Raw genomic sequence first — 55,357 nt, 5'->3', positions numbered from 1 at the left:
GCGCTGTAGAGTTCGCGGTGGCGGTTGGTCGGTTCGCCGACAACGACGGTGCGCATCATCGCCGCATGATAGTGGGCGCTGACACCGGCCCATTCCAAGGTGAGCTGGTCCTGAGCGTCGAGCGTCCGGCGGCCGGCCTTGTAGCGGCAAAGCAGCGCATCGGCACCGGAGCCGATGATGAACTCGTTGGCCGGATAGTCGCCACCGCCGGCAAACACGGCGCCCTGCATGGCGGCCAGAATGGCGGCTTCGCTGCCACCGGCATGGATCAGCGGAATTGCGGCGTCCAGCGCGTCGTCGGCAAGGCTGGCTGCCTTTTCGACGTAGACGATTTCCGCAGCGCTCTTGACCAGGCGCAGGCGGCTGACCAGCAGCGACGCATCGATGAGTTCGCCGAAACTGGTCAATTGCTGGTCAAGCAGCCGGGCAGTGCGGCCGGTCATGCCATGGGTGTCATATTCGATGCCGATGCGGGTGCCGAGCAGGTCGAGATCACTGAGCAGGTTCTTCAGGTCCATCGTCGGATCGGCGTTGACGCGGTCGACCCAGACTTCGACGCGCTCGATATTAGAGGTATGCTTGGCCTGACGCAGATCGGCCGAGCGGGTGAGAAGCACCATCGAGCCGTCGGCCTTGACCACCAGCGTCTGAAAGAAACAGTAGCCGAACGTATCGTAGCCGGTCAGCCAGTACATGCTCTCCTGCGCAAACAGCAGCATGGCGGCCAGCTTTTCTTCTTTCATCTTGGCCGTCAGCCGTTCCAGCCGCGCCGAAAATTCGTCCTGCGTAAAATGCAGTGCCATGTTATGCCTCCCGTATGGATATTGCAGAAATTTGCCGGCCATAATCCGGCTCGCTGCGATGGGTCGTCCGGCGGTAGGAGAAAAAACGCTCCTCGTCCGCATAGGTGCAAAGATCGAGATTTTCCGCCATGACGCCTGCATCGGTCAAGCGCTTGGTGGTCAGTCCGGGCAGGTCGAACATGGCGTGGCCCTCGCGCGCCGATGGGGTGAAGAAGACCGCGTAGGCGGGATCCTTCTCCAGAAACCGCTCGACGAATTCGTTGCCGACTTCGTAATTCCGGCGGCTGATCGAAGGGCCAAGACTGGCGGCTATATGCGCGCGGCGGGCGCCGAGCGAGATCATCGCCTCGATCGTGCTTTCCAGCACGCCGGTCAGCGCGCCTTTCCAGCCGGCATGGGCCGCACCGATCACGCCGGCTTCCGTGTCGGCAAACAGGACGGGGCCGCAATCGGCCGACAGGACACCGATGACGAGGCCGGGCGTTGCCGTCACCAGCGCATCGGCTGGCGGCCGTGCGCCGTCATAGTTCCCGTCGACAATCAGGGCGTCGGGTGAATGGACCTGATTGACCGTTGCCAGTTTTTGCGGCCCGGTGCCGAACCACCCGCTGACACGGGCGCGGTTTTCTTCGACAGAGGCGCGTTCGTCCTTCGATCCAAGTCCGACATTGAGGCCGCGGTAGATGCCATCGGAGACACCGCCTTCACGGGTAAAATAGCCATGCCTGATGGTATTGCCTGCTCTTGAAGAGAGAAGCGGGCTTTGCACAGGCGAGAGCAAGGCATCATCCTTCATCGGTTGTTTTGCCTTTTCCATATGCTGCAATGCGGTGGGTTTTCCGGGCGGGGCGGCTGCGTCAGCCCCAAGTGATTTGGCCGGATGTTGGCCTTAAGGGGCGGTCTCTGTCAATCCATCGAAACGACAGTGGACGTCGCCGGCGCGTCCTGGCCGCCGCTATTTCTGGAAAGGAACGAGCGCGACATTCGGGTTGCTGACGACCAGAACCTTGAACAATTCACCCATTTTTCCTTCACCGGCTCCAGCCAGCCGTTCGGCGTCGGAACGGATGTTTTCCTGGGTCTCTGTGCTCTTGTCGCGGCCAAGCGCTGCGGCGCGTTCGGCAAGGCCAAGTGCGATCAGAAAGTCGCCCTGATAGGTCAGGCCGTTGATCTGCAGGCTTTCCGCCACGGCGCGCCGGGCCAGCTGCTCGAAATCGACATGGCTGGTGATGTCGGCCAGACCGGGATGGGCAAGCGGCGGATCAAACTGATGGTCGCGCACCGCCTGCAGTGTGTCGCCAAGGCCCGTTGCCATATGGCCGTAGTCGATGATCACAGCCGTTCCGCCGTGGGTGCGGATACGCTCGCTGAGCGCTGCCATCACTGCATCGCGGGCAGGGGCGATTTCGAACATTGCTCCGAGCGGTGCTGCCGGGGCGGATGCTGGAAGCAGGTCCGGATCGATGCCGGCCACGCCGGCCGCAAACGCCAGTTCTCCGGCCGCATCAAGGCCGACAAGCCGCTCCTTGAACCCTTGTGCCGTCTTGACGAACTGGCGGATGGGGATGGCGTCGAACAGTTCGTTGGCCGCCAGAAGCAGAAAGCCATCCGGCAGAGTGTCGAAGCTGTCATGCCACGAAATTTTGAACTTGTGGGCAACCAGCGTCTGCTGCTGCACTTTCTGCAGCCGCTCGCTGGTCTCGACCAGATGGACGCTGGCTGCCTGATAGAGGGCAGGCGACAGCTTGGCGACGACGCGCAGGATATCGGCCATCATCGTACCACGGCCGGGCCCGATCTCGGCGATGTTGACTCGAACCGGCTCGCCATGCCGCTGCCAGGCCTGAACCAGGAAAATACCGAGCATCTCGCCGAACAGCTGGCTGATCTCCGGCGCCGTTATGAAGTCGCCGGATTGGCCGAAAGGTTCGCGGGTCCTGTAGTAGCCGTGTTCCGGGTCGGCTAGGCAAAGCGAAAAATAGTCGGTCACGCTGATCGGGCCATTGGCCAGAATGATGGCCTTGATCTTGTCCGCGAGCGGCGTGGTCATGTCGGCCCCTTCACGCGGTCACGGCCGTGGCGCGCCGGGCCCGCAGGATAGCCCAGAGGCCAATCAGTACCATCGGCACCGACAACAGCATTCCCATGGTCAACCAGCCACCGAAGAGATAACCGAGCTGCGCGTCCGGCTCGCGGAAGAACTCCACGAAGATGCGCGCCAGACCGTAACCCGTCACGAAGGTGCCGCAGACGAGGCCAGGCGTTTTCAGCGCTTGGCGATAATAGATCATAACGGCAAGAACCGTCAGCAGCACGAGACCTTCGAGCGCTGCTTCGTAAAGCTGGCTCGGGTGGCGGGCGAAAGGTCCGCCTGTTGGAAAGACGACGGCCCAAGGAGCGGAGGACAACCGGCCCCACAGTTCGGCATTGATGAAATTTGCGATCCGGCCGAAGAAAAGACCGATCGGTACGACGGCGGCGACGATGTCGAACAGGCTCCAGACGGCAATCTTGTTGCGCTTGGCAAAGAGGATCATGGCAATCATCGTGCCGATCAGGCCGCCGTGGAAGGACATTCCGCCATTCCAGATTTCCAGGGCACGGATCGGGTTGGCGATCACGCTTTGCAGATCGTAGAACAGGATATAGCCAATACGCCCGCCGCCGACGATGCCGGCCGCGACCCAGAGCAGGAAGTCATCGAGCTGCGTTTCGGTGATGGCAGGGGAGCCGTCACGCCAAAGTGCCGTGTTGCGCGCCAGCCTGCGGGCATATTGCCAGCCGATCAGGATGCCCGCCACGTAAGCCAGGCCGTACCAATGGATCTGCAAGGGACCAAGAGAAATCAGCACCGGATCGATTTCCGGAAAAGGCATGATCGAGAAGAGTGTTGTTATTGTTTCCAAGGTCTTGCTTCGTTTCCATCGGTTGTTTGGCGGAACATGGCCCTGCGGCAAGGCAGGGTCAAGGCAAGCCGCGTTCACGAAAGGCTCACATCCCCGGTATTTTTCCTTGCATCAGCCCGCATGTGCTCCTACCTCCTCTTCAAGCCCGCAGAGTGGGCAATGGACGTTCAAGACCGGAGACCGAGACGATGAGCACAGGCGCAAACCGCATTCTGGATGATTTTGCCAAGTTGATGACGGACGCGGCGGGTGCTGCCCAGGGCGTGCGCAAAGAAATGGAAACGGTTTTTCGCGCCCAGGGCGAACGGCTGTTGAATTCCATGGATATCGTCAAGCGTGAGGAATTCGAGGCTGTCCGCGAAATGGCGCTGAAAGCGCGTGAGGAAAACGACGTGCTTCTCGCCCGGATCGCAGCGCTGGAAGCGCGCCTTTCAGACGCCGGCAAGTCATAAGAATCAACGCGGTGGCGCTCGCTGTGCCGCCGCGTTTGACCGGGTTGCGGGGCAGGTGTCCCGGGACGGTACAAGAAGGCTCTTTTCAGGGCTGCCTGCACGGCGTTTTTCATAAATCTTTCACCCTGTGGACACTGCCGAAAAACGCTTATGGCAGAGTCGTTTAAGAACGGGTGCTGAATCAATTTAAGAGAGCCTATCCACAACCACCGGCGCTATTTTTCACCCGGGGGGCTTTCATGCGGACTCCGGCATTATACACTGATTTTAAATGATGATTCGAAACGGATCACGCAAGCTCCAGGCAGGGTATGTCAGCCAGGATGGCCGTGTTTCCGGTATTCATAAGTGTTTGTTTCTGGTGTTTGAGTTTGCAGCCTTGTGTGTGAGCACGATGTTGCATGTCTGCGCCAGGACTTTTGGGGTGATGCATGAGCCTGATGGAACTGGAACTTGAGCGCCAATCGAACCCGGTCGATATGATCGAGTTCGTCGCGGCCAATAATGATTGGTCCTTCGAGCGCTCTGGCGAGGACGAAATCGCCATGACTGTGGAAGGGAAGTGGACCGATTACCACGTCTCCTTCTCCTGGATGGAAGAATTCGAGGCGCTGCATCTTGCTTGCGCCTTCGACATCAAGGTTCCCGAAAGCCGCGTCAACGAAGTGATCCGGCTGCTCTCCCATATCAATGGCCAGGTGCTGATGGGGCATTTCGACCTCTGGCGTCAGGAAGACGTTGTGATCTTCCGGCAGTCGCTGCTGCTTGCCGGCGGTGCCGAGCCGACCAACCAGCAGGTCGAAGTTCTGCTGTCCAGCGCGCTTGAAGCGTGCGAATCCTATTTTCAGGCCTTCCAGTTTGTCGTCTGGTCAGGTGTCGATGCGCAGAGTGCCGTCGAAGCCGTGATGTTCGAAACCGTCGGAGAGGCGTGACAATGGCTGTGCATGTGTCGGGTCCGATCGTTCTCATCGGTGCAGGCAATATGGGCGGCGCAATGCTCGCCGGCTGGCTGAAAAGCGGCATCTCCGGTGCCGATCTGCTGGTTATCGATCCCGGTCCGCCGCCTGCCATGGCCAAGCTGATTGCCGACAATGGTGCGCGCCACGTGACTTCCGCACCTTCGGATCTCAAGGCTGGCGTTCTCTTTCTTGCGGTCAAGCCGCAGATGATGGCAGCCGTGCTGCCGCCACTCAAGGGGCTTGTCGGTCCTGAAACGGTGGTGGTCTCCGTTGCCGCCGGTACGACGTTGTCGTTCATGCAATCGCATCTCGGTGATGCTGCCATGGTGCGAGCCATGCCGAATACGCCGGCAATGATCGGCAGGGGCGTCACCGGCGCCTTTGCCAATGGCGCAGTATCAGCTGCCCAGCGCGAGCTCGTTCACAATCTGTTGAAAGTGTCCGGCCCGGTCGAATGGGTCGAAACCGAAGCCGATATCGATGCGGTCACCGCCGTCTCGGGCAGCGGCCCGGCCTATGTCTTCTATCTCGTCGAGTGCATGGCGGAGGCTGGCCGCAAGGCTGGTCTTCAGGCGGACCTTGCCATGCGGCTTGCACGGGAAACCGTCGCGGGGGCTGGTGAGCTTTTGCATCAGTCCCCCGACGACGCCTCAAAGCTTCGCCAGAACGTGACGTCTCCCGGCGGCACCACGGCGGCAGCGCTCAACATCCTTATGGCCGATGACGGCATGCAGCCCTTGTTTGACAAGGCGATTGCCGCAGCCCGCAAGCGGGCGGAAGAGCTGGCCGGTTAATTCAGGACTTTTTTCCATGACCGAGACCATCACCTACGCCGATTTCGAGCGCGTCGATATTCGCACCGGCACGATCGTCGAGGCATCGCCATTTCCGGAAGCCCGCAAGCCGGCAATCAAGATCATCATCGATTTCGGCCCGGAGATCGGCCTCAAGAAATCATCGGCCCAGATCACCACCCATTATACGCCGGAAAGCCTGATTGGCCGCCAGGTGCTCGGCGTCGTCAATTTTCCGCCGCGCCAGATCGGCCCGTTCCGATCGGAAGTCCTGACGTTGGGCTTTGAGGACGAGGCCGGAGCGATCGTGCTTGCCGCCACCGACAAGCCGGTGCCGAACGGCAAGCGGCTTCTCTAGGGAATTTCTGAGTAAGGATTTGCTGATGGACCTCAGTTCCGTTCATGACTTCGTCCGTGTCACCTGCCTGCGCGATGCGGCCATGGTCGCTGGCGATTGGTCGGCCTCGCATGTCGTTTCGCTGCTCGATCCCGAACTTGCTGAAGAGCATGTTCCGCGCATTACCAGTGCAAAGCACCACGTCGTTCGGCTGCGCGATCAGGAAAATGCGCTGGCAACCGGCCATTTCCCGGATGCTGTCACGACGTTCTTCGATGCCGTGCTTCCAGCGATCGAACGGGAGGATAGCCGTATCCTGGTGCATTGCCACGCGGGCGTCAGCCGCTCGACGGCGTTTGCCTATGGCATTATAGCTCACCGTTTTGGCGCTGGCCGCGAGGACGAGGCTTTTGCGGCGCTGCTATCGATCGTCAACAAGCCCTGGCCGAACCGCCGCATCATCGAAATCTTCGATGCGCACTGGCAAAGGCAAGGGCGGCTTCTGGCCCCGCTCGACGTCATGCGGTCAAAGCACCCGAAACGCATCGATGCCTGGCACCGGTTCAACGAACGGCGCGGGATGACCGGAACCTATTCGCGCTGATCAGGCGGGCACTCGAACCATCGCCCGCAATCCACCCATTGGACTATCTGCCAACGTGACATTGCCGCCATGGCTTCTGGCGATGTCCAGCGCGATGGCGAGGCCAAGGCCCGTTCCTGAACTGTCGAGATTACGGGCTTCGTCGAGCCGGAAGAACGGCTTGAAGACGTCTTCGCGCGAGCGTTCGGGGATGCCGGGGCCGTCGTCATCGATGGTGATCGTCAGCCATTTGTTGCTGTGCTTGGCATCGATATGCACGGTGTTGGCGTAGCGGTACGCATTCGATGCCAGATTGGCAACCAGCCGGGTGAAGGCGTTCGGGCGCACACGGATATTATCGTCGCCCTCGACCGAGGTCGTGACCGTCTTTTCATGCAGTTCACCCTCAAGCGTCAGCCGGTTCATCAGATCGCTGAGCTTCAGTTCGCCCACGTCTTCCTCCGCTTCGCCGCGTGCGAAGGCGAGGTAACCTTCCAGCATGCTCTGCATGTCCTCAACGTCCTGGTTGAGGTTGTCGAGATCGGCGCTGTCGCCGGCAAGGGCCAGCTGCAGCTTGAAGCGGGTAAGGATGGTTCTCAAATCATGGCTGACGCCGGTCAGCATTGCCGTGCGTTGTTCGATCTGGCGCTCGATGCGCTCGCGCATCTGGATGAAGGCAAGGCCGGCGCGGCGTATTTCCTCGGCCCCGCGTGGGGAAAAATCGTCGATCTTCTGGCCCTTGCCGAAACTCTCGGCGGCCTTGGCGAGCGCCAGGATCGGCCGGATCTGGCCGCGCAGGAACAGGATGGCGATGGTCAGGAGGACCAGCGAGGCACCGACCATCCAGACGATGAAGATATGGGTGTTGGAAGCATAAGCCTGGCTGCGGCGCGCATAGACCCTGAGGATGCGCTGATCATCAAGCTTGATACGGACTTCGACGAGATCGGAATTGCCGACCGTATCGATCCAGAACGGCTTGCGGATCTGCTCGGAAATCTCTTCGCTGAGAATCTGGTCGAGAATTTCGAAAAAGGGTTTTGGACGCGGCGCCGGCAGTTCGCCGTCCGGCTCGATGGAAATGCGCAGGTTGAGCCGGTCACGGGCGATCTCGACAACGTCTGGATAATCGCTGGCTGGCATTTTATCGATCAGGTCGATAACGGCGGCGATATCGCCGGTAACGGCCGCCGAGAGCCTTTGGGTCACCAGCTGCCAATGCCGCTCCATGAAGACAAAGGCGACGACTGACTGCAAGAGCACCATGGGGATAATGACGATCAGCAGCGAGCGGGCATAGAGCCCCATCGGCAAGCGCCGCCGCAGCCAGCGGGTGGTGCGCTTCCAGGTCGTATCGCTGGTTGGGGCGCGGGTGCGCCGCAGGATGTCAAAGCTTGCCATGGATACCCAGCCGCGTGATCATCGGTTAGTCCACGCTCAGCCGGTAGCCGATGCCACGGACTGTCTGCAGCCAGACGGGATTGGACGGGTCATCCTCGATCTTGCGGCGCAGGCGGTTAATCTGCACGTCGATGGTGCGCTCGCCGACTTCCGCCTCGTCGCTGACCAGTTCGTGGCGCGGAATGGTTTCGCCGGCGCGCTGGGAAAACAGCATCATGATCTCCTGCTCGCGGTCCGTCAGCCGGATATGGTCGGCGCCCCGCCGCAGTTCCTTGCGCACCACCGAGAAGGTGAAGGGACCAAAGATGACCTGTTCGACCTTGGGGGCCTTGGCCGGCGCGTTGCGTCGCAGGATATTGTTGATGCGCAGCACCAGTTCGCGCGGATCGAACGGTTTCGGCAGGTAATCGTCGGCGCCTGCCTCCAGGCCTTCGATGCGGGCATTGGATTCGGCAAGCGCCGTCAGCATGATCACCGGCACGGTCTTGATCTTGCGCAGGCTCTGGGTCAGCGAAATTCCGGTCTCGCCGGGCATCATCACATCGACGATCAGAAGGTCGTAGTCGATGCCTTCGAGCTTGCGGCGCGCCTGGTCCGCATCGGCAGCCGTGGTGACGCGAAATCCCTTTTCCATCAGATACCGGTTGAGAAGATCACGGATCCGACGGTCGTCATCCACGACCAGCAGATGGGCGGCATCGTCGTCGATCCTGATCGTCTTTGTCATCTATCGTTGGCCCCGTCATCTCGCATAGGCCGGCTGTGTTTGCCGGGTGTCAATTATCACCGGCATTTTTCATGCCGGCCAGGAAGCGTTTGACCAGTTCACGTGCGCCGGGACCGGTTTTTTCCATCGCCTCGGCGATGCGCCGTGATTGTGGCTCGGCCAAGGCTCTTGCGAGCGTCTTGCCTTCCTTCGTTGTATAGAGCTTGCGCTGCCTGCGATCTTCCGGCCCTGCAATTTGATGAATATACCCTGAATCGATGAGCTGTTTCAAAACACGCGCCAGGCTCTGCTTGGTGATCCGCAGCGTCTCGAGTAGATCGGCGACCGTCATGCCCGGTTCGCGATCGACAAAGTGCAGGACCCGGTGATGCGCACGCCCGAAACCGCGCTTTTCCAGAATCACATCGGGGTCTGAGGTGAAGTCCCGATAGGCAAAGAAGAGCAGCTCGATAATTTCGAAATCGACCGCTTCCGCAGCGTCTGACCCGGTCAGGGAGGTTTCCCCGTCGGTTTTCTGGTTCGGCTGTCCTGCCACGCAGTCGTTTCCTTTCAATTCCAGTGCATTTCACGAAACATTCGAAAAAATATGTCAGCTATATTGACATATTTTTTCGTCATCGGTAAGCCTTTGATCGCAGAAGGGCGAACTTCCGGCGCTTGCTCTATCCCTGAAGATAGGCCGCGCCGCGCCGATCGCCAATCCAAATTCATCATAGCGGATTTCCCTGGCGCGCGTTTGCCGATAAATTGAATCAGGGAAGACAATCAACACAAAGAATGGCGCGTGGACGCCGAGGGATGAGACGATGGCAACAGTTCCTTTTGATCAGTTGGACGGGCAGATCTGGTTCAATGGCGAATTCGTCGATTGGAAGGACGCCAAGATCCATGTGCTGACCCATGGGCTCCACTATGCCAGCGCCGTCTTTGAAGGCGAGCGCGCCTATGGTGGCCGTATCTTCAAGCTCACCGAACACAACAAGCGCCTGCACAAGTCGGCCGAAATTCTCGGCTTCACGATCCCTTATTCGGTTGAAGAGCTGGATGCGGCAACGGTCGAACTTTTGAAGCGCCAGGGTTTTTCCGAAGCCTATGCCCGCCCGATCGCCTGGCGCGGATCGGAAATGATGGGCGTTTCGGCCCAGAGCAACCGCATCAATGTCGCCATCGCCATCTGGCAGTGGGGGAGCTATTTCAATCCGGCCGAAAAGCTGAAGGGTATCCGTCTCGACATCGCCGAGTACCGCCGCCCGGATCCGAAGACCGCGCCTTGCGCCTCCAAGGCCGCCGGCCTCTACATGATCTGCACGATTTCCAAGCATGCGGCAGAAGCCAAGGGCTACGCCGATGCAATGATGCTGGATTATCGCGGCCAGGTGGCTGAAGCGACCGGCGCCAACATCTTCTTCGTCAAGGATGGTGTCATCCATACGCCCGTGCCGGATTGTTTCCTCAACGGCATCACCCGTCAGACAGTCATCGAGCTTGCCAAGCGCCGGGGCTACCAGGTGGTTGAACGCGTGATCATGCCGGAAGAGCTGGCCGATTTCTCGGAATGCTTCCTCACCGGATCGGCTGCCGAAGTCACGCCGGTCTCCGAAATCGGCCCCTACATGTTCAAGCCGGCAACGATTTCCGAGACGCTGATGAACGACTACGTCAAGGAAGTCTATCCGGTCGCAGCCGCCGCAGAATAATCGGCGTCTTCGATGCCGATAAAGAAAAGGCGGCCGACGAGCCGCCTTTTTTGTCAAGATTTGATGCGTTGAGGCGACCGGGTCCGGGCCGCGACCCGCGTTTCAGGCTTGGGTTTTACCCATGACCAGGCCAGCAAGCCCGGTCAGGACACCACCGCCGACAAGCCCGCCGATGGCTTGGGTTATCAGTCCGGCGGCTGCGGCTTCGCCACCCAACATCTGAACGAGATACCCGCCGCCGAGGCCGCCGATCGCACCGACGATCGTCCGTACAACGACGCTGAGTGCCTGTTGCTTGAGAACCGCGCCCGCCGCGTTTCCACCCGCTGCGCCGGCAATCAATTGCGTAATGATAGGCAGTAATGCTTCCATTGCTCGCTGCTCCCGTGTCCGCCATCGGCGTCCGGCCCCCGGACTCACCTGGCACGCCGTCGATCCGGCACGTGCAGGTTGGGGCGAAAATCCGCACGAGTCAATTTCGCAACTGCGAAAAGAGACTTTTGTTGAAAGTCGCCTTCAGGTGGAGAGAAAAACCAGCATGTTCATGCCGTTGTCATGGGAGTGCAATAGCGAAAGGTGACGCATGTTTCGCCCTGCCATTGACGACAGAATTTCCCTTAACCGACCTCCTGCACAATCAGTTCTCAATGAAGTGCAGATGGCTCTGGTTGCTTGCGTCCTTATCCATTCGGATGTTCCCATTGGAACTGCGCCTATCTTCAAATTGCAAAATACTGAAATGGCTCCGCTTTACCGGAACTTTTGAACAATCCGGGTGTTTAGACGCCAACAAGAGAGGGTATGAACATGCAACCGACCATTTCCGAACAACCGTATTCCGCCGCACACCAGTTGCGTCCGGTCGTCATCACTGTAATTGCCGCCAAGCTTGCGGTTTTTGCTCTCCTGATGACCACGATCAATTTCCAGGCGCCTTTGCCGGCAGCCGTCGAACTTGCGGACATGCGTTAAGACCTTGCCTCCAGTCTTCGGTGATCCGGGCATTTCGCAGTTGCTCTGTGTTTCAACAGCTGTCTTTGCCGTTTTCATTGCAGCGCGTCCGCCCTATATGCTGTTCAGCGATACAGACAGCGAGGCATAGCGGCATGTTACAGGCAGGCATTATCCCGGTTACCCATTTCCAGCAGAATTGCACGGTTTTGTTCGATACCGAAACCAAGGAAGGCGTGGTCGTCGATCCGGGCGGCGATGTCGATCTCATCCTTAAGACCATCAAGGAAAATGGCATCACCGTGAAGGCGATCTGGCTGACCCATGGTCATATCGACCATGCCGGCGGCGCCAAGGAACTGAAAGAAGCCCTGAACATCGATATTATCGGCCCGCACAAGGACGATCTGCCGCTGCTCGAAAAGCTTGAGACCCAGGCTGAAAAATTCGGGCTGGCGATGAAGGTCGAAAACGTGCTGCCCGACCGGTGGCTGGAGGATGGCGATACCGTCTCCTTCGGCGAGCATGTGTTCGAGGTGCTGCATTGCCCCGGCCATGCGCCGGGTCACGTGGTCTATTACAACCGCGAGCAGGGTTTTGCCCATGTCGGCGACGTGCTGTTTCGCGGCTCCGTCGGTCGTACCGATCTGCCGGGCGGCAACCACCAGCAGCTGCTCGATTCGATCCGTGACAAGATCCTGCCGCTTGGCGACACTGTTGGCTTCATCTGCGGTCACGGCCCGGGCGGCCAGATCGGCGAGGAGCGCCGCACCAACCCTTATCTGCGCGGTCTTTAACGGCCAACGCCGATCCTGTGCCATGGGCCGGGACAATAAAAAAGGCACGTGCCGATCAGCACGTGCCTTTTTCAGTGAGGTATGAGTGTCGGCTTAGCCGGCCTGGCAGAAATAGTCGCGGCCATCATAGCCGCGGAACGTGCCGGACTGGGAATCGAACGAGCGGTAGCGCTGCGAGCAATACCGGTACCAGCCGGGCGTCCAAGGCTCCAGTCCACCGTAATTCTGAACAACGACGGGGCGAGGGCGGCGATAGACCGGGCGCGGCTCGTAATATTCGGGTTCCGGATCGATGTAGACCCGCTCCTGGTATCGCGGCTGGCTGGCAATCGCGCCGCCGATGATGACGCCGGTGGCAAGGCCAAGCGCGCCGAGTGCGACAGCGTCGCCATTGTTGTGGCGGCGATAGTCTCTGTCGTAGCCACCATGACGATAGCCACGGCGGCCCCAGTCTTCAGCCTGCGCGGACGATACTGTCGGGATGACCGTCGCTGCGGTGGCGAGGGCAAGAACGGCAGCTTTGATAACCTTGTTCATTGATTCGATCCTGTTTTCGGCCGGACAATTCAGTCCTTGATGATGAAGCCAGATTAATATGGCGAAACTGAACGCAGGCTGAATAAAAAAACCCGGCAACGAGGCCGGGCTTCATCGTGAATGGACTGCAGAAAAACGCGGTTGTTAGCTCGAAACCTGCAGGTTGACTGCCTTTGGGCCTTTGCCACGGCGGTCTGGTTCAGTGTCGAAGCTGACCTTCTGGTTTTCCGATAGCCCGTTCAGGCCCGAAGCCTGGACTGCTGAGATATGGACAAAGATGTCAGCGCCACCATTGTCCGGCTTGATGAAACCAAAGCCCTTGTCGGTGTTGAAGAATTTAACAATGCCAGTCTCGGCCATGCGTCAGGTCCTTTTTCCTCTGCCCGGATGCGGCGGGCAGCATTACAATGTTTTGCCCAAAGGGCGTGCGGCAGGCAGTTCTCGACTATGAGGAAAGGGTCCTGTAATTGCAGCCAGCCATCGACGAACTCCCGTCTTTGTCTTGCCACCCGGAACATTGTGCGTGTCCGGCGCGCGTGAATATAAAGGTCTTCCCGTGTTCGCAAATTGCCCGAACACAGTAAGCTTGCTGTGTTTATTTTAAATTGGCAAGCAAAAGTTTTTTGAAACAAGTGTGCCGTTTTGGTTTGTTTAAAAAGCCATCAACTGCCAAAAAATGCGGTCCTCCGGCTGATATACTGCAAGTAATTGAAAATATTGCCATTTGGCTGTGGATGCGCATTTTCTGAGCCGTTTGCGACGCAGAGTGTCGCAGAGGGCTAATGTAACGCAGGCCACTCCGATCGCGGATTTCAAATATTAACCGTTTGATAAAACTTGGTACGTGTCTGCATCCTAATGCAATACGGCCCGTGTTGATAAACCTCTAGCCCTACTACTCGCGAGGTATCAGGCGCCCGCGGCGATGCGCTTGGGTTTTGTCAATTCCGGCACGATTTCGGCAATCAGCATGGCAGCAAAGATCGTCGCGCAGCCGATATAGCCGATGATGGTGATGGTTTCTCCGAGCAGCAGAACGCCAAGCAGGGCTGCAAACAATGCTTCGCTCGACAGGAAGATTGCTGCCTGTGGCGCTGTCGTGTAGCGCTGGCCGACCACCTGGCAGATGAAGCCGATACCGCTGGAAAAGAAACCGGCATAGAGGATTTCGGGCAGGGCGTTGGTGATGGCGGTCATGTCGAGCGGTTCGAACATCGCCCCGGCCAGGCAGCCAAAAACGGCACAGACGGCAAACTGTACCACGCAAAGCAGCATCGGCCGGCCGGTACTGCCGACGAAAATGCCGACCAGCATGACCTGAAGCGCCCAGAAGACGGCGCAGATAATTGTCAGGGCATCGCCGTTGTTGAGGCCGGCCAGCGTGCCGCCGCTGAGAAGGAAGATGCCCAATAGGGCCAAACTGGCGGCTGGCCAGATGACCCAGTGCGGCTTGCGGCGCAGGAAGACCACGGTCAGGATCGGCACGAACACGACGTAGAGCCCGGTCAGGAAACCGGAATTAGTGACGCTGGTGGTCAGGAGACCAAGCTGCTGGGTCATCGCACCGGCAAACAGCGCCAGCCCGATCCAGAGGAAATTGCGGATGCTGGATTTCGGCATCGGCGCTGTTGCCTTGCGATGCTCCCACAAAGCCAGCGGTGCCGCGACCGCAGTTGCAATGGCAAAGCGAAGGCCGATGAACCACATCGGACCGATCGAATCCATCGCCGTCGATTGCGCGACAAAACCGGCGCCCCAGATGGCGCCGGATAAAAGCAGGAAGAGATTGGCCTGGATGCGGGTCACGATGCTGCTCCTGATGTTTTTGGCACGAGGGCCACGCATCGGAACGATTTCAGGGCAGCAGTGCGATGGATCCTATGAGCACTTGAGCTAACATCTGCATCAATTTTCGGCAAGCACCAGCTCGCCGCGAAAAGGGTAGTCTATCAGGACCGATTGCCGGGCGCGGAAACCCGCAGCAGCGCACCGTCGTCTCCATCGGTCAGCATCAGGATCGATCCGTCTGGTGCAACCTTGACGTCACGGATGCGTCCGAACTCACCCTCGAACAACCGCTCTTCGGCAACGACCGCGCCGCTGTCATCGCGCTCCAGTCGCGCCAGCAGCTCGGATTTCAGTGCTGTCACCAACAGGTTTCCGTTCCATTGTGGAAACATCGCGCCGCGATAGACGTCGATGGCACCGGGTGCGATGGATGGATCCCAGTAGTGCAGAGGCTGCTCGTAGCCGTCGGCCGCCTGTCCGACGCCGATTTTGACGCCGGAGTAATCCTTGCCGAAGGTGATGAGGGGCCAGCCATAGTTCTTGCCCGGCTCCGGCGTGTTGATCTCGTCGCCGCCGCGTGCACCATGTTCAACGGTCAAGAGCTGGCCATTGTCCGGGTCGATGGTGATGCCCTGCGGATTGCGGTGGCCTTTCGACCAGAGTTCTGCAAGTCCGGCTTTGCCATCCTTGTAGGGGTTATCGGCCGGGATGCTGCCATCCGGCTTGATATGCAAAATGGCGCCCGCGTGGTCGCGCATGTCCTGCGCCCGGTCCCGTTCGCCCCGATCGCCGATGCCGAAGAACAGGCTGCCATCGGCGGCAACCACGATCCGCGATCCGAAATGCTGGCCCTTGCTGGTGAACTTGTTCATCCGGAACAGTTCCTGCACCTGCGTCAGGCTTTTCCCGTCCTTGGACAGGACCGCGCGGACGATGGCTGTTCCGTAGCCATTGTCATTTTCAGCGGCCATGGAAAGGAACAGCGTGCGGTTATCAGCAAATCCGGGATCAAGCGCGACATCGAGAAGCCCACCCTGTCCCTGCCGCGCCACCTCCGGCACACCGCTGATTGGCTGGGATGCCTTGCCGCCGCGGATGATGCGAAGCGTGCCGCCAAGCTCGGTGACGATATAAGCGCCATCCGGTAGAACTTCGACGGACCAAGGGTTGTCGAGACCGGATGTGATCGTATCGACCTGCACTGCGATCTTTTCGGTCGTAAACTGCTTCGGATCATCGGCCAGGACAGGGGCGGCAACCAGAGCAGATGCCAATCCGGCGGATTTCAACAGGCTTGCGAACGTCATCGTCATCTCATCTCCCAAGGGTACCCGTTGAAGCTGGGTCCTGGGAGGAAGCGATCAAGGCCGGGAGAGCGGTTTCGCGATCAAAAGGATTTGACCGGAAGTTTACCCGGTCCACCTTGCGCGGCGAGCGTAGATGGGCCTGCGTCCTCAACAAGTTCGGCATTGACGATATAGCGCAGGGGGCCTTGCTCGATCGCATCGAACGGCCAGCAGGTGGCAAGCACCAGATTGCGGCCCGGCGCACTGGCATTGATGCCGCTCTCGTCCCAACGGGCGATGCGGCTGGTGCCGGCGCGGAAGGTGAGGTTGGTTCCGTCCTTGCGGGTGATGACCAGAAGATCGCCCTGCTTGACGTCCTTCAGCCAGCGAAAATGGGTGTCGCGATGGGCGGCGATCACCGATGTGCCAAGTTCCCCCGGTGCCGGCGTATTGGCCAGGCGTGCCGGACCGAAGGCCAGAGCCTCGCCGCTGGCGCCCGAAAGCACGACTGCCGTTTTGCCGATCCGCAGTGCGGTGATTTCCGCCTCGGTGGAGAAATCGGCCCAGGGCCAGGGCTTGGCATTGGTTTCACCCTGGAGCTGGGCTTGGAAGCTGCGCTTCAGCAGCACCTGGGAAAACTCCGCCTTGGCCTTCATATAAACGCCCTTGCCGACCAGCATCACGCCTGCCAGTGCGATCAGAAGGATACCGGCCAGGACGACCGTCTCCAGTGCGTTGAGGCGCGCTAGAAAGCCGGCGCGCCCTTCCTTGATTGGCTCCTGTTTGTCCGATCCGGGCTTGTCCTGCTGCAGGATCGCATCGTTGCCAGGCTTATCGGACACGGCCACGCGCCTCCAGAACCAGGCCGCGCAGCTGCCAGCGCCACAGGCTGAAGGTCGTTGCTGCCATCAGGGCGAAAGCAAGCAACAGGAGGCCGATCAGGATATTGCGGTCGGCAAGCGTTGCGGTCTGCGGCAGGTCCACCTGTTTGCCGGCGTCGGCGATCACGCTGGCGGCGCGCGCCGTCGGGGCGGCAGCCATCCGGTCGGCAATCAGTGTTGCCTGCTGCTCGCTCTGTTCCAGCGATGCCTTGCGCTGGCCTTCCGGGATAACCTGCTGCGGTTTTTCGCCAAACACTTTTTTGAAATCCCAGCCCTTAGGCAGATTGAGCGGCATGTCGGTACTGACGACAGGCTCACCGGCCGGCCGGGACGGCGTCACATCGACGGCGACCAAGCTGGTGACGCGGGAGACGAGGTGGTTGGCCAGCGCCACCGTTTCGATCTGCTTGTCGAGGGCGGCGGCATCGTTCACCGCATAGGCATTGGCTTCCAGATCGTCGATCTTGCGGCGCGCCCAGAGTTTGGCAATGCCCGTGCCTTCAGACGCCTTGGCCACATCCATTTCGATGCGCCAGGGCTGGTTTCCGGTTTTGCCGATGATCTGCAGCTTGCCTGCTGCCGAGGTGCCATCAAGCGCTGCGGTCAGCACCACCGGCTCGCCGCTATAGAGGTCGGGCATCGGGTTCGGGGTGATATCCTGCGCATTGGCACCATCGAAGCTGACGGCGATGTCGGTCATGACAGGATTTTCGAGCTTGGTGAACAGCTCACCCATGCGCGCTGCAACCTGATCTTCCGAGCCGATCAGCGTGAACGTGCCACGGCCGATTTCGGCGGCCTTGGTCATGAAGTGCGTGTTCGGCGCCGAGCCGATACCGACGGTGAAGACACGGGCGTCGCCACGGTTCTTCGAAATCTCCTCAAACAGTTGCGCTTCGTTGCCGATTGCACCATCGGTGAGGAACACCACCTGCCGCAGGGCGCCGGGCGCGACGGGCCCTTGGGTGCGCAGAGCGGCTTCCAGCGCCGGCAGCATTTCGGTGCCGCCATCGGCAGTCAGACCGCGAACGAAGGCGATGGCGTTTTCACGGTTGTCCGGCGTTGCCGGGACGAGCGCGGGGAAATGCACGTCCATCGTGTCGTCAAAGCGGACGACGTTGAACTTGTCTTCGGCCTTGAGCTTCGAGATCGCCAGCGCCAGGCTATCGCGTGCCTGCTCGATCGATGGTCCAGCCATCGAGCCCGAATTGTCAATGACGAAGACGACTTCACGTTTTGCTGGTGTTTCCGTGGCAGCGGATGCGGCGGGAGGCGTGACGAAACCGAGCAGATAGGTCTTGCCGTTCAGCGTTTCGCGGAACAGGCCGGCATTCGGCTTCTTGCCGGCAATGGCATTCCAGCTCAGTTCAAAATCCTTGTCGGCCGGCACGCTGCCGCCCTTCAGCGAAATCTTGCGGGCCATGTCGTCGACGGTCTGCATGTCGGTCTGATGGAAAGGCGAGGTGACAGTGCCGAGCGGGAAGCCGGCATTGAGATTGACGGTCAGCGTTACCGGATTGATCTTCGCATTTTCAGTGGGATCAAGCACAGGGGCTGCGATCTTGTCGCGATCCGGAACGGGGTCATTGACGGCATAGCCGGTTTTGACATCGAGATCGACCGTCTGGACGATCGGATCGGGATTGTAGCGCGGGGCCACCACCATCGGGAACCGCAGCGAGAATTCGCCACCCGACTGGTGGACACTGCTCTGGTACTCGATCTGCACGACGATGGTTTCGCCGGGGCCGATATTCGCCACCTGATTGGTGAAGATGTTGGGGCGCTGCTGTTCGAGAAGCGCCGTCTTCTTGCCTCCGGCCTTTGCTTCCTCATAGACCCTGCGGGCTTCTTCCCGGGCCTTGATTTCCCCCTCGATGAAGCGGTCGCCGATCTGCATTTTCAGCGTATCGACAGCAGAGTTTTCCGGCAGCGGAAAGACATAGGTGCCTTCGACCCAGCCCTTGCTCGGGTTTTGGAAACGCTGTGTGACGCGGGTGCGGATGATCGGGCCGTTGACGTCGATCACAACATCCGTCGCCAGCTTCGGCGCCTCGACAAACGAGCCGGGCTCCTTGGACGGGAAGAGCAGGGCACCCGTGCCCATGTCGTTGGGGCGCACATAGCCGGAAAACCGCTGCGACTTGCTGTCATTCGTCTCAGCCATCGCATGCGAGAAAAAGCCCATGACGAACAGCAGAGAGAGTGTCACGGCGACCAGCGCCGTCAGGATCAGATACTCGATTTGCCGGCCGGTGATGCGGCGCGGCGGCTTGGCCGTATTCTCGGTGTTCAGAAGCATTGCAGGCCCCCTCGGCGCACATGGATTCGTATGCCTCCAGAAAAGGCTTCGAAATCGGCTGTTCAAGGACGGAATTGCGGCAGGCCAAGGCATTTGTTGTGACCAAATCAAGGCGTTGCGGAAATCGGTCAAAGCGTTTGTTTTTGATGAATAAATCTCAGTGGAGAAACGTTCTTGTTTCTCATGCTCGCGCTGCTGGCGAGATCAGCCGGATTCTTTAGCAGGGTTCAAAAAGCGGAGTCGTTTCAGTCGTCTGCGCGGCCAGGCCGACAAACTGATTCATCCAAACCTGTGATGTCACTGATGAAACATTGTCATGGTTACGCATTTTGCGGGTTTTCTGGGTTCTTTGCGCTTGAAACCGGGGCGGTCTTTCGACATACACCTAACCGCTATGGAGCCTGGCAGAGCCGCTCCATTGGCCGCATGCTGTTTCAACCTGATCAGGACAAACATATCATGGCCTTTCTTGCCGACGCCCTTTCCCGTGTAAAGCCATCCGCCACCATCGCCGTTTCCCAGAAAGCCCGGGAACTGAAAGCCAAGGGCCGCGATGTGATCGGGCTCGGCGCCGGAGAGCCGGATTTCGATACGCCTGATAATATCAAGAAGGCCGCCATCGACGCCATCAACCGCGGCGAGACGAAGTACACGCCGGTTTCGGGTATCCCGGAACTGCGCGAGGCAATTTCGAAGAAGTTCAAGCGCGAGAACAACCTCGACTACACCGCTGCCCAGACGATCGTCGGCACCGGTGGAAAACAGATTCTTTTCAACGCCTTCATGGCGACGATGAATCCGGGCGATGAAGTCGTTATCCCGGCCCCTTACTGGGTGTCCTACCCGGAGATGGTGGCGATTTGCGGCGGCACACCGGTGTTCGTCGAAGCGACACAGGCCAACAATTTCAAGCTGACCGCCGAAGACCTCGACAAGGCGATCACGGACAAGACCAAGTGGTTCATCTTCAACTCGCCGTCCAACCCGTCGGGCGCCGCCTATAGCCATGCCGAACTCAAGGCCCTGACCGACGTGCTCCTCAAGCACCCGCATGTCTGGGTCCTGACCGACGACATGTATGAGCACCTGACCTATGGCGACTTCAAGTTCGCCACGCCGGTGGAAGTCGAGCCGAAACTCTATGATCGCACGCTGACCATGAACGGCGTCTCCAAGGCCTATGCCATGACCGGCTGGCGTATCGGCTATGCGGCCGGGCCGCTGTCGCTGATCAAGGCGATGGACATGATCCAGGGCCAGCAGACCTCGGGCGCCTGCTCGATCGCCCAGTGGGCGGCCGTCGAGGCACTGAACGGCACTCAGGATTTCATTCCTGAGAACAAGAAGATCTTCGAAGGCCGCCGTGATCTGGTGGTGTCGATGCTCAACCAGGCCAAGGGTATTGAGTGCCCGTCGCCGGAAGGTGCGTTCTACGTCTATCCGTCCTGCAAGGGCCTGATCGGCAAGACATCGCCGAACGGCAAGCTGATCGAGACCGACGAGGACTTCGTCTCCGAACTGCTCGAATCCGAAGGCGTCGCCGTCGTCCACGGTTCGGCCTTCGGCCTCGGCCCGAATTTCCGTATCTCCTATGCGACCTCGGAAGAACTGCTCGAAGAAGCCTGCAAGCGCATCCAGCGCTTCTGCGGTGCCTGCAAGTAAGCAGCTCCACTGAGCGATAACGAACCCGCCGGAAACGGCGGGTTTTTTCGTTGGTGTTATGGGCGTTGTCGCGATCTCTTCCTGTCGCAAAATCTGGCCCTGATGCGGTAAATCTTCGTACCCCGACATGTCGCGCGGCTTCCGCTCCCGCCCAAATCCCGGTACACAGCGGCCTATCGAGGAGCCCAGTCATGACCATTGCGCCGCATCACAGGATCTATACCTGTTTCTTCCTGTTCGCCGTGTCGCTCGGCGCGTTGCTGGCCCGCATGCCGGATCTGCAGGTGGCGCTTGGAGTCAACAAATCCGAACTCGGACTGACCCTCATTGGCATGGCGGTCGGAGCGTTGATCTCGCTGACATTCTCCTCGCCGCTGATCGCCCATCTTGGCGCACGTACCACGGCCTTCATCACCATTCTCGGCACGGCCGCCTCGTTTGCGATCGTTCCGTGGGTCGGTGCCGCGCCACTGGTGTTCTGCGTGCTGTTCGTCGCCGGCCTGCTTGCCGGCGCGCTCGAAATCAATCTCAATGTCGAGATCGACCGGCTGGAAGCGCGGCTCGGGCGTGGCATCATGAACCGCGCCCATGGTTTCTGGAGCCTCGGTTTCTTCGTCACGGCACTGATTGCGTCTGGCGTTCGTCAGGGCGAAATCTCCATGCAGCTTCACCTGGCGGTGACGTTCGCCTTCGTGCTAGTCGTCGGTCTATTGGCTATCTCGGGTATCCGCAACGCCCCGGCCCGCGCCGTTTCGCATGAGGCCAAGGCGCCGCTGTTTGCCGTACCGACGGTTGGCCTCTTGCCGCTTTGCATTATCGGCATTGCCGCCTTCCTCGTCGAAGGTGCAGGGATCGACTGGTCGGCGATCTATATGCGCGACGTCTTTGCCGTCGAGCCGTTTATCGGCGGTCTCGGTTTGACGCTGTTCACCTTCTTCATGGCCATGGCCCGGCTGTTCATCGACCCGGTCGTCGACCGGTTCGGTGCCCGCAACGTCGCCTCGGTCCTGCTTGTCCTGTCGGCCATCGGTCTCACCGCCGTCTGGCTGGCACCACATGCCTATATCGCGCTGTTCGGCTTCGCGCTTATGGGCGGCGGATGCAGCGCGGTCTATCCGCTGGCGGTCTCGGCGGCCGCCCAGCGCACCGACAGGGCGGCACAGGTGAATGTGGCAGCCCTCGGCCAGGTAACGTTCATCGTCTTCTTTCTGGCACCGCCGTTGCTCGGCTTCATTGCCGAACATGCCGGCATCCGCACATCCTATCTCGTCTGCCTGCCGCTGATCATCTATGCGTTGTTTTCGGTCAAGGCTCTGGCACCACGGCGGGGATCGCACGGGCTGACGCAGGCTCCAGCCGGCGGCGTGCCGTCGGATCACCTGCCGATGTAGGCCAGCAAGCCGTCCACCAGCGCATCGAAGGTGGCGCGGCAACGCGGCGTGGTTTTGAGGTTTTCGTGCATGACGACGAAGGTCTCGAGCGGCAGCGCGAACTCCTTTTCGAACAGCCTGACGATCTCCGGATCGCGTCTGGCGAGCTCCACCTGACAGACGCCAATGCCGAAGCCGGCGCGGATGGCGGCCAGCTGCGCCAGATTGCTGTCGGCGCGGAAGGACGGACGCATCAGTTCGATCAGCGGTACGCGCTTGCGGATGGCCCGAACAAACGCGCTTTCGCGGTCAAAGCCGATGGTCCTGTGATCAAGCAGGTCTTCCAGCTTGCCCGGCATACCGTGTTTGTCGAGATAGCGACGGTGGGCGTGCAGTCCGAGCGGAATGCCGCCGATGCGCCGTGTGATCAAGGCATCCTGTTGCGGCTCGACCATGCGCACGGCGATATCGGCCTCCTGGCGCAGCAGGTCTTCGACGGCATCCGACAGCGACAGCTCGATGACGAGGTCCGGATACCGCTCACTGAGCGCTGTCAGTATCGGTGGCAGCACCTCGATGCCGATCACTTCACTGGCGCTGATCCGCACCGTGCCGCGCACCCCGCCGCCCTGTCCGGTGGCGGCCCGGAGGAGGGCAGCGGCATTCGCGGCCAACTGTTCCGCATGCGGTCTAAGGTCGATCGCTGCCTCCGTCGGGATCAGCCCCTGCGGCGAGCGGATGAACAGCTGGAAACCGATACCGGTTTCCAGCGCATCGATATGCCGGCCAATGGTCGGCTGCGTCAGCCCGAGCTCGCGGGCGGCGGCCGACAGTGATCCCTCCTGCAGCACGGTCAGGAAGGTGCGGTAGAAATCCCAGCTGGGTTCGATCTTGTTCATCTATTTTTGTATATCAGCTAAATTATTTTCGGCAATTCCGTTTAGTTGGAAAGAGTTCAGGATGGTCTCCATCGAACAAGGAGATCAGACATGACTGACCGCACAAAACAGATCGCTCTTATCCTCGGCGCGACCGGCGGTATCGGCGGCGCGGTGGCACGCAACTTGAAGGCCCGTGGCTGGACGATCCGCGCGCTCCATCGCGATGCAGCCGAAGCGGCCGCGAAAAATACGGATTTCGAATGGGTGCAGGGCGACGCGATGCGGGCAGATGATGTGCTTGCCGCAGCGCGTGGGGCAAGTCTGATCGTCCATGCCGTCAACCCGCCGGGATATCGCAACTGGGGAACGCTGGTCCTGCCGATGATCGACAATACCATCGCGGCGGCCAAGATAACTGGCGCCACGGTGCTGCTGCCCGGCACGATCTATAATTTCGGTCCCGATGCCTTTCCGCTGCTGCATGAAAAATCGCCGCAGAATCCGGTCACTGCCAAGGGAAAGATCCGCGCCGAAATGGAACGTCGCCTTGAAACCGCGTCACGGGAAGGCGTTCGCGTCATCATCGTCAGGGCAGGGGATTTCTTTGGCCCGGGCGCTGCCAATAGCTGGTTTTCGCAAGGTATCGTCACTCCCGGAAAGCCGGTAACCTCCGTCACCTATCCAGGCCGCAAGGGTATCGGCCATCAATGGGCCTATCTGCCGGATGTGGCCGAGACGATGGCGCGCCTCGTCGAGCGCCGCGAAACGTTGGCACCCTTCGCCGTCTATCATATGCAGGGCTTCTGGGATGATGATGGTACTCGTCTGGCCGCCGCGATCCGCCGTGCCAGCGGCAACCCGAACATGAAGGTCAAAGCCTTCCCCTGGTGGATGATGCCGTTTGCAGCACCGTTCGTGCCTTTGTTGAAAGAGCTGCGGGAGATGCGCTACATCTGGCAGGAGCCGCTGCGCATGCCCAATGACCGGCTGGTTGCCGCCATCGGTGCCGAACCCTGGACCCCGATCGACGAGGCCGTGCGCGCATCGCTTGCCGCCCTTGGCTGCCTGCCGCCGGAATTGGAGATGCCGCAGCGGGCTCTGGCAGCGCCGCACACGTCCGGCCCAGTTGCGGTGACACCAATCAGTTCTTGAAGACGATGCAGGCGTCGCCGGTCTTGCGGATTTGCGTACAGACCGCGTCGGCTTCCGCCCGTGTCTCACGGCCAATGCGGGCAGTGTAGCGTAGCCGGTTGCCAAAAGCCCGGTTGCGCTCGCGCTGGATCAGCGGTTTCTCGGCATTGAGCGGTGAGGGCATCCGGCTGACTGTGGCCAGAAACAGCCGCTCTGCCACGCTCTTTTGGAAATGCGCTGACAGCTGCGCTCCCCAGGGCGCCCAGGCGCCTTCCTCGGCAAACTCCACCTCTTTCAGCCGCCGCTTGTCGGCAAGCGCGGTGCAGGCATCGTAGAAGGATTTGTCCTTGTCGAGCCGCAGGTCGAGCGCTGCCGGTGGATTGTCCTTCCATTCCTCGATCGGATGGGCGGTGATGGCAAGCACATAGGCGCGGGTTTCGGACGGCAAATTGCCGGTCGCGAGAAATGCACTCAGCCCGCCTTCGCCAGCATTATAGGCGGCAGCTGCAAATCCGAGATTGCCGAAGCGGTCGCGCAGGACGTCGAGATATTCGGCCGATTTCCCCAAGGCTTCCAGTGCGTCGAAGCTGTTGTTGAGGCCGCGCAGTTTTGCGGTCGAAGGGATGAATTGCGCAATACCCTCGGCACCCTTGGGGCTGACGGCATCCGGCCGGAACAGGCTTTCCTTCCAGATCAGCCGCGCAAAGAAATCGGGTGGCAGCGCATTGGTTTCGGCGAAATGGCCAAGCGCCGTGCAGATGTCGCGGCTGTAGCTGCGGGCGCGGACGCAAAGCGTCGTATCTGCCGTGGTCGTGGAATAGACGCAGGGTGGCGCACGCCACTCCGGTTGCGCAACGGCTGTCCGGCTGTTTGAGAACGTCCCGGCGAGTAAGGCAAGGGCAATCAGCGTTGCCAGCCATGCCCATTCATACCGCCATCTTATGTGTTTCATCTGCGCAGGGGCCATCTGTCTCGACAGTCCGTGATAGCACCGATCGGATGAAATCCGGAGCCGTTTATGATTTCTCGGGCAACGTCAACTGCATGAAGGTCAGGTCCAGCCAGCGGCCGAACTTGGTACCGACTTCCTTCATCTGGCCGGTGATCTCGAAGCCGAGTTTTTCGTGCAGCCGGATCGACCCTATATTGTTGGCCTCGATGCCGGCAACCATCACATGTTTGCCGCAGGCGGCTGCCCGCTCGATCAGGGCAAGCATCAGGAGCTTGCCGATGCCGCCGCCGCGCTGGTTCTTCTCGACATAGACGGAGTGCTCGACGGTGTGGCGATAACCATCGAAGGCGCGCCAGTCGCCAAAGGAGGCATAACCGGCAATCGTGCCGTCATCGGTGACCGCCACCAGCACCGGATAGCCGAGACGCTTGCGCTCGGTGAACCATGCGGCGCGATTTTCGAGGTCGACCTGCGTATCGTTCCAGATCGCCGTCGTGTTGAGCACGGCATCGTTGTAGATGTCGCGGATGGCGGGCAGGTCGGTCTCTTCGGCGTCGCGCAGGTGCATCAGGGGTCTCCAGAATTTGCCGAAGCTCTAAGCCGCGACAACGGCGTTGTACAGCCGGTAAATCAGGCCCCGTTGTTCAATTCCGCAGCGGCCATTTCAGCGACATGAAGAGCCGGTGCCGGATCGCCGCCATCCTCAAGGAACCACGCGGCGGAAAGTCCCGCATAGGCGATGATCCAGCGCAGCAGCCGTTCCGGCTCATGGCCTGATTCCAGCGCTACGATGGGGAGTTGACGGCGCAGTCTTGCGGGGTCCTTCGTCGTCGGCAGGTCTGGATTGCAGAACAGGTTGGCATAGTCGTAGCCGCGTTCGCCAAGCAAGCCCTTCGGGTCGATGGCCAACCAGCCCCGGTCTTCGAAATCGAGAATATTGCTGTGATGGATATCGCCGTGCAGCACGCCGGTTTGGAGCGGATTGGCAAGCAGTGCTTTGGCAACTGTATGCGAGGTCCTGAAGAGACCGCCATGGGCCAAGGATGCGGCTTCCAGTGCACGGAACCAGATATCGAGGGGGACAAGCTCGGGATCGGGTTTTTCGGACGGCTTATGCAGGGTCCGGACGGTGCCGCAGATGATCCGGCTTGCCGCATCGTCTTCATCGGTCATCGCCATGGACAGCAGCGAGCGCTGGCCTTCTGCCCGCTCAAGCAGGATCGCCTCATCCTCATGGGCATAGACCTTGGCGGCACCTTCGCCATCCCACCATTGCATCAGTAAACCGCCGCGTTTTTCCCCGTCTATGGTCGCAACCTTCAGCATCGCGGGAAGGCCCTGCCAGCGGACAGCAAGGAGGCGGCTGGAGTGGGTGACGATTGGCGTGCCGTCGGGCACGAGGGCCCAGGCCTGGATGAAATGGTCGAACATTATGCGTCTTTCGCTTACCTCCCCCTTGAGGGGGGAGGTCGCAGCGTCGCTGCGGGGGGGCGCCGCGAGCATTATAGCGGATTGCGGCCTGCTGAATATCACCCCACCCCGGCACTCACGTGCCGACCCTCCCCCTCAAGGGGAGGGTGGATGTTTAGGCGACCTGCTGCTCGAGCGCCGGATAGTCCGTATAACCCTTGGCACCACCACCGTAGAAGGTGGCCTGATCCGGCGTGTTGAGGGGGGCGTTGTTCTTCAGGCGCTCGACCAGATCCGGGTTGGAAATGAACGGCTTGCCGAAGGCGACGAGGTCGGTCTTGCCGTCCTTGACGGACTGGATGGCGAGGTCGCGGTCGTAACCATTGTTGGTCATCCATGCGGCCTTGCCACCGGCCTTTTCATAGGCGTCGCGGAGCGCCGCATAGTCGAACGGCTTGTCGCCCTGCTGGAAGTCGCGTGGGCCACCGGTCGCGCCCTCGATGATGTGGATATAGGACAACTTGTACTTGGCCAGTCCCTCGACGACGTAGGTGAACAGTGTCTGCGCATCGGGATCGGACGAGTCGTTGGCAGGCGTCACAGGTGAAATGCGGATGCCGGTCCGACCTTCGCCGATTTCCTTGGTGATGGCATCGACGACCTCAAACAGGAAGCGTGCACGATTTTCGATCGGACCACCATACTCGTCGGTGCGGACATTGGAGCCCGAGCGCAGGAACTGGTCGATCAGATAACCGTTGGCCGCATGGATCTCGACGCCGTCAAAACCGGCATCGACCGCCGCGCGGGCGGCCTTGCGGTAGTCTTCGATAATGCCCGGGATTTCGGAGAGTGCGAGCGCACGCGGCTCCGAGGTTTCGGCAAACGTTCCGGTGCCGTCCTCATTGATCAGATAGGTCTTCGACTTCGCCTGGATGGCCGAGGCCGATACCGGCTTGCCGCCGTCCGGCTGCAGTGTGGTGTGGGAGATACGACCGACATGCCACATCTGCACGACGATCTTGCCGCCCGCCTTGTGCACGGCATTGGTCACCTGTCTCCAGCCGTCCAGCGCTTCCTTGGTGTAGAGGCCGGGAACGTCGGCATAACCTTGACCCTGCTGGGTGATCGCAGTCGCTTCGGTGATCAGAAGGCCGGCGGAGGCGCGCTGTTCGTAATAGGTGACGTTGAGCGTGTTCGGCACAGCGCCCGGCGAACGGTTGCGGGTCAGGGGCGCCATCACGATGCGGTTGGCAAGCTCGATGTCGCCGATCTTGATCGGGTCGAAGAGGGAAGTCATGGGAAGTCCTTTTCGTTCGTTGCGGGGGTATTTGTCTTGGGAGGATAAATCGCTGGGCAAGGCTGCCGGTCAGAGCGTGTTGCTGATCTCTTTCAGGAACGCCTCGATCGTGTCTTCGTTCCGCTTGTAGAAAATCCACTGGCCGACGCGCTTGGTGGTGACCAGATCGGCACGCTGCAGGATCGACAGATGGCCAGACACGGTCGATTGCGACAGGCCGCAGCGTTCGAACTGGCTGGCGCAGATACCCATGTCCAGCGGATGATGCTGGCTGGAGAAGTGCACGTCCGGTTCCTTCATCCAGCCGAGCATCTCGATGCGCTTGGGATGGGCCAGGGCTTTGAGGATTTCGTCTTTGTCCATCAGTCGATTCTTTATCGCTAAATTACGATATGCCGATGGGTAGATCGGAAATTTCCGATATTCAAATCACGCTTTCGTGAAATACAGGGGCGTGCAAATTGTGGGGAGGGGAAAATCTGGGCAAAAAAAGAGGGCCACTGGAGGACAGGGCCCTTTTAGATGTGAAGGTTATAGAAACCTCCAGAGGGGAACAGCTGCTGCGGTGGTACTGGGAGGAAAAGACCACCAAAATGCATCAGCTGAACTGTATGTGGGAAAGCCCTGATGGCATTTCAATGCCGCGCCGCAAAAAATATTGCAACCATAGGGATGTTCTTGAAATCTGGGCAAAAAAAGAGGGCCACAAGAAAAACTTGGGCCCTTTATAGTTATGAAGGTAATTAAACCTCCAGAGGGGAACAGCTGCTGCGGTGGCACTGGGAGGAAAAAGCCACCAAGATGCATCAGCTGCAGTCGGTATGATGGTTTTTTGGGCTATTCGCAATGATTTAATATGCATGACAGCCATGTGCCGGATGCAGCCCTGCGTAATTTTCAGGCGATTTCAATTCCTTACACCCCTTGTAATCTCGTGGGTATGGGGAAAAATCAGTTAAAACAACAGTTTGTCTAGAAGGAATATAGAGAGCGTTTTTTGTGCAGGCGCGAAGGGCGCATCAGAAGGCCCAGTTGCGGGCCTTCGCGACGATGAAATCACGGAAGACTTTCAGCTTGGCAGCGTTCTTCATCTCGTCCGGATAGCAGAAATAGGTATCGAAAGACGGAATCTCGGCACCGATCGGAAGTTGAATCAGTCCGGGATCGCGGCCAACGATATAGTCGGGCATCATGGCGATGCCGATGCCGAGCAGGCAGGCGCGTTTGATCGAGGTCTGGCTGTTGATCTGCAGGTGCGAGGGGCGGGGATTGTCCGAATCCCGGCCGGCGATCTCCAGCCAGTTGACGTCGAGCAGATAGTTCGGTGCCGGCTCGCCAAAGGTGATGATCCGGTGGTTATCCAGATCCTCGACCGACTGCGGTTCGCCAAACTTGTTGATGTAGGAGGGCGCCGCATAGACATGCATGTGGACGGTGAACAGCTTGCGCTGGATAAGGTCGGACTGCTGCGGCTGGCGCAGGCGGATGGCGCAATCGGCATGGCGCATGTTCACATCCAGTTCCTCATTGTCGAGGATCAGCTGCACCTGCATGTCGGGATAAAGCGACAGGAATTCCTGCACCTTGTCGGTCAGCCAGCCTTGGCCGAGGCCAACGGTGGTGGTGATGCGCAGCTTGCCGGATGGCTTGTCGGTGTTTTCGGTCAGCTGGACTTTGACGCTTTCCAGCTTCATCAGCACTTCATGGGCGGTGCGATAGAGGATTTCGCCCTGTTCGGTGAGGATCAGGCCGCGGGCATGGCGATGGAAAAGCTTGATACCGACATCCTGCTCCAGCGAGGAGACCTGGCGGCTGATGGCCGATTGGGACAGGTGCAGCTTGTCGGCCGCATGGGTGAACGATCCCGCTTCCGCCGCCGCATGGAAAATACGCAGTTTGTCCCAGTCTAGCGGCATGATGTCCCCCAATAAATGCTCGTGGCGGAAAACGGCTCGGTGTTTCCCGCCATAAGGCTGATTGTCTGTTCCCACTCGGGAGCGGCCTGTGACCGCTCCTATTCTTCGCGGCTTCTATTCGGCCGCAATTGCGACAGGCATATGGCCCGCCAGATATTTTTCCGCTTCGAGCGCCGCCATACAGCCCATTCCGGCGGCCGTGATCGCCTGACGGTATATATCGTCGGTGACGTCGCCTGCGGCATAAACGCCTGCCACATCGGTGGCCGTCGAATCCGGGGCTGTCCAGAGATAGCCGTTCGGCTTCAAGCGCAGCTTGTCCTTGAACAGTTCGACCGCCGGGGCATGGCCGATGGCCACGAACACGCCGTCGATCGGCATGTCGCTGAGCGCACCCGTCTTGGTGTTGCGCAGCTTGACGCCGCTGACCGAGGCCGGCATCGGCGGCTTGGCCGCTGCACCGGTATATTCGGTCACTTCATGATCCCAGATGATCTTGACGTTCGCCTTGGCAAACAGCCGCTCCTGCAGGATCTTTTCGGCACGGAAATGATCGCGGCGATGCACCACCGTAACGGTCTTGGCGAGGTTCGACAGGTACAGAGCTTCCTCGACGGCAGAGTTGCCGCCGCCGACGACGATCACGTCCTTGTTGCGATAGAAGAAGCCGTCGCAGGTGGCGCAGGCCGAAACCCCGAAACCCTGGAAGACCGGTTCGCTCTCGATGCCCAGCCACTTTGCCTTGGCGCCGGTAGCGATGATCAAAACGTCGGCGGTCCAGTCTGTGCCGCTGTCGGTCTTCAGCCGGAACGGGCGCACCGACATATCGACATCGGTGACCAGGTCGTTGACGATCTCGGCGCCGACATGCTGTGCCTGCTTGAGCATCTGCTCCATCATCCACGGACCCTGAACCGGATCGGCATAGCCCGGATAATTCTCGACATCGGTGGTGATCATCAACTGGCCGCCCTGTTCCATACCGGCAATCAAAACCGGATTGAGCAGCGCACGCGCCGAATAGATCGCAGCGGTATAGCCAGCCGGGCCTGAGCCGATGATGAGAACTTTGGTGTGTCGGGCAGTCATGGTCTGCGTCCTTCGATCGCCGCGACGGTATAACGCCGTCCAGCTTCATCCTAGGTTGAGAAAATCCTCTCTAGTCTAGGGATTCCAGCAGCCCTGTTTCAAGGGCAACGCTGCCGATACACACAGATGTGTTGCTCCATTGCCCCGGTTTTGCGAGGTTTTTGTGCATGACACGCAAACTCGCTCTCGTTTTTCCATCTCAATACGTGTTACCGACGAGCCTTTCATCCAGCCTGCTCGGCAGTCTGGATTTTGGCGTATCGTGCGTATTAGCAATAATGGCTCTGATCAAATAGACCGAAAAGAACAACGGGAAGCTCTACCATGGTGATACGCGTCGAACTTGATGCTATCGATATGAAAATTCTGCGCGAACTCCAGAATGACGGACGCATGACGAATGTCGAACTTGCCGAACGCGTCGGCATCTCGGCGCCACCCTGCCTGCGGCGTGTGCGCAAGCTGGAAGAAGCCGGCATCATCCGCGGTTATCGTGCCCTTTTGAATGCGCCGGCGCTCGGTTATGATCTGGTCGCTTTTTGCATGGTCGGGCTGAAGCATCAGTCCGATGCCAACCTGAAAGCCTTCGCCAAGCAAACGGCCAAGTGGCCGCTGGTGCGCGAGGCGTGGATGGTGTCGGGCGAATCCGATTTTCTGTTGCAATGCGTCGCCGAAAACCTGGCAGGCTTTCAGGATTTCGTCATCGAGGAGCTGACGGCCACGGAAAATGTGGACACGGTACGCACCATGCTGACCATCCGCCAGGTCAAGGATGTCAGCCTTATCGAGATCTAAATCTCGTCGAGGGCGGGAGAGGGAGTTTCCCTGTGTACCGGGAGAATGTGCCCGTGAAGCCGGGCTTAAGAGGGGCCGGTGGCCCCGCGCTTTTGCAGCGATCAGACGGAAGCGCCGCCGGACAAAAGTGTCTCATAGACCGCACCAATACGCGACGCTTCGCCCTCGATGCTGAAGCTGTCGATGGCGCGGGAGAGGCCGAGCTCGGCTGCGCGCGCTGACCTGTCCGGATCGTCCATCAGCAATGCCGCAGCGCCGGCCATTGCGGTTAGGTCACCAGCCGCGATCAGGATACCGGTTTCGTCCTCACCCGTGACGAGCAGTTCGGAAAACGCACCGACATCGGTCGCCACCACCGGCACCTGCGTTGCCATCGCCTCCAGCGGCGTCAGGCCGAAACCTTCCCAGCGCTGCGGCGCGATGAACAGGTCGAGCGCCCGGTACCAGTCGGGAATATTGGTGTGTTCGCCGACGAACAGGATGCGCTCGCCAAGACCTGCAGCTTTGACCTTTTCCTTCAGTTCCGTCTCGAACGCCTGATGCGATGGCGTGGCGCGGCCGGCGATGATGGCAATCCAGTCCGGCCGTTGCGGCAAAAGGCTGATCATGCTGGCGACGAAAAGATCGGTGCCCTTCTGATGGCGCACGCGGCCGAAACAGCCGGCAATTTTCTTGCCGGCGGGAAGGCCGAGTGCTGACTTCGCCGCAGGCTTGTCTGCCGCTGGAAAGAAGCGCTGCGTGTCGATGCCGTGCATGATCGTCGTGCTCGGCACCTCCAGATAAGCGGCGGTGCGATTGCTGGTGGCGATCACCGCATCCATGCGGCTGACGAGGAATTTGGTCCAACCGGAATGCTTGCGCTGCGAGGCGGAGGTGAAGACGATCTTCAGCTTCATCCTCAAGATATCGCGCATGAAAATCGCCGGCAGCATCTCGATGTTGCGGCGGGCGTGCCAGACGCGCAGCGCCCGGTTTTTTGGGCGGCACCAGAGGCTCAGAAGCGATCGATAACCGATATGCGGCAGGTTTTGCGGCAGGCCGGGACCAAGTGCTGCGACCTTCTGGCCGAGCGCCCGCTGCACCGGGATCAGCTGAATGATGGTCGAGGTGACGCCGGAAAGGCGTTGCTTGAAGTTCGGCGCAATGATCTCGACGTCGTTGATATCTTCCACTTGCCGGCCCTTGTCCTTCATCTAACGAAAAAAGCCCGGAGGCAGCTTTGCGCGCCGTCCGGGCTTTTCAATGGAGTTACCGGAGATCAGCCCCAGTTGATCGCGAGGACCTCGTAGGCCTTCGAGCCACCGGGTGCAACAACCTCGATCGAATCGCCGACTTCCTTGCCGATCAGCGCACGGGCGATCGGCGAGGAGATAGAGATACGGCCCTGCTTCACGTCGGCTTCCTGGTCGCCGACGATCTGGTAGGTCTTGTTCTCTTCGGTATCCTCGTCGATCAGCTTGACGGTGGCGCCAAATTTGATCTTGGAGCCGGACATCTTCGACAGGTCGATGACTTCGGCGCGTGCGACGTAATCCTCGACTTCGCCGATGCGGCCTTCATTGTGGCTCTGGGCTTCCTTGGCCGCATGATATTCGGCGTTTTCCGAAAGGTCGCCATGGGCGCGCGCTTCGGAAATCGCTTCGATGATCCGCGGGCGCTCTTCCTGCTGACGCCAACGCAGCTCTTCCTGCAACTTGGCGAATCCGCTTTGAGTCATCGGTACTTTTTCGACCATTTCACTGTCCTTCATAGTCCATGCAGCGCCCGCTCAGGCAGGCGTCAGCACAAAAGAAAACGGTCACCGGAGCGTTAACCCCGGAACCGTCGGAAACATTTGAACATCGCTTATAGCAGAAAGCGGAGTGCAAAAGCCAGATTAATCGGAAGCGGCCACACGGCATCGGCCTCCATCCTGCTCCGGAAACGGATTGAACGGAACAATTCATGGCAGCGCCCGTTGGTTCCCCGAGACGAGGACAAAACGATGCAGAACCTGTCACCCGAACAGCTTGAAGGGCGGCTCAATGCCCATCGGAAGCTTTTGCTCGCACTGACTGCGTTTCTGGCAGGTGGCGTCGAGGGCAGGGCGTTTTTGGAGCGTTTGCGGCGCGATGCCGAAACAGTTTCCGACCATGAGGAAGACCCCGGAGTGGAGCCCAATGGCAGTTTTGCAACGCAGCAGATCGCTGACGATGAGGTCGAATCGATTGTCACTGCGGCGCTTTTGCGGGCGAAGGCCATTGAACATCAGGAACAGGCGCGCACCGTTGCCGCGCCGGAAAGCGAGACTTGATCATGCAGGAAAACCGTCGCCCACAGGATAAACTAAAGCTCTACCGGCTTGTTCCCGTTGCCAGAGCGGGTGACCCCAATTGGGACAGCGCCGAAAATCAGGGCGAGATCATCGTCCGGGCTTTTTCGGCGGCCGATGCCCGTATTACAGCCGCAGAGGCTGAATTGGATTTCACAGAAATCGATGCAGCGCCTGCGGAAGGCAATTCTACCCGCGACGCCAGTGCCTTCCGCAACGAGCGGCTCTATGCCGTTGTCGAAATGCTGGACCAGATGGGCGTTGCGGCAACCGGCCCGCGCGGTGTCGTCGATGGCATCGTTTCGGTCGGCACGATCAAGCCAACGCAGATTTCATAGAATAACCGACCAGAGTAACCGAGGAGATAGGCCATGGCCGAACGGCTCAACGCAGCCGCCCGCACGGCGGAAAAGCAGCGCGGATATCCAGGCTGAGGTCGCCGAGGCGGATGCCAAGGACAAGACGGAAAAGTCTTCCCAACCAAAAGCCATGCAGGCTGGTGCGCGGATTTATCCGGTGCCGCCATTTCCCAAACAGCATCAGCCCAAGCCCGGTGCCGAACACAAGCTCGACCCCGCACCGCTTTATGAAGCGCCCTATTACAAGGGCTCTGGCAAACTCGACGGCAAGGTGGCGTTGATTACCGGTGGCGACAGCGGCATTGGCCGCGCGGTGGCGGTGCTGTTTGCCCGTGAGGGTGCGGATGTCGCGATCCTGCACCTGGCCGAAGGCAAGGATGCCGACGATACGGTCAAGGCGATCGAGGCGGAAGGGCGCAAGGCCATGACCTTTCCCGGGGACCTGAAAGACAAGGCATTTTGTCAGAAGGCTGTGGCTGCCGTCGTCGAAGTTTTCGGAAAGCTCGATATTCTCGTCAACAACGCGGCTTTCCAGGTTCACACCGCCGATCTGCTTGACCTGACGGAAGAGCATTTCGACGAGACGCTGAAGACGAATCTCTATGGCTACTTCTTCATGGCCCAGGCCGCCGTGCCGCACATGAAAGAGGGCAGCGCGATCGTCAATACCGGATCGGTCACCGGCATTCAGGGCAGCAAGCAGCTGATCGACTACTCGATGACCAAGGGCGGAATCCATGCCTTTACCAAGGCACTGTCCGGCCAGCTCATCGAAAAAGGCATCCGGGTCAACGCGGTGGCTCCGGGGCCAGTCTGGACGCCGCTCAATCCCTCCGACAAGGCGGCCCATGACGTTGCCACCTTCGGTGCCGATACGCCGATGAAACGCCCGGCGCAGCCGGAAGAAATCGCCCCGGCCTACGTCTTCCTGGCGTCACCGCAATGCTCCAGCTACATCACCGGCGAAGTGCTGCCGATCATCGATGGATATTGATCATCGTTATGAACTGCCGCTGCGGCCAACCATCGACAGGATGGTTTGGTAAAGCTCTTCCTCGGCCTGGCCGGCGGTGATGTCGCCGGTCACAGCGGCATAGGAGAGGGCTTCGGCGGCCCCGAGCATCGCCCAGAGACCGGCCGGCGCGATCGTGCCGCTGCCGGCGAAGGGGGAAAGCGCCAATCGGCATTTTTGCGTGAAGGCCGTCTCGTAGTCGCGCTTGATCTTTTCCAGTTCCGGTGAGCCGGCCAAGGCTGCGCTGACGCCCGGGATTTCGCGGCCCTGCAGAAATACGCATTCGATATAGGAGGACGCAATGACCTTTGCCCGGCCGGCAAGGGTCGGTGCGCTGTCTTCGAGCGCCTTGTCCATCAGTGCCGTCTGGCGTGTATCGTATTCGCGGTAAAGCACAGCCAGCAGTCCCGGCCGCGTAATGAAATGATCGTAAACGACTGGTTTCGTCACGCCTGCCTGTTCGGCAAGATAACCCAGCGTCAGCGCTTCAGTGCCCTCCGTGCGAACCACCCGCCAGGCGACATCCAGCAGCTGGCGAAGCCGTTCCTCGCGCGACAGGCGTCGACGGGTGGGCGAGATCTGATCGGCGTTTTCCATGCTTGACATCGCTATATACCAAAGGTAACTTACTAAAAGTATATAAGATGCGACTTCCGTCCGCAACAGCAAAGCAGGAGCTTTTGACATGCACGCACTCATCGTTGTCGCCCATCCCGATCAGGGTTCGCTCACCCACAGCGTCGCCCGGCATCTGGCCGAGGGGATAGCCCAGCCGGGTGAGGGGCATTCCTTCGAAATTGCCGATCTTTCGGCCGAAGGTTTTGATCCTGGTTTCAAGCTGGCCGATATTGCTGCGCACCGCCGGGAGACGCCCATTCCGTCGGATGTTGCCGCCGAACAGGCGCGGATCGATCGCGCCGATGCCCTTGTGCTGGTTTATCCCGTCTACTGGTGGTTGATGCCGGGGCTTCTCAAGGGATGGATCGATCGGGTCTTTTCCAATGGCTGGGCCTATGACGACAGCCAGGGTGGCAAAATCATCAAGAATCTGGGTCACCTGAATATCCATCTTGTGGGTATCGGTGGTGCCGATGCCGGAACCTATACGCGGCGGGGTTACGACGTCGCCATGAAGACCCAGATCGATCACGGCATTTTTGACTATTGTGGTGCACCCGTAGCCACATCCAAACTTCTTCTCGGATTGGAGACTGCGGAGGTTGCCGCGCATCTGGAGGCAGCACGCCGGATCGGGCGCGACCTTTTCAACACATCGTCAAGCCAGGTGACCCAAGCCGCCTGACGGCGAAAAAAATGATCGTGAAGCAAAAATAGGGCTTTACCTCAATAGTGCTTGAGGTTGTAACAGTCACGCTTTCTGACTGGAGACGGAAGCATGACGACTGACAATATCCCCTACACCGAAGAGCCGGCGAGCGGCATGCCTGCGGAACTTGCCGGCGGATGGGGCGAACTGATGCGGCCGCGTTATCTCGTGTCGACGATAACGCTCTGCCTCGGGGTCGCCCTGTTCGCCTTCAACGAGTTCTTCATCTCGACAGCCTTGCCGACGGCAGTCGAGGAACTCGGCGGTGCGTCCCTTTTGTCCTGGGCCTTCACCCTCTATCTGGTCTTCGCAATCATCGGCGGCCTTGTCTCTGCCAATCTCAAGCAGCGGTTCGGTGCCAGAAACACGCTGCTTGCCGCCGCCGTCGTCTTCATCGCCGGCACAATCCTTGCGACCACCGCCACCGATATGTCCGAGGTTCTGGCCGGGCGGCTGTTGCAGGGAGCGGGCGAGGGCATCGTTGCAGCCCTTTGCTATGCGCTGATCCCCGAGCTTTTCCCCTCACGCCTCGTTCCCAAAGTCTTCGGCGCCGAGGCGATCGTTTGGGCGATGGCGGCGTTTTCCGGACCGCTGGTTGCGGGCGGATTGACCGAGCATTTCTCCTGGCGCGCCGCCTTCTTCGTCAGCATTCCGGCCGCCGCAATCTTCATCATTCTCGTTCTCGCCATCGTTCCGCGCGGCGTGTCCGGCTCGGGGCAGGCCTCAAGCATTCCTTTCGCGCGCCTGTTTGCTGCGGGCGCCGGCATCCTGATGATTTCGCTGTCCGGTATTGCCGGTGGCACCCTGCCGATGGCCGCTCTGCTGATCGGCGCGGGTGTAGTTCTGGTCACCGTCGTTCACCTCGACCGGCGCTCGGTCAATCCGGTCCTGCCAAGGGCGGCCTTTACCGTGCGCAAGGCGCTCGGCACCGGATTATGGGTGATCCTTTTGATGCCGCTGGCGCAGGCGGCAGGCTCTGTCTTCCTCGTCTACAGCCTGCAACACCTCTGGCATCTCGGGCCGACTGCAGCCGGCGCGCTCAGCGCCGTCATGGCGATTTCCTGGAGCCTGTCGGCCATCGGTGTTGCCAGCCTCCGGTCACTGGCATTTCGCAACCGGGTCATGCTGCTTGGCCCGGTGCTGCTGCTGATCGGGCTTGGCGCCGTGGTGATCGCCATCGGCACGGACACGCTCTGGCTCGTCCTGCCGGGACAGGCAATGATCGGCGCCGGGTTCGGTATATCATGGGGCACGCTCAGCCAGATGATGATGGACGTCTCCACCGACGCCGAGCGCGACCGGACCTCTGCCATGCTGCCGACCCTGCAATCGGCCGGCTACGCGATCGGCGCTGCAGTCTTCGGCCTTGTGGCCAATGTCATGGGGTTTGGCGCGACTGCGTCCGCCGAAACCATACGCCACGCCATGCTGCTGGTCTTCGGCAGCGGCTGCGTCATCGCCGCCGTGTCCGTTTTCTTCGCGATACGGACGGCCGGGCTGGCGCGCTCCGAGGTTACACTCTGAGACTAACCTTTAGGAGCGGCGGCCAGCAATCGCCGCTCCAAACTATCAATCATGGAACAGCTTTGAAGGGGCGGTACTTAGGCCATCTTGGTCCCAGCAGTTTTCTGCGTGCGTGGTCCCCAAATTTACGTATCTATCGGTTATTCACGGCAGGAGCGCTTTTTTCAAAAGAGGGGCTATCAGTGCAGCGCCAGCGGGATTGAGATGATCGTCGTCGATATAAAGCGCATTTCCGGCCGCACTCGTCCTGCACCGCTTTTCATCGCACAGAACCGTATGCGGATATAAAATCTCCACCCCATCGATAGCATCGAGGCTTTCGAAAAAAGGCATAACGTCCTTTTGACGCGCGTCGAACGCTGCCCGGGCGATCGGAAAATCCTTGTATCCGCCACGCATCAGCGCCTTGGTCATCTCAAGAGGCACGTTTAAGCCGGCTTCCGGCACGGAGGCGATAATGACCACACGGCGTCCGGTTGCTTTGATTTCATCGACTGTCTGTCGCAGCATGGTCTGGAAAACCTCGCGGTGCTTCTGTGCAATACCATTGCTGAAGGGATAGAGGTCCCTTTGCGGTTCGTTCTCCGTAGGAAGCCCCGTATCGTAGACCGCCCAGCGCCCATGCAGGACAACGGTGCGGATTCCTGTTGTTTTCAATATTTCCGGGATCCGCGCGAAGCGCTTGATGCAGGTGTCGGAGAACAAACCCGAAAGGCGTTCCAGGTTGAGAAGAGGCGGGCAGCCACCGTTCCACAGCAGGTGTCCGGCGATACCGTTGGCTGATGCGATAGCCGCTAATTCACCGGCGATAGCCTCCATGTGGGAGTCACCCACCACCAAGAATGTTTCCGGCGTATTTGGCTTGCCGATCGTGCAATCCATTCTTTCGGTGTTCTCAGACACCGGTTGCACTGTATCGACGCAGATATTGCCCAGATCGAGGCGCACTGGATTGGCGGCAACGAAATCTGCGGCTGCTGGCGGCAGACGGCCCGGCAGTCCGTCGTTTCGTCTTATGGTTTTGGTCACGAAGAAGCAGACAAGAATGGCGCCAAGTGCAAGTACGATCACCTGTTTTGGAGGCACGCGCGAACCAATTTTGCGTGCCGGTTGCTCAAGCCATGCGTAGGACAACACCGAGATTCCCGTTGCCACGGCAAGGAGGCCGATCCTTTCGGCGGGGCCGATAGCGCTGCCAAACTGATAAATCGCGAAAGCGAGGATTGGCCAGTGCCACAAGTAAAGAGAATAGGATATTTTTCCTACAAAAACGAAGGGAGCTGTCGATAGAAGCCTGCCGGTTGCCGTGCGCTGTGAGGTGTTTGCATGGATCAACAGTGCTGTGCCAAGACATGGGACGAGAGCCGCAAGGCCGGGAAAAGCAGTGCCATCGGAGTAGGCAAAAGCGGCCATAAGGATAAGCGCAAGGCCTGTCAGACTTGCAGCTTCTGCATAGCGTAAATTTTTCAGAGGGGGCACAATCCCCAAAGCCAATGCCACCCCCGTCATCAATTCGAACGCCCGTGAAGGCAACATGTAGAATGACAAGGGGCGGTCATAGAAAAGTGAAATCGATGAATAGGCCAGCGACATAACGAAGAACAGCAGGAAACCGGCCAGACGCGCGCGCGGGAAGCGCAGAGCCGCAAGCAGGAAAAAAGGTGCGACGATATAAAACTGTTCCTCGACACCGAGTGACCAGGTGTGCAGCAAAGGCTGGGTTATCGCATCAGGTGCGAAATAGTCAGCTTCCTTGTAAAAATGGAAGTTCGAATAGGAGCCTATCGACCCCATGACAGCGGCGGCCAGGCGCCGGTATTCTACCGGCGGGAACCAGAACCATCCGGCGACAAGGCAAACCGCCAGTACCGCCAGCAGTGCCGGAAAAATTCGCAATACCCGGCGCTTGTAAAAGGACAGAAGGGAAAATCCTCCGCGCGCGCCTTCTTCCAGAATGATGGATGAAATAAGGAACCCCGAAAGCACGAAGAAGACATCGACACCGATGAATCCGCCGCTGAGGAAGCCGAGGTTGGCGTGGTAGATCATGACGGACAAGACGGCGATTGCACGCAGTCCGTCTATCTCGGGTCTGTATGTCAGTTTGCCAAACGCCATGCTTCCCCAGCCGCGAATTCCTGAACGTCCGTCAGCGCAGACCGGGATGGTCTGCGCTCAGATATACCGATGTCCTGATTGATGCGCTCAGAAATAGCTCTGCAGCGTGCGCACTTCCAAGCTGCCGGCCTTGAGTGCCTTGATCGCCCGGGCAGCTGCTTCGGCACCGGCCATCGTCGTGTAGTACGGCACCTTCTGCATCAGCGTCGCGCGGCGCAGCGACTTTGAGTCCGAGATCGCCTTGTTTGAATCCGTCGTGTTGATGACGAGGTGAACCTGGCGGTTGCGGATGGCGTCTTCGATATGCGGACGGCCTTCCTGGACCTTGTTGATCTTGGTGGCGGTGATGCCGTTTTCGCCGAGGAAGCGGGCAGTGCCACCGGTTGCCAGAACCTTGAAACCGATCTCGGTCAGGTGACGGATGGCAGGCAGGACGCGTTCCTTGTCCTCGTCGCGCACCGACACGAACACCGTGCCTTCGCGCGGCAGGTCGACACCGGCGCCGAGCTGGGCCTTGGCAAAGGCCAGCGCAAAATCGGTATCGAGGCCGATGACTTCGCCGGTCGAACGCATTTCCGGGCCGAGCAGGATGTCGACGCCGGGGAAGCGGGCGAACGGGAAGACGGCTTCCTTGACGGCGATATGGTTCAGCTTGCGCGGGTTGGGCTTCTTGCCATAGGCGGCAATGGCGTCGTCGAGCTTTTCGCCGGCCATGATGCGGGCGGCGATCTTGGCGATCGGCGCGCCGATGGTCTTGGCGACGAACGGCACCGTGCGCGAAGCGCGCGGGTTGACTTCGAGAACGTAGATCGTGCCGTCCTTGATGGCGAATTGCACGTTCATCAGGCCGCCGACCTTCAAGGCCTTGGCCATCGCCTTGGTCTGGCGCTCCAGTTCATCGACGATCTCGTCGGACAGCGTGTAGACCGGTAGCGAGCAGGCACTGTCGCCGGAGTGAATGCCGGCTTCCTCGATATGCTCCATGATGCCCGAGACGAACACCGTCTCTCCATCCGACAGCGCATCGACGTCCACTTCGACCGCATTGGTCAGGTAGCTGTCGAACAGAAGCGGGTTTTTGCCGAGCAAAGTGTTGATCTGGCCGGTCTTGTCATTCGGATAACGCTGCTTGATGTCTTCCGGGACGAGGCCCGGAACGGTGTCGAGCAGATAGGTCTGCAGCATCGATTCCGAATGGATGATCTGCATGGCGCGGCCACCCAGAACATAGGACGGGCGCACGACCAGCGGGAAGCCGATTTCCGATGCGACGAGGCGGGCTTGTTCGACCGAGTAGGCGATGCCGTTGTTCGGCTGGTTGAGGTCGAGCTTCATCAGAAGCTTCTGGAACCGGTCGCGGTCTTCGGCCAGATCGATCATGTCGGGTGCCGTACCGAGGATCGGGATGCCGTTCTTTTCCAGCGCTTCAGCAAGCTTCAGCGGCGTCTGGCCACCGAACTGTACGATGACGCCATGCAGTTCGCCGTTCTCCTGCTCGGCACGCAGGATTTCGATGACGTCTTCGGCCGTCAGCGGCTCGAAATAGAGCCGGTCGGAGGTGTCGTAGTCGGTCGACACCGTTTCTGGATTGCAGTTGATCATGATCGCTTCATAGCCGGCATCCTTCAGCGCGAAGGCGGCATGGCAGCAGCAATAGTCGAACTCGATGCCCTGGCCGATCCGGTTCGGACCGCCGCCGAGGATGACGACCTTCTTGCGGTCGGAAACCTGCGCTTCGGAGCGTGCTTGCCCATCAAACGGCGTCTCGTAGGTCGAGTACATGTAGGCGGTCGGCGAGGCGAATTCGGCAGCACAGGTGTCGATGCGCTTGTAGACCGGGCGCACGTTCAGCCGGTTGCGCAGCTCGGCGACTTCCTTCGGGCGGCTCTTGGAGAGCGTCGCAAGCCGTGCGTCGGAAAAGCCCATGGCCTTCAGCATGCGGAGGTTTTCAGCGTCTGCAGGCAGGCCGTGCTCGCGCACGCGGGCCTCCATGTCGACGATTGCCTTGAACTGGGCAATGAACCACGGATCGATCTTCGAACCGTCATGGACGTCCGCTTCCGACATGCCCATGCGCAGTGCCTGGGCAACCATGCGCAGCCGGTCCGGTGTGGGCGTGCCGATGGCGGCGCGGATGGCGTTGTGGTTGTCGCCGGTGTCTTCGAGGCCGGGGATTTCGATTTCGTCGAGACCGGTGAGGCCGGTTTCGAGGCCGCGCAGCGCCTTCTGCAGCGATTCGGCAAAGGTGCGGCCAATCGCCATGACTTCGCCGACCGACTTCATTGCGGTGGTCAGCGTTGTGCCGGCGCCCGGGAATTTTTCAAAGGCAAAGCGCGGGATCTTGGTGACGACGTAGTCGATCGACGGTTCGAACGAAGCCGGCGTCGCGCCGCCGGTAATGTCGTTGTCGAGTTCATCCAGTGTGTAGCCGACAGCCAGCTTGGCGGCGATCTTGGCGATCGGGAAGCCGGTGGCCTTCGATGCCAGCGCCGAGGAGCGCGAAACGCGCGGGTTCATCTCGATGACGACGAGACGGCCGTCCTTCGGGTTGACGGCGAACTGTACGTTCGAGCCGCCGGTCTCGACGCCGATCTCGCGCAGAACCGCGATCGAGGCGTTGCGCATGATCTGGTATTCTTTGTCCGTCAGCGTCAGGGCAGGGGCAACCGTGATCGAGTCACCCGTGTGCACGCCCATCGGGTCGATGTTTTCGATCGAGCAGATGATGATGCAGTTGTCCGCCGTGTCGCGGACCACTTCCATCTCGTATTCCTTCCAGCCGAGCACCGATTCTTCGATTAGCACTTCGGTGGTCGGCGAGGCGTCGAGGCCGGAACCGATGATCTCGAAGAATTCCGAGCGGTTATAGGCGATGCCGCCGCCGGTGCCGCCCATGGTAAAGGACGGGCGGATGATGGCCGGCAGACCAATGGTATCGAGCGCTTGCGCGCCGATCGCCATGGCATGGCTCATGTAGCGCTGCTTGCGATCGGTCTCGCCTAGGTTCCAGGTGTTTTCCAGATCGTCGAGCGCCTTGTCGAGGTCGGCGCCGGTCAGTTGAGCCTTCAGCTTGTCGCGCTCAGCGACATGCAGCTTGCGATCGACGTCCTTGATCTCGGTGGCATTGGCGAGCAGCGATTTCGGGGTTTCCAGCCCGATGCGCGACATGGCTTCGCGAAACAGCGCGCGGTCTTCAGCCATGTCGATGGCTTCCGGCTTGGCGCCGATCATTTCGACATTGTAGCGGTCGAGCACGCCCATGCGCTTCAGGGACAATGCCGTGTTCAGCGCCGTCTGGCCGCCCATGGTCGGCAACAGCGCGTCCGGCCGTTCCTTGGCGATGATCTTGGCGACCACTTCCGGTGTGATTGGCTCGACATAGGTCGCATCGGCCATGTCCGGGTCGGTCATGATGGTGGCCGGGTTGGAGTTGACCAGGATCACCCGGTAACCCTCTTCCTTCAGCGCCTTGCAGGCCTGTGTGCCGGAATAGTCGAACTCGCAGGCCTGTCCAATGACGATCGGCCCCGCACCGATGATGAGGATCGATTTGATGTCTTGGCGCTTTGGCATGGTCTCTATCCGCTTTTTCCGGCTGCGCAAAAAACCGGCCAGGGTGGGAGATCACCGGTCGGGGCGCGCAGGCTTGGTCTTTTCAGGCTAGAAGCGGCTTATAGGGAAATGTGGCGTCAAGCGAAACCCCGAAAATGCGGGAATCGACAGGAAAGTTCGCGGTGTTACCTGCCATACAGGCAGTCGCAACGTTCGTTTCGCCGGGAGTTCGCCAGCCGGCAGGCGAACGGCTCATGGAATCGCAAAAATGTTGATCTGGTCGGTAATGCCGCGAAGGGCGACGTTGTGCGATGTCGGTGTCACACCGCGCTGTGTCAACACATGCAAAGCACGGGAATCTTGAAGGACGGAGCCTGTGGCGAAGATTTCGCGGGACGTGGCGAGATGCTGTACCCGCGACGCGATGTTCACGGTCTGGCCGAAATAGTCCTGCCGCTCGTTCAGGCTCACCGCAATGCACGGTCCCTCATGGATGCCAATTTTCAGAAGCAGATCCTCGTTGCCGTGTTCTTCATTCAGTTTGCGCATCGCATCGCGCATCCGCATCGCCGCCGCCACGGCGCGGTCCGGGGTCGGGAAGGTGGCCATCACGGCATCGCCGATCGTTTTGACGACAGCACCGGCCTCGGCGCTGACGATCTCGTTCAAAATGCTGAAATGGGTTTTTACCAGATCGAAGGCGGCCAGGTCGCCGACGCGCTCATAAAGTTCGGTCGAGCCGCGCAGATCGGTGAAGAGAAAGGTGAGGCTGGTGATCTTAAGCCGTTGGTCGACATCGATCGTGTCGGTCCGGTAGATGTCGCGGAACGTCTGATTGGTGAGAAGGCGCTTGGCGGTCAGGAAGGGGCGGCGGCGCCCAAGCAGATCGTGAAGCGCGTCGTTTGCCAGGCATACGGACGGCAGCGTGCGAACCCCGGTGTGATTTTCCACCATGATCCGCACGGGGCCGGGCCGTAGTTCCAGCGTCTCGCGGTGCTGGAACCCGCGATCGAAGACCAGCGAAAGGCTCGTTCGCTCCTTCGTCGGCTCGCCCTTCACATCGAGGAATTGCGCTGCATGGGTCACCGGTTCGAAGACCATCACGAACCCCTCTGGCAATTGCAGCGAGATGACGGCCTTTTCGCCTGATGGCAGCTCAAGCGCTTCGAGAATGAACTCGTCGACCTTTGCCTCGTAATCGTCCTCCGGCATGTCGATGCCCGAGCCCCAGTAGATCTGGCGAAAATACTCCAGCGGCGGCAGTTCGTGGGGATTGTGGGCTTCGATGTGACGCACGCGCGGATTGACCGTGAAGGTCACTTCGACCATCTCGTCCAACGTCGGCTCGTAACCGGCAGCGCAGAGCGCACAGATGTACTGCTCACTCTGCACCGTCTTCAGCGAAGTATTCGCGTCGAGCACGCCACCGCACCCGGGGCAAAGCACATTCCATGACATCTCGAACACGCCGAGCCGCGAGGCGTGCAGGAACCCGTTGATCGTCTGCTCCTCGTCGAGCCCCTCGCTGGCGGCGAATGCCAGCGCGTTCACCCGGCCGAGCTTGCGGTCCGGCGCGTCATGCACGAGCCGCTCGATGGCATCGACAATGTCCGGCCCCGCCGATTGGCGCAGCGCCGCAAACAGGGGCTGGGTGTCGCTCATTCGCGCAGTTTACACCCAAATCTCACGCACCGACAGCGGATTACTGTCTTCTCCTGCGCCCCTTGCACGGTTGCTTGAAGCAGCCGGCCAAGTCCGAAGACCTGTGCCGCCGGATCATCCGTATCAGGCGGCCTTGATCAGTGGCCGGCGTATCTTTGCCTCCACCGGCTCGACCCGCGCGCCGGCATTCTCTTCCCACCAATCTCCGAGCGCGTCGATCAGCGGCACGAGCGCGTGGCCTGAAGCCGTCAGGTCATAATCGACCCGCAGCGGATATCCGGAAAAGGCCGTGCGCCGGACGATACCGGCTTTTTCCAGCTTGCGCAGTTCCAGTGCCAGCATCCGGTGCGACAGTGTCGGGTTGTCGCGCTGCAGATCGCTGAAACGCTTGGTGCCGTCCTTGAGATAGTAGAGCAGCAATGTTGGCCAGCGGCCGCTCAGCACGCGCATGGTCTCTTCGATCGGACATTGGGAAACGACGTCTTTCATCTTGCGGTCCTGGTTACAAAAGAGTGCGTAATTTACATGGGGGCGCCAATGGTTAGGGTCAACCATCGCTGCGCAGCGCCACCATCAACATCAAGAAGAGATACGAAAAATGGAACCTATTCTCATTCACGGCTTCCCGCTGGGAAGCTCGATGGGGCTTGTCGCTGCGTTCGAAAAGGTGGGCCAGCCCTACCGCCTCTGCCGCGTCGACATGCTCAGCGAAATGAAGACCGATGCCTATGCCCGCCTGAATGGCCGCCAGGAAACGCCCGTCCTGATCACCGACAAGGGCGCAGTTCTGACGGAAACCATGGCGATTGCCGGCTGGCTTTCCGCCCGCGATACCCAGCACCGCATCAGCTTTGATCCCCGCTCACCGGAGGCAGACCGGATGCTGCAGCTGATGGCTTTCGTCAATACCGGCTTCACCGGCTCCTTCGGGCCGCTGTGGGTGGCGCTTGAGTCCGAAGGCGAGACGCCGGAGACATTGGCGTTTCTACGCGATTTCGGCCGCAAATCGGTTGTCGAGCGCCATGAAAAGCTTGAGGCGATGATCGGCGATACGCCGTTTCTGGCCGGTGACCGCCTCAGTTTGGCCGATACGACGCTGATCGGCGTGGCACGCTGGGCGGAGTTTCATCAGGCTATCGATGCCAACGCCTATCCAAAACTTCAAGCGCTGCGCCGCCGGATCGAAGCCGAACCGGTGGTGCAATATGCGCTTGCGGTCGAGGACGGCGAAACACCGGCAGGCTCGGGCGCCTGCGTCGGTCATGTGCCGCTGGCCGACGTCATCAAGCGTTTCGCTGCCTGATCGGATGTAAACCGCCGCAAGATATCCCGCACACCTCTGGCGGGTGGATCTTGCGGCGGCTCGATATGAAAGTAAAATAGGGTGCCCGAAGCAGCTTAATGCAGGCTTTTCAGTCCGCTTCAGTTTTCGCCGGCGACGGAATGCCGTCCGGTGACGCTGTCAATATGAATGGCAAAGAACACCGGCGTTGTGTTTTTGCCGTCGGCTGCAGCCGTGCCGGGTTTCAAGGAGCCGGGTTCCCACCAGTTGCCACGTTTTTCCAGCAGCGACCAGGCATGGAGCCGCTCGTTGTGCCATCGCTCGTCGTCCGGGAATTCTTCATAACGTCCCTCGACGACGACACTCCGCCATGCCTCGTTATCCTTGATTTCGCCCACCTGCATGCAGACCAGCGGGTTGGCGCGCAGCCAGTCGATTTTCTGGCCCTGCATCGAAAACCCATAGAGGCTGGGGGATTCGAACGCGTACTGGATCGGCACGACATAGGGCCGGTTATCCTTGGCGCAGGCAAGATGGGCAATGTGGCCCCGCGAGAGGACGTCAACGCAGTCTTCGCTGGTCATCTCTTTCAAGATCATCGGATATATTCCTTCCGGACATCGATTGCCCATCGGCAATTATAGCACGGTTGATGGTCGAGTTTTTCGAAATCCGGCCCTGCAGGACGAACGGCCGCAGTCAGCAGCGCCTGTCGTCCATCGAGCCTCAACCGGCTGCCGCCATCACCAGCACTTTTACCTCTCCTGAAGCTGGCGGATTGCGGATCACCTCCGGCGCTTCCTCCAGCGTGATTGTGCGTGAGATCAGCTTTTCCACGTTGATGACGCCGGAGGCGACCAGATCGGCGGCGCGGCGGTGGGTGAAGGGGTTGATGAACGAGCCGAGCACCCGCAGTTCCCGAAAGAGAATGTCGAACGGCTCGATCCTGACGGTTTCGCCCTGCGCCATCACGCCAAGGATGACGACGGTGCCGCCGGCTTTCGCAAGCCGGGTGGATTGTTCGACCGTCGCGGCGACACCGGCGCATTCGATCACCACATCGACACCGCCGGGAACCAGGCCGTCCGGACCAGTGATCGCCTTGATGAGATCGCCGTTCGAAGGATCGATGCTGGCGGTTGCGCCGAGTTCTTCGGCCAATTTCCGTTTGGCTTCCTGCCGGGTGGACAGAATGACGGTGGTCGCACCCGCCAGCCGCGCCAGCTGCACCGTCAACAGACCGATGACACCGCCGCCGAGCACCACCACCGACGCGCCAGCCTTGATCTCCGCCATATCGACGCCGTGCAGGCAGCAGGCGAGCGGCTCGCAGAACGCACCGTGGCTTGAGGGCATATCGAGCGGGATCTCGAAAGCCTGCTTCTGCGGCACGATGACATAGTCGGCAAAGCCGCCGTCGCGGCTGATGCCGATGGCCTTCAGGTTGCGGCAGAGATTGACGCGGCCAGCCTGGCATTGCGGGCAGCGGCCGCAGGAAATATTCGGGTCGCCGGTGATGCGCGCACCAAGCTTGAAGCCCTTCACATCAGCGCCCACAGCCTCGACAATGCCGCAGAATTCGTGGCCGAGCGTCACCGGCGGCGTCGAAGGAAACTCGCCGTGCAGCAGGTGGCGATCGGTGCCGCAGATGCCACACGCCTCGACCCGCACCAGAAGGTCATCCGGCCCCGGAACGGGCGTCTCGATCTCGCGCACGAAAAGTTTGCCGATCGATTCCAGGCGCATGGCTTTCATAGGCTCGTTCCTCCCAAAACAATGGCGTCCATAGTGGCATGCCCCATCGCTGGCTGCCAACGGCGGTTTGAATTTTAGCGCGTGAAAAACTTTGTTATTTGGGTCTTGTACAAAATCCCCTCTGGCGCGTTATATGGTCTTGAAAAGATTGATAGCCGCAGCGGCTAAGACGGGAGACCAGATCATGGAATGGAAGGGCCGGCGCCAATCGGGCAATGTCGAGGACGAGCGCGGAGCGGGTCCGGTGCGAGGCGGTATGGGCGGTAATCCGTTCGGCCGTGGCGGCGGTTTCCGCCTTCCGACCGGCGGTGGTGGCGGCATGAGCATCGGCACGATCATTTTCCTCGTCGTCATCTATTTCGGTCTGAAGATGGTCGGTATCGATCTTTTGCAGGTGCTCGACGGCGGCCAATCGACCGGCCAGTCCGGCTATGAGCAGACACAATCCGCTTCGCCGCAGGGTTCGGCGCAGGAAGAGGAAACGAAGGCCTTCGTCTCTACCGTACTGGCCGAGACCGAAGACACCTGGAACGGCATCTTCCAGGCGAGTGGCCAGACCTATGTCGAGCCGAAGCTGGTGCTTTTCCGAGACGGCATCAATTCGGCCTGCGGCACGGCCTCGTCGGCCAGTGGCCCGTTCTATTGCCCGGGCGACCAGAAGGTCTATCTCGACATGGCCTTCTTCGATGAACTGGCCCAGAAATTCGGTGCATCCGGCGATTTCGCCGAGGCCTATGTCATCGCCCACGAGGTCGGCCATCACGTCCAGAACCTGCTGGGTACCCTGCCGAAGGTCAATGCCCAGCGCCAGCGCATGAGCGAGGCGGATTCCAACCAGATGTCCGTGCGGGTGGAACTGCAGGCGGATTGCTACGCCGGCATCTGGGGCAAATATACCGAGCAGAAGGGCCTTCTGGACAAGGGCGACCTTGAGGAAGCGCTGAATGCCGCCACCCAAATCGGTGACGATACGCTGCAGAAGCGCTCGCAGGGCTATGTCGTTCCCGAGAGTTTCAACCATGGTACCTCGGCGCAGCGCTCGGCCTGGTTCAAGCGCGGCTTTGACAGCGGCAAGCTATCCGCCTGCGATACGTTCAACGGCAATATCTGAACAGTCGGCGGCGCGTCCCTTTACCGGCGCGCCGTTTTCTCATGACCGCTCTAAAAAATTTCGTCCGCCGCGCTGTTACTAATCGCAAAAGCAACGGGATAACCTATATCTCTCCTATCGATACGGAAGCTGGTGAAAAAGCCGGACGGCCAGTGAAGGAGAATACCATGCGGAAAATTATCACCCTGACATTTATGGCTGCGGCGCTCGCCCTATCGGCGACGGCGCCTGCGTCAGCGACGGAAACGCTCGGCACCATTCTGTTCGGACATCCGATGGAGCCTGGCATTGCCGTCATCATGATCAAGTCCGGTGATCGCGGTGGCGATCGCGCCCCGGCCATCTTCCGCGATCCTTCCGCCGAGACGCGCGCGCGGGCACAGACGGAAATCGCTTCCAATCCGGTCATCAAGGCGTCTCTGGAACGCCGCAACATCCGGCCGCACAATGTTCTCGCCATTCAAACCGCGCTGGATGGCAGCAAGATCATTTATGCACGATGATACCGGCCGTTGAGGCACACGTGGCCGCAAACGTCTGAAGGAGAAAGACAGTGAAGAAGATCGTCACGCTTGTTCTGGCTGCCGCCCTTTTAGCCCCGCTTGGCGCCGGGCTGGCGACGGGCACCGCCTATGCCCAGAAGGCACAGACGGCCCGTCAGGCTGCCAATACCAATCCACGGGTCACGGTGATCATCATCCGAGATTACATTGGCCCGGACGATTTCCAGCAGGTGCCGCGAACCTATCGCTATCCGTCGGCGCAGACCTATGCCAAGGGCCAGGAAGAAATCCGCAACACCCCCAACATTCGGGCCGCCCTGCAGCGCCGTGGCATTCCGGCGCGCAACGTCGCCGGCGTCCAGACCGCCTTCAACGGCGGCAAGATCGTCTATGTAAGGTGATCGGCATGGTGGTGTCTTGTTATACGGACACAGCCCCGCAGCGGCGAAACTAAAGTGCGCACCAGGTCGTTATATGGTGTGGCACCGGCCTGCGACCGGGTGCCGGTCGCTGCAAGCACCGGCCTTCAAGGAGTAAAGACATGCGCAAACTCGTGACGCTTGCACTTGCCATCCTGATCGCGACCCTGTCGCTTGGCAGTTTCGCCAACGCAAGGGACGCAGCTTCTGGTCAGGTCAGCATCACCGTCATCATCATCAAGGATGAGGTTGACGACGATGACGAGACGCAGCAGGTGCCGCGCACCTATCGCTATCCTTCGCCACAGACCATCGCGAAAGCACAGGACGAAATCCGCTCCGATGCCTATCTGCGTGGTTTCCTCCAAAAGAAGCGCGTCCAGCTGCGCAACGTAGTCGGCATCCAGACTGCCTTCAGCGGCGGCAAGATTGTCTATGTGAAATAATGCCGGATCTCCCGGTCGTTCAGTTCGGCGTCAGTGAAACTCTGCATCTCCATGTCATCACAATGGAGACCATCACATGGCGACGCATTCTTCCAGAGGCTATTCCGCCCTTCAGATCATGCTTCACTGGGCCATCGCGGTCCTGGTGATCTTTCAGCTGCTGTTCGGCGAAAGCATGACCGCTGTCGTCGATGCATCCGAAGAGGGAACGACGGTCTCCGGCCAGGATCAGTTTCTCGGTTCCGCACATTACTGGGTAGGGCTGGCTATGCTCTGTCTGGTCCTGATCCGCCTGATCCTCCGGGTTGTCAGCGGCGTTCCCCAGGCGGCTGGAGCCACAAGCTGGATGTCCATTTTGGCAAGCGCGATGCATTGGGCATTCTACGCTCTCCTGGCGGCTATGCCGGTGACAGGACTGCTGACCTATTTCGATATCTGGGATCTGGGCGAGGTTCATTCCATCGGCAAACCGGTCTTCATCGTCCTCATTGTCGTTCACGCCGCCGCTGCACTCTTCCACGCCGTCGTTCTCCGCGACGGCACATTGCGCCGGATGATCGCGCCTGCCCGATAGGGCCAGGCAAAAAATGAACTTGCAGCCCCATTGACGATGGCGGCCCCCAAACACACGCCTCCTCATTGAGGGCCTGCTTCACTATTCTGGAGAGCCGGCCAAGGTATCAGCCTTGCCGCGCCCATCAATGTTCCCGAAGCAATCATCACGAACATTGAAATGTTCACGTATTGTTTCCGTCAAAATTTTCCGATACAGACGATTTGCCTGTCATGTTCGCGTTCTGTATCCGCGCGCCGCCGGATGCCCTTTAAGGTTTGTTCGATGATTGATCCGAAGTCAGCGCGGCGTGGCCTTTCTCTGGTTTTTCTCATTCTGTTTCTCGATATCATGGGCATCGCTATCATCGTGCCGGTGCTGCCTGCCTATCTGAAGGAACTGACGGGCGATACGATCAGCGAGGCGGCAGTCGATGGCGGCTGGCTGCTTCTGGTCTATTCCGGCATGCAGTTCATCTTCGCGCCGCTGATCGGCAATCTGTCTGACCGTTTCGGCCGCCGGCCGATCCTGCTGGCCTCGGTGCTGACCTTCGCACTCGACAACCTGATCTGCGCGCTCGCGACAACCTACTGGATGCTGTTTGTCGGCCGGGTGCTGGCCGGTATCAGTGGTGCCAGCTTCTCCACCGCCGCTGCCTATATCGCCGATGTCAGTGACGACACCAATCGTGCCAAGAATTTTGGGCTGATCGGCATCGCCTTCGGCACGGGTTTTGCGCTCGGCCCTGTCATGGGCGGGTTGCTCGGCGAATTCGGCCCACGCATTCCCTTCTACGGCGCCGCTGCCCTGTCCTTCGTCAATTTTGTCCTGGCCTGGTTTCTGTTGCCTGAAACTTTGGAAAGCCATAACCGCCGCCGTTTCGAATGGAAGCGCGCCAATCCGCTCGGGGCGCTGAAGCAAATGCGCAATTATCCTGGTATCGGCTGGGTGCTTCTGGTGTTCTTCCTGTTCTGGCAGGCGCATGCGGTCTATCCCGCCGTCTGGTCCTTCGTCTCCTCCTATCGCTACAATTGGAGTGAGGGCCAGATCGGTCTGTCGCTCGGTATCTTCGGCATTTGCGGCGCGCTGGTCATGGGGTTTATCCTGCCCAAAGCCATTCCGCTTTTGGGAGAATGGAAGGCAGGCGCGGTCGGGTTGATCTTCACCGGGCTCGGCCTTGTCGGTTATGCCTTCGCCTTCCAGGGCTGGATGGTCTATGCCGTCATCATCGTCACCTGCCTTGAAGCGCTTGCCGATCCGCCTTTGCGCAGTATCGCCTCGGCCAGGGTGCCGCCGTCGGCGCAGGGCGAATTGCAGGGGGCCTTGTCGAGCATTTCCAGCTTCACGACCATCCTCGGGCCACTGATGTTCGCGCAGATCTTCAGTCTCTTCACTGCCCCCTCGGCTTCCGTCACGTTCGCCGGTGCGCCCTATCTTCTCGGCGCCGTCTTCGTCGTGCTGGCCGTGACCATTTACCTTCTGAAAGTTCGTCCAATCGCCGAGAAGAGCGAATCCGAAGCTGCGGCCACGCAAACGTCCTGAACCGGTTTTTGGCTGCTGACGCCCGGAAAACGATCAAGTTTTGTGATGTTTGGATGAAAAAATAAGCACTTTCGCCGTTCTGGCTGGTGCTTTTCGAGTGGTTGTTCTATTTCCCAATCTTCCGTCTTGCGGCCCATACCGGTTGCGACGAAGCCAAAGGCCTATCCTCATCATGCTGACTTCAACCCCTAGCGACACGGGCGTCCGCACAGATAACTCCTGGTCGGCGCATTATCGCGCCACCATCGCGCTTGGCGTGCCCTTTGTCGGCGCCCAGCTGGCGCAGTTCGCCATTCATGCCACCGACGTGCTGATGGTTGGCCGCCTCGGCACGACCGAGCTTGCGGCAATGGTTCTGGCCGCGCAGATGTTCTTCACCATCTTCATTTTCGGCTCGGGTTTTGCCAATGCCGTCGTGCCGATCGTGGCGCAGGCTGAAGGCAGGGGCGACCGCGTCGCCGTGCGCCGGGCCGTGCGCATGGGCATGTGGGCAGTGCTCGGCTATAGCGTCATCATGGCGCCGGTGCTGTGGCAGGCCGAGCATGTGCTGCTGATGCTGGGACAAAAGCCAGAAGTCGCAGCCCTTGCCGGAAGCTATCTGCACATTGCGCTCTGGGGCATGTTCCCGGCGCTGCTGTTCATGGTTCTGCGCGGTTTCTTGAGCTCGCTGGAGCGCGCCGGTATCATCCTCTACGTGACGATCATCGTGCTGCTGACCAATGCCGTTCTTTGCTATATCTTCATCTACGGTCATTTTGGCGCGCCCGCACTCGGCATCGTCGGCGCCGGTATTTCGGCGCTCATCGTCAATACGCTGAGCTTCGTGCTGCTTTACATCTATATCCAGGCACAGCCGCAGACCCGTTCCTACGAGATTTTCGTGCGCTTCTGGCGGCCCGATTGGCCGGTGCTGAAGGATGTCGTCAAGCTCGGTCTGCCGATCGCCGTCACCATCCTTGCCGAAGTCAGCCTGTTCACCGTTGCCTCGCTACTGATGGGCATGATCGGCACCGTCGAGCTTGCCGCCCACGGTATTGCGCTGCAGTTCGCCTCCGTCGCCTTCATGGTGCCGCTCGGGCTGGCGCAGGTCGCGACCGTGCGCATCGGTCTTGCCCATGGCCGCCGTGATGCCGAAGGCATCAAGCGGGCGGCGATTGCCGTTTTTGTCGTCGGTTGCGGTTTTGCGCTGATCGGCAGTGTGGTTTTTGCGGTGTTTTCGCATGAGCTTGCAGCAATGTATCTCGATATCAACCGGCCGGATGCGGCGCAGGTTCTCGCCTATGCCGGCCCGCTGATCGTCATTGCCGGTGCGTTTCAGCTGGTCGATGGCGTCCAGGCACTGGCCGCCGGCATGCTGCGCGGCCTGAAGGATACCACCGTGCCGATGCTTCTGGCGCTGGTCTCCTACTGGGCGATCGGCTTCGTCGCCGCCTATGTCCTGGCCTTCCACTTCGGCTTCGGCGGTGTTGGCGTCTGGTACGGCTTCGTGCTCGGCCTTGCCGCCGCTAGCGTCTCGCTGACTTGGCGCTTCTTCATCTTTCTGAAACGGGAGCGGAAGCTTTTGGCGCGGCCAGCATAAGGCTTGGCGAAAGGGAGGGGCGGGGATGCGTGCTGCCATGCCGGGACGGTGGTCCTATCGCCGTGACGGTCATCATCCGGAGGTCGAATATGCCTTCTGGAGTGGGACCGTCGCGCCCGGCATGGCCGTGCATTTTCACCCGCAAATTCAGCTGACGGCCGTTTTGACTGGCGGCCGGACGTTCCAGGTCGGGCATCAGGTTTTCACGGTTTTGGCAGGGCAGTGCCTCTATATCCCGGCCGGGGTGCCGCATAAAAGCCTGCCCGTTGCGCACCAGGAAACCCGCTGTCTCAACATCTATCTTGATCTCGACGGGTTCGGCGCAGTGCCGATGGTCTTTGACCTGCCCGAAATTCATGCGGATACGCAAGGCGTCACATCGGCCTTGCCCCGAATTGTTGCCTGTCTCGGTTCGGTGAGCCGTCTGAACGGCGACAGGCAAGGGAACCGGATGGGTGCAAAACTCCTGTCCGGCCGGGAGCCGCTCAGCGCTATTGCCGCCCGCAACCGGCTGAGCCGCGAAGGTTTTAGCCGGCAGTTCACCCGCATGGCCGGTATTCCACCGAATGGATACCGCCTTGTCAGCCGCCTCAAC

General features: G+C 60.0%; 57 protein-coding genes (2 of these 57 cut by a window edge). 26 read left to right on the top strand and 31 right to left on the bottom strand.

The features are described from left to right. The 4 genes from ACQY8Q_RS27130 to lgt all read right to left on the bottom strand — a co-directional run. Positions 1 to 803 carry the 5' portion of a M24 family metallopeptidase gene (locus ACQY8Q_RS27130; RefSeq protein ID WP_428429649.1) on the bottom strand. 349 nt of this gene lie to the left of the window's left edge, so only the first 803 of its 1,152 coding nucleotides appear in the window; it begins with the start codon at positions 801 to 803; the stop codon falls past the left edge of the window. A gap of 1 nt (position 804) precedes the next feature. After that, a complete protein-coding gene (pgeF, locus tag ACQY8Q_RS27125) occupies positions 805 to 1,599 on the bottom strand; it encodes a peptidoglycan editing factor PgeF (protein WP_428429648.1) in 795 nt (264 codons plus the stop codon). 159 nt (positions 1,600 to 1,758) lie between these two features. Continuing rightward, complete coding sequence (locus ACQY8Q_RS27120) at positions 1,759 to 2,853, bottom strand: class I SAM-dependent methyltransferase (protein WP_428429647.1); 1,095 nt, start codon at positions 2,851 to 2,853, stop codon at positions 1,759 to 1,761. Positions 2,854 to 2,863: 10 nt separating this feature from the next. Then, entirely contained in the window at positions 2,864 to 3,679 is an 816-nt protein-coding gene (lgt, locus tag ACQY8Q_RS27115; RefSeq protein ID WP_428429891.1) for a prolipoprotein diacylglyceryl transferase, read from the bottom strand. Positions 3,680 to 3,897: 218 nt separating this feature from the next. On the opposite strand from lgt, the gene ACQY8Q_RS27110 reads away from it, so the two are divergent. From ACQY8Q_RS27110 to ACQY8Q_RS27090, 5 genes are all read left to right on the top strand, one after another. After that, the gene (locus ACQY8Q_RS27110) at positions 3,898 to 4,161 is read left to right on the top strand and encodes an accessory factor UbiK family protein (protein ID WP_428429646.1); all 264 of its coding nucleotides are present in this window, start codon (positions 3,898 to 3,900) and stop codon (positions 4,159 to 4,161) included. Between the two features lie 431 nt (positions 4,162 to 4,592). Further along, entirely contained in the window at positions 4,593 to 5,093 is a 501-nt protein-coding gene (locus ACQY8Q_RS27105) for a YbjN domain-containing protein (RefSeq protein ID WP_037098689.1), read from the top strand. A gap of 2 nt (positions 5,094 to 5,095) precedes the next feature. After that, positions 5,096 to 5,914: a pyrroline-5-carboxylate reductase gene (gene proC, locus ACQY8Q_RS27100; RefSeq protein WP_428429645.1), complete on the top strand. Its 819-nt coding sequence runs from the start codon at positions 5,096 to 5,098 to the stop codon at positions 5,912 to 5,914. 16 nt (positions 5,915 to 5,930) lie between these two features. After that, on the top strand, positions 5,931 to 6,272 hold the full coding sequence (locus tag ACQY8Q_RS27095) for a tRNA-binding protein (protein ID WP_428429644.1): 342 nt from the start codon (positions 5,931 to 5,933) through the stop codon (positions 6,270 to 6,272). Between the two features lie 25 nt (positions 6,273 to 6,297). Beyond that, positions 6,298 to 6,855 carry a protein tyrosine phosphatase gene (locus ACQY8Q_RS27090; RefSeq protein WP_428429642.1) on the top strand — a complete coding sequence of 186 codons (558 nt, stop codon included), beginning with the start codon at positions 6,298 to 6,300 and terminating at the stop codon, positions 6,853 to 6,855. On the opposite strand, the gene ACQY8Q_RS27085 is transcribed toward ACQY8Q_RS27090, so the two are convergent. Genes ACQY8Q_RS27085 through ACQY8Q_RS27075 form a run of 3 tightly spaced genes read right to left on the bottom strand, consistent with a single transcriptional unit; the run spans position 6,856 to position 9,455 of the window. After that, positions 6,856 to 8,235 carry an ATP-binding protein gene (locus ACQY8Q_RS27085; protein WP_428429641.1) on the bottom strand — a complete coding sequence of 460 codons (1,380 nt, stop codon included), beginning with the start codon at positions 8,233 to 8,235 and terminating at the stop codon, positions 6,856 to 6,858. A gap of 25 nt (positions 8,236 to 8,260) precedes the next feature. Continuing rightward, positions 8,261 to 8,962 carry a response regulator transcription factor gene (locus ACQY8Q_RS27080; RefSeq protein WP_113245688.1) on the bottom strand — a complete coding sequence of 234 codons (702 nt, stop codon included), beginning with the start codon at positions 8,960 to 8,962 and terminating at the stop codon, positions 8,261 to 8,263. A gap of 49 nt (positions 8,963 to 9,011) precedes the next feature. After that, positions 9,012 to 9,455, bottom strand: a complete 444-nt coding sequence (locus ACQY8Q_RS27075; RefSeq protein ID WP_428429890.1) for a MarR family winged helix-turn-helix transcriptional regulator — start codon at positions 9,453 to 9,455, stop codon at positions 9,012 to 9,014. Positions 9,456 to 9,768: 313 nt separating this feature from the next. On the opposite strand from ACQY8Q_RS27075, the gene ACQY8Q_RS27070 reads away from it, so the two are divergent. Continuing rightward, positions 9,769 to 10,659, top strand: coding sequence for a branched-chain amino acid aminotransferase (locus ACQY8Q_RS27070; RefSeq protein ID WP_428429640.1), 891 nt, complete (start codon positions 9,769 to 9,771; stop codon positions 10,657 to 10,659). 102 nt (positions 10,660 to 10,761) lie between these two features. Here the strand turns inward: ACQY8Q_RS27070 and ACQY8Q_RS27065 are convergent, their stop codons facing one another. Further along, positions 10,762 to 11,031: a hypothetical protein gene (locus tag ACQY8Q_RS27065; protein ID WP_428429639.1), complete on the bottom strand. Its 270-nt coding sequence runs from the start codon at positions 11,029 to 11,031 to the stop codon at positions 10,762 to 10,764. Between the two features lie 429 nt (positions 11,032 to 11,460). On the opposite strand from ACQY8Q_RS27065, the gene ACQY8Q_RS27060 reads away from it, so the two are divergent. Together ACQY8Q_RS27060 and ACQY8Q_RS27055 are read left to right on the top strand one after the other, a co-directional pair. After that, complete coding sequence (locus ACQY8Q_RS27060) at positions 11,461 to 11,631, top strand: hypothetical protein (protein ID WP_428429638.1); 171 nt, start codon at positions 11,461 to 11,463, stop codon at positions 11,629 to 11,631. A gap of 134 nt (positions 11,632 to 11,765) precedes the next feature. After that, on the top strand, positions 11,766 to 12,407 hold the full coding sequence (locus tag ACQY8Q_RS27055; RefSeq protein ID WP_428429637.1) for an MBL fold metallo-hydrolase: 642 nt from the start codon (positions 11,766 to 11,768) through the stop codon (positions 12,405 to 12,407). A gap of 93 nt (positions 12,408 to 12,500) precedes the next feature. Here the strand turns inward: ACQY8Q_RS27055 and ACQY8Q_RS27050 are convergent, their stop codons facing one another. The 6 genes from ACQY8Q_RS27050 to ACQY8Q_RS27025 form a co-directional block, all read right to left on the bottom strand. Then, positions 12,501 to 12,944: a BA14K family protein gene (locus ACQY8Q_RS27050; RefSeq protein WP_428429636.1), complete on the bottom strand. Its 444-nt coding sequence runs from the start codon at positions 12,942 to 12,944 to the stop codon at positions 12,501 to 12,503. A 144-nt stretch (positions 12,945 to 13,088) separates the two neighbouring features. Further along, the gene (locus tag ACQY8Q_RS27045) at positions 13,089 to 13,304 is read right to left on the bottom strand and encodes a cold-shock protein (RefSeq protein ID WP_060638944.1); all 216 of its coding nucleotides are present in this window, start codon (positions 13,302 to 13,304) and stop codon (positions 13,089 to 13,091) included. 549 nt (positions 13,305 to 13,853) lie between these two features. Then, entirely contained in the window at positions 13,854 to 14,750 is an 897-nt protein-coding gene (locus ACQY8Q_RS27040; RefSeq protein WP_428429635.1) for a DMT family transporter, read from the bottom strand. Between the two features lie 143 nt (positions 14,751 to 14,893). Next, a complete protein-coding gene (locus ACQY8Q_RS27035; protein ID WP_428429634.1) occupies positions 14,894 to 16,045 on the bottom strand; it encodes a PQQ-dependent sugar dehydrogenase in 1,152 nt (383 codons plus the stop codon). Between the two features lie 74 nt (positions 16,046 to 16,119). Next, on the bottom strand, positions 16,120 to 16,791 hold the full coding sequence (locus ACQY8Q_RS27030) for a class GN sortase (protein ID WP_428429889.1): 672 nt from the start codon (positions 16,789 to 16,791) through the stop codon (positions 16,120 to 16,122). Positions 16,792 to 16,849: 58 nt separating this feature from the next. Beyond that, positions 16,850 to 19,201 carry a marine proteobacterial sortase target protein gene (locus tag ACQY8Q_RS27025; RefSeq protein ID WP_428429633.1) on the bottom strand — a complete coding sequence of 784 codons (2,352 nt, stop codon included), beginning with the start codon at positions 19,199 to 19,201 and terminating at the stop codon, positions 16,850 to 16,852. 459 nt (positions 19,202 to 19,660) lie between these two features. Between ACQY8Q_RS27025 and ACQY8Q_RS27020 the strand changes: the two genes are divergently transcribed. Together ACQY8Q_RS27020 and ACQY8Q_RS27015 are read left to right on the top strand one after the other, a co-directional pair. Further along, positions 19,661 to 20,863, top strand: coding sequence for a pyridoxal phosphate-dependent aminotransferase (locus tag ACQY8Q_RS27020; RefSeq protein WP_428429632.1), 1,203 nt, complete (start codon positions 19,661 to 19,663; stop codon positions 20,861 to 20,863). A 191-nt stretch (positions 20,864 to 21,054) separates the two neighbouring features. Next, positions 21,055 to 22,254, top strand: a complete 1,200-nt coding sequence (locus tag ACQY8Q_RS27015) for an MFS transporter (RefSeq protein ID WP_428429630.1) — start codon at positions 21,055 to 21,057, stop codon at positions 22,252 to 22,254. Here ACQY8Q_RS27015 and ACQY8Q_RS27010 read toward each other — a convergent pair. Beyond that, a complete protein-coding gene (locus tag ACQY8Q_RS27010) occupies positions 22,239 to 23,132 on the bottom strand; it encodes a LysR family transcriptional regulator (RefSeq protein WP_428429629.1) in 894 nt (297 codons plus the stop codon). The two genes, ACQY8Q_RS27015 and ACQY8Q_RS27010, sit on opposite strands and share 16 nt — an antisense overlap. Positions 23,133 to 23,222: 90 nt before the next feature. Here ACQY8Q_RS27010 and ACQY8Q_RS27005 point away from each other — a divergent pair, with 90 nt between their 5' ends. Beyond that, a complete protein-coding gene (locus ACQY8Q_RS27005) occupies positions 23,223 to 24,266 on the top strand; it encodes an NAD(P)H-binding protein (protein ID WP_428429628.1) in 1,044 nt (347 codons plus the stop codon). Here ACQY8Q_RS27005 and ACQY8Q_RS27000 read toward each other — a convergent pair. The 7 genes from ACQY8Q_RS27000 to trxB form a co-directional block, all read right to left on the bottom strand. Then, positions 24,256 to 25,197: a lytic transglycosylase domain-containing protein gene (locus ACQY8Q_RS27000; RefSeq protein WP_428429627.1), complete on the bottom strand. Its 942-nt coding sequence runs from the start codon at positions 25,195 to 25,197 to the stop codon at positions 24,256 to 24,258. The two genes, ACQY8Q_RS27005 and ACQY8Q_RS27000, sit on opposite strands and share 11 nt — an antisense overlap. 64 nt (positions 25,198 to 25,261) lie before the next feature. Continuing rightward, a complete protein-coding gene (locus ACQY8Q_RS26995; RefSeq protein ID WP_428429626.1) occupies positions 25,262 to 25,765 on the bottom strand; it encodes an N-acetyltransferase family protein in 504 nt (167 codons plus the stop codon). Positions 25,766 to 25,827: 62 nt separating this feature from the next. Continuing rightward, positions 25,828 to 26,628, bottom strand: a complete 801-nt coding sequence (locus ACQY8Q_RS26990) for an aminoglycoside phosphotransferase family protein (protein ID WP_428429625.1) — start codon at positions 26,626 to 26,628, stop codon at positions 25,828 to 25,830. A 154-nt stretch (positions 26,629 to 26,782) separates the two neighbouring features. Continuing rightward, positions 26,783 to 27,907, bottom strand: coding sequence for an alkene reductase (locus ACQY8Q_RS26985; RefSeq protein WP_428429623.1), 1,125 nt, complete (start codon positions 27,905 to 27,907; stop codon positions 26,783 to 26,785). A 69-nt stretch (positions 27,908 to 27,976) separates the two neighbouring features. Beyond that, positions 27,977 to 28,270 carry an ArsR/SmtB family transcription factor gene (locus tag ACQY8Q_RS26980; protein ID WP_428429622.1) on the bottom strand — a complete coding sequence of 98 codons (294 nt, stop codon included), beginning with the start codon at positions 28,268 to 28,270 and terminating at the stop codon, positions 27,977 to 27,979. Positions 28,271 to 28,926: 656 nt separating this feature from the next. Continuing rightward, positions 28,927 to 29,823: a LysR family transcriptional regulator VtlR gene (locus ACQY8Q_RS26975; protein WP_113245712.1), complete on the bottom strand. Its 897-nt coding sequence runs from the start codon at positions 29,821 to 29,823 to the stop codon at positions 28,927 to 28,929. A gap of 114 nt (positions 29,824 to 29,937) precedes the next feature. Beyond that, entirely contained in the window at positions 29,938 to 30,912 is a 975-nt protein-coding gene (trxB, locus tag ACQY8Q_RS26970) for a thioredoxin-disulfide reductase (RefSeq protein ID WP_428429621.1), read from the bottom strand. Positions 30,913 to 31,236: 324 nt separating this feature from the next. Between trxB and ACQY8Q_RS26965 the strand changes: the two genes are divergently transcribed. Further along, positions 31,237 to 31,707 (top strand): Lrp/AsnC family transcriptional regulator, encoded by a 471-nt coding sequence (locus ACQY8Q_RS26965; RefSeq protein ID WP_082512254.1) that lies wholly within the window; start codon positions 31,237 to 31,239, stop codon positions 31,705 to 31,707. 101 nt (positions 31,708 to 31,808) lie between these two features. On the opposite strand, the gene ACQY8Q_RS26960 is transcribed toward ACQY8Q_RS26965, so the two are convergent. Both ACQY8Q_RS26960 and greA read right to left on the bottom strand, forming a co-directional pair. Then, positions 31,809 to 32,879, bottom strand: coding sequence for a glycosyltransferase family 4 protein (locus tag ACQY8Q_RS26960; protein WP_428429620.1), 1,071 nt, complete (start codon positions 32,877 to 32,879; stop codon positions 31,809 to 31,811). Positions 32,880 to 32,965: 86 nt separating this feature from the next. Then, positions 32,966 to 33,442 carry a transcription elongation factor GreA gene (gene greA / locus ACQY8Q_RS26955; protein ID WP_428429619.1) on the bottom strand — a complete coding sequence of 159 codons (477 nt, stop codon included), beginning with the start codon at positions 33,440 to 33,442 and terminating at the stop codon, positions 32,966 to 32,968. A 249-nt stretch (positions 33,443 to 33,691) separates the two neighbouring features. On the opposite strand from greA, the gene ACQY8Q_RS26950 reads away from it, so the two are divergent. The 3 genes from ACQY8Q_RS26950 to ACQY8Q_RS26940 all read left to right on the top strand — a co-directional run bounded on the left by ACQY8Q_RS26950 (position 33,692) and on the right by ACQY8Q_RS26940 (position 35,371). Next, complete coding sequence (locus ACQY8Q_RS26950; RefSeq protein WP_428429618.1) at positions 33,692 to 34,000, top strand: hypothetical protein; 309 nt, start codon at positions 33,692 to 33,694, stop codon at positions 33,998 to 34,000. A gap of 2 nt (positions 34,001 to 34,002) precedes the next feature. Then, positions 34,003 to 34,356, top strand: a complete 354-nt coding sequence (locus ACQY8Q_RS26945; RefSeq protein WP_428429617.1) for a hypothetical protein — start codon at positions 34,003 to 34,005, stop codon at positions 34,354 to 34,356. A gap of 85 nt (positions 34,357 to 34,441) precedes the next feature. Further along, positions 34,442 to 35,371: an SDR family oxidoreductase gene (locus ACQY8Q_RS26940; RefSeq protein ID WP_428429888.1), complete on the top strand. Its 930-nt coding sequence runs from the start codon at positions 34,442 to 34,444 to the stop codon at positions 35,369 to 35,371. 6 nt (positions 35,372 to 35,377) lie between these two features. Here the strand turns inward: ACQY8Q_RS26940 and ACQY8Q_RS26935 are convergent, their stop codons facing one another. After that, the gene (locus tag ACQY8Q_RS26935) at positions 35,378 to 35,995 is read right to left on the bottom strand and encodes a TetR/AcrR family transcriptional regulator (protein ID WP_428429616.1); all 618 of its coding nucleotides are present in this window, start codon (positions 35,993 to 35,995) and stop codon (positions 35,378 to 35,380) included. A gap of 79 nt (positions 35,996 to 36,074) precedes the next feature. Here ACQY8Q_RS26935 and ACQY8Q_RS26930 point away from each other — a divergent pair, with 79 nt between their 5' ends. Together ACQY8Q_RS26930 and ACQY8Q_RS26925 are read left to right on the top strand one after the other, a co-directional pair. Next, complete coding sequence (locus ACQY8Q_RS26930) at positions 36,075 to 36,692, top strand: NAD(P)H-dependent oxidoreductase (RefSeq protein ID WP_428429615.1); 618 nt, start codon at positions 36,075 to 36,077, stop codon at positions 36,690 to 36,692. Between the two features lie 93 nt (positions 36,693 to 36,785). Beyond that, on the top strand, positions 36,786 to 38,240 hold the full coding sequence (locus ACQY8Q_RS26925; RefSeq protein WP_428429614.1) for an MFS transporter: 1,455 nt from the start codon (positions 36,786 to 36,788) through the stop codon (positions 38,238 to 38,240). A 144-nt stretch (positions 38,241 to 38,384) separates the two neighbouring features. Here the strand turns inward: ACQY8Q_RS26925 and ACQY8Q_RS26920 are convergent, their stop codons facing one another. The 4 genes from ACQY8Q_RS26920 to ACQY8Q_RS26905 all read right to left on the bottom strand — a co-directional run bounded on the left by ACQY8Q_RS26920 (position 38,385) and on the right by ACQY8Q_RS26905 (position 46,061). Beyond that, a complete protein-coding gene (locus ACQY8Q_RS26920) occupies positions 38,385 to 40,358 on the bottom strand; it encodes an acyltransferase family protein (RefSeq protein WP_428429613.1) in 1,974 nt (657 codons plus the stop codon). An 87-nt stretch (positions 40,359 to 40,445) separates the two neighbouring features. Then, positions 40,446 to 43,931 (bottom strand): carbamoyl-phosphate synthase large subunit, encoded by a 3,486-nt coding sequence (gene carB, locus ACQY8Q_RS26915; RefSeq protein ID WP_428429612.1) that lies wholly within the window; start codon positions 43,929 to 43,931, stop codon positions 40,446 to 40,448. A 231-nt stretch (positions 43,932 to 44,162) separates the two neighbouring features. Then, entirely contained in the window at positions 44,163 to 45,572 is a 1,410-nt protein-coding gene (locus ACQY8Q_RS26910; RefSeq protein ID WP_428429611.1) for an adenylate/guanylate cyclase domain-containing protein, read from the bottom strand. A 123-nt stretch (positions 45,573 to 45,695) separates the two neighbouring features. Next, positions 45,696 to 46,061 carry a winged helix-turn-helix transcriptional regulator gene (locus ACQY8Q_RS26905; RefSeq protein ID WP_428429610.1) on the bottom strand — a complete coding sequence of 122 codons (366 nt, stop codon included), beginning with the start codon at positions 46,059 to 46,061 and terminating at the stop codon, positions 45,696 to 45,698. A gap of 109 nt (positions 46,062 to 46,170) precedes the next feature. Here ACQY8Q_RS26905 and ACQY8Q_RS26900 point away from each other — a divergent pair, with 109 nt between their 5' ends. Next, positions 46,171 to 46,875 carry a glutathione S-transferase family protein gene (locus ACQY8Q_RS26900; RefSeq protein ID WP_428429609.1) on the top strand — a complete coding sequence of 235 codons (705 nt, stop codon included), beginning with the start codon at positions 46,171 to 46,173 and terminating at the stop codon, positions 46,873 to 46,875. A 119-nt stretch (positions 46,876 to 46,994) separates the two neighbouring features. On the opposite strand, the gene ACQY8Q_RS26895 is transcribed toward ACQY8Q_RS26900, so the two are convergent. Next, positions 46,995 to 47,453 (bottom strand): pyridoxamine 5'-phosphate oxidase family protein, encoded by a 459-nt coding sequence (locus tag ACQY8Q_RS26895; protein ID WP_428429608.1) that lies wholly within the window; start codon positions 47,451 to 47,453, stop codon positions 46,995 to 46,997. 127 nt (positions 47,454 to 47,580) lie between these two features. Then, positions 47,581 to 48,609 (bottom strand): zinc-dependent alcohol dehydrogenase family protein, encoded by a 1,029-nt coding sequence (locus ACQY8Q_RS26890; RefSeq protein ID WP_428429607.1) that lies wholly within the window; start codon positions 48,607 to 48,609, stop codon positions 47,581 to 47,583. Positions 48,610 to 48,793: 184 nt separating this feature from the next. Between ACQY8Q_RS26890 and ypfJ the strand changes: the two genes are divergently transcribed. From ypfJ to ACQY8Q_RS26850, 8 genes are all read left to right on the top strand, one after another. Next, entirely contained in the window at positions 48,794 to 49,720 is a 927-nt protein-coding gene (ypfJ, locus tag ACQY8Q_RS26885; RefSeq protein WP_428429606.1) for a KPN_02809 family neutral zinc metallopeptidase, read from the top strand. A 167-nt stretch (positions 49,721 to 49,887) separates the two neighbouring features. Then, positions 49,888 to 50,223: a hypothetical protein gene (locus ACQY8Q_RS26880; RefSeq protein ID WP_428429605.1), complete on the top strand. Its 336-nt coding sequence runs from the start codon at positions 49,888 to 49,890 to the stop codon at positions 50,221 to 50,223. A gap of 50 nt (positions 50,224 to 50,273) precedes the next feature. After that, positions 50,274 to 50,624, top strand: coding sequence for a hypothetical protein (locus tag ACQY8Q_RS26875; protein ID WP_428429604.1), 351 nt, complete (start codon positions 50,274 to 50,276; stop codon positions 50,622 to 50,624). Positions 50,625 to 50,764: 140 nt separating this feature from the next. Beyond that, positions 50,765 to 51,088 (top strand): hypothetical protein, encoded by a 324-nt coding sequence (locus ACQY8Q_RS26870; protein WP_428429602.1) that lies wholly within the window; start codon positions 50,765 to 50,767, stop codon positions 51,086 to 51,088. A gap of 76 nt (positions 51,089 to 51,164) precedes the next feature. After that, positions 51,165 to 51,662, top strand: coding sequence for a cytochrome b (locus ACQY8Q_RS26865; protein WP_428429601.1), 498 nt, complete (start codon positions 51,165 to 51,167; stop codon positions 51,660 to 51,662). Positions 51,663 to 51,926: 264 nt separating this feature from the next. Then, positions 51,927 to 53,183: a TCR/Tet family MFS transporter gene (locus ACQY8Q_RS26860; RefSeq protein WP_428429600.1), complete on the top strand. Its 1,257-nt coding sequence runs from the start codon at positions 51,927 to 51,929 to the stop codon at positions 53,181 to 53,183. A 172-nt stretch (positions 53,184 to 53,355) separates the two neighbouring features. Continuing rightward, positions 53,356 to 54,762, top strand: coding sequence for an MATE family efflux transporter (locus tag ACQY8Q_RS26855; RefSeq protein ID WP_428429599.1), 1,407 nt, complete (start codon positions 53,356 to 53,358; stop codon positions 54,760 to 54,762). A gap of 25 nt (positions 54,763 to 54,787) precedes the next feature. Next, positions 54,788 to 55,357, top strand: partial view of a helix-turn-helix domain-containing protein gene (locus ACQY8Q_RS26850; protein WP_428429598.1) — the 5' portion only. Its footprint extends 144 nt past the window's final position; 570 of the gene's 714 nt are visible here — the first part of the coding sequence; it begins with the start codon at positions 54,788 to 54,790; its stop codon lies off the right edge, out of view.

The organism is Pararhizobium sp., from assembly GCF_965279435.1.
Taxonomy (GTDB): Bacteria; Pseudomonadota; Alphaproteobacteria; order Rhizobiales; family Rhizobiaceae; genus Pararhizobium.
This window is presented reverse-complemented; position numbering and strand designations above follow the sequence as displayed.

Coding starts and splice junctions, on each gene's coding strand:
- ACQY8Q_RS27015 (WP_428429630.1), top strand. CDS start 21,055: ATGACCATTGCGCCGCATCACAGGATCTATACCTGTTTCTTCCTGTTC.
- ACQY8Q_RS26930 (WP_428429615.1), top strand. CDS start 36,075: ATGCACGCACTCATCGTTGTCGCCCATCCCGATCAGGGTTCGCTCACC.
- ACQY8Q_RS26945 (WP_428429617.1), top strand. CDS start 34,003: ATGCAGGAAAACCGTCGCCCACAGGATAAACTAAAGCTCTACCGGCTT.
- ACQY8Q_RS27010 (WP_428429629.1), bottom strand. CDS start 23,132: ATGAACAAGATCGAACCCAGCTGGGATTTCTACCGCACCTTCCTGACC.
- ACQY8Q_RS26895 (WP_428429608.1), bottom strand. CDS start 47,453: ATGATCTTGAAAGAGATGACCAGCGAAGACTGCGTTGACGTCCTCTCG.
- ACQY8Q_RS26900 (WP_428429609.1), top strand. CDS start 46,171: ATGGAACCTATTCTCATTCACGGCTTCCCGCTGGGAAGCTCGATGGGG.
- proC (WP_428429645.1), top strand. CDS start 5,096: ATGGCTGTGCATGTGTCGGGTCCGATCGTTCTCATCGGTGCAGGCAAT.
- ACQY8Q_RS27070 (WP_428429640.1), top strand. CDS start 9,769: ATGGCAACAGTTCCTTTTGATCAGTTGGACGGGCAGATCTGGTTCAAT.
- ACQY8Q_RS27000 (WP_428429627.1), bottom strand. CDS start 25,197: ATGAAACACATAAGATGGCGGTATGAATGGGCATGGCTGGCAACGCTG.
- ACQY8Q_RS27085 (WP_428429641.1), bottom strand. CDS start 8,235: ATGGCAAGCTTTGACATCCTGCGGCGCACCCGCGCCCCAACCAGCGAT.
- ACQY8Q_RS26920 (WP_428429613.1), bottom strand. CDS start 40,358: ATGGCGTTTGGCAAACTGACATACAGACCCGAGATAGACGGACTGCGT.
- ACQY8Q_RS26965 (WP_082512254.1), top strand. CDS start 31,237: ATGGTGATACGCGTCGAACTTGATGCTATCGATATGAAAATTCTGCGC.
- ACQY8Q_RS27090 (WP_428429642.1), top strand. CDS start 6,298: ATGGACCTCAGTTCCGTTCATGACTTCGTCCGTGTCACCTGCCTGCGC.
- ACQY8Q_RS27025 (WP_428429633.1), bottom strand. CDS start 19,201: ATGCTTCTGAACACCGAGAATACGGCCAAGCCGCCGCGCCGCATCACC.
- ACQY8Q_RS26860 (WP_428429600.1), top strand. CDS start 51,927: ATGATTGATCCGAAGTCAGCGCGGCGTGGCCTTTCTCTGGTTTTTCTC.
- ACQY8Q_RS27005 (WP_428429628.1), top strand. CDS start 23,223: ATGACTGACCGCACAAAACAGATCGCTCTTATCCTCGGCGCGACCGGC.
- ACQY8Q_RS26980 (WP_428429622.1), bottom strand. CDS start 28,270: ATGGACAAAGACGAAATCCTCAAAGCCCTGGCCCATCCCAAGCGCATC.
- ACQY8Q_RS26995 (WP_428429626.1), bottom strand. CDS start 25,765: ATGCACCTGCGCGACGCCGAAGAGACCGACCTGCCCGCCATCCGCGAC.
- ACQY8Q_RS26935 (WP_428429616.1), bottom strand. CDS start 35,995: ATGTCAAGCATGGAAAACGCCGATCAGATCTCGCCCACCCGTCGACGC.
- ACQY8Q_RS27095 (WP_428429644.1), top strand. CDS start 5,931: ATGACCGAGACCATCACCTACGCCGATTTCGAGCGCGTCGATATTCGC.
- ACQY8Q_RS27110 (WP_428429646.1), top strand. CDS start 3,898: ATGAGCACAGGCGCAAACCGCATTCTGGATGATTTTGCCAAGTTGATG.
- ACQY8Q_RS27050 (WP_428429636.1), bottom strand. CDS start 12,944: ATGAACAAGGTTATCAAAGCTGCCGTTCTTGCCCTCGCCACCGCAGCG.
- ypfJ (WP_428429606.1), top strand. CDS start 48,794: ATGGAATGGAAGGGCCGGCGCCAATCGGGCAATGTCGAGGACGAGCGC.
- ACQY8Q_RS26905 (WP_428429610.1), bottom strand. CDS start 46,061: ATGAAAGACGTCGTTTCCCAATGTCCGATCGAAGAGACCATGCGCGTG.
- ACQY8Q_RS26975 (WP_113245712.1), bottom strand. CDS start 29,823: ATGCCGCTAGACTGGGACAAACTGCGTATTTTCCATGCGGCGGCGGAA.
- ACQY8Q_RS27060 (WP_428429638.1), top strand. CDS start 11,461: ATGAACATGCAACCGACCATTTCCGAACAACCGTATTCCGCCGCACAC.
- ACQY8Q_RS27035 (WP_428429634.1), bottom strand. CDS start 16,045: ATGACGATGACGTTCGCAAGCCTGTTGAAATCCGCCGGATTGGCATCT.
- ACQY8Q_RS27105 (WP_037098689.1), top strand. CDS start 4,593: ATGAGCCTGATGGAACTGGAACTTGAGCGCCAATCGAACCCGGTCGAT.
- ACQY8Q_RS26890 (WP_428429607.1), bottom strand. CDS start 48,609: ATGAAAGCCATGCGCCTGGAATCGATCGGCAAACTTTTCGTGCGCGAG.
- pgeF (WP_428429648.1), bottom strand. CDS start 1,599: ATGAAGGATGATGCCTTGCTCTCGCCTGTGCAAAGCCCGCTTCTCTCT.
- ACQY8Q_RS27065 (WP_428429639.1), bottom strand. CDS start 11,031: ATGGAAGCATTACTGCCTATCATTACGCAATTGATTGCCGGCGCAGCG.
- ACQY8Q_RS26880 (WP_428429605.1), top strand. CDS start 49,888: ATGCGGAAAATTATCACCCTGACATTTATGGCTGCGGCGCTCGCCCTA.
- trxB (WP_428429621.1), bottom strand. CDS start 30,912: ATGACTGCCCGACACACCAAAGTTCTCATCATCGGCTCAGGCCCGGCT.
- greA (WP_428429619.1), bottom strand. CDS start 33,442: ATGGTCGAAAAAGTACCGATGACTCAAAGCGGATTCGCCAAGTTGCAG.
- ACQY8Q_RS26855 (WP_428429599.1), top strand. CDS start 53,356: ATGCTGACTTCAACCCCTAGCGACACGGGCGTCCGCACAGATAACTCC.
- ACQY8Q_RS26990 (WP_428429625.1), bottom strand. CDS start 26,628: ATGTTCGACCATTTCATCCAGGCCTGGGCCCTCGTGCCCGACGGCACG.
- carB (WP_428429612.1), bottom strand. CDS start 43,931: ATGCCAAAGCGCCAAGACATCAAATCGATCCTCATCATCGGTGCGGGG.
- ACQY8Q_RS27055 (WP_428429637.1), top strand. CDS start 11,766: ATGTTACAGGCAGGCATTATCCCGGTTACCCATTTCCAGCAGAATTGC.
- ACQY8Q_RS27120 (WP_428429647.1), bottom strand. CDS start 2,853: ATGACCACGCCGCTCGCGGACAAGATCAAGGCCATCATTCTGGCCAAT.
- ACQY8Q_RS26985 (WP_428429623.1), bottom strand. CDS start 27,907: ATGACTTCCCTCTTCGACCCGATCAAGATCGGCGACATCGAGCTTGCC.
- ACQY8Q_RS27045 (WP_060638944.1), bottom strand. CDS start 13,304: ATGGCCGAGACTGGCATTGTTAAATTCTTCAACACCGACAAGGGCTTT.
- ACQY8Q_RS26870 (WP_428429602.1), top strand. CDS start 50,765: ATGCGCAAACTCGTGACGCTTGCACTTGCCATCCTGATCGCGACCCTG.
- ACQY8Q_RS26910 (WP_428429611.1), bottom strand. CDS start 45,572: ATGAGCGACACCCAGCCCCTGTTTGCGGCGCTGCGCCAATCGGCGGGG.
- ACQY8Q_RS27020 (WP_428429632.1), top strand. CDS start 19,661: ATGGCCTTTCTTGCCGACGCCCTTTCCCGTGTAAAGCCATCCGCCACC.
- ACQY8Q_RS27080 (WP_113245688.1), bottom strand. CDS start 8,962: ATGACAAAGACGATCAGGATCGACGACGATGCCGCCCATCTGCTGGTC.
- lgt (WP_428429891.1), bottom strand. CDS start 3,679: ATGCCTTTTCCGGAAATCGATCCGGTGCTGATTTCTCTTGGTCCCTTG.
- ACQY8Q_RS26925 (WP_428429614.1), top strand. CDS start 36,786: ATGACGACTGACAATATCCCCTACACCGAAGAGCCGGCGAGCGGCATG.
- ACQY8Q_RS26950 (WP_428429618.1), top strand. CDS start 33,692: ATGCAGAACCTGTCACCCGAACAGCTTGAAGGGCGGCTCAATGCCCAT.
- ACQY8Q_RS26865 (WP_428429601.1), top strand. CDS start 51,165: ATGGCGACGCATTCTTCCAGAGGCTATTCCGCCCTTCAGATCATGCTT.